The organism is Rhodococcus opacus B4 (genome assembly GCF_000010805.1).
Lineage (GTDB): Bacteria > Actinomycetota > Actinomycetes > Mycobacteriales > Mycobacteriaceae > Rhodococcus_F > Rhodococcus_F opacus_C.
The window spans coordinates 1,657,118-1,712,275 of record NC_012522.1 but is presented as its reverse complement, the minus strand read 5'-3'; the positions used below and the strand labels follow the sequence as shown (position 1 = coordinate 1,712,275).

Below are 55,158 nucleotides of genomic sequence, written 5' to 3'. Positions count from 1 at the left end.
CGGGCCCGTTTTTCGGCCAGTGCGGTTCGGTCACCGACGACGAGGTGGCGAAGGCGTTCGGGATGCCTCCCTTCACCGGGGTGACGCGCAATTCCGTCGGCTGTGAATGGGAAACCGCGGGAATCGGCGGTCCCAGCGTCACGTTCTCGTGGTACCGCGGCAGTCCGATCGGCCGCGAGCGGGCGGGTTCCGAGCTGATCGGCAGGCCGGCCACCGACATCGACATCCAAGGACATCCCGGCTTCATCGCCTCGTCCGAAGGAATTCTGTGTGAACTCGGCGTGGAATTCGGCGGTGACTTCGTGCACTGGTCGGTGATGTATGCGGACGCTCAACCCGCGGCGGATCCGTGCAAGGTGGCGCGCGACCTCGCCGAACTCAGCGTGTCGAGGGCAAAGTGAGCGGGGGAGTGATGGGCAGGCGGACGTGGCGCGCCGCGCGGGTGCTGACCGCGGCCACCGTGGTCGGGCTGATCGCGGGGTGCGGGTCGACGATCGAGGGCTCACCGACGGTGGAGGGTGCTTCCTCCTCGGGGAACACCGAACAGTTCACGGCCTTGCTCGAGGAGTGCAACGCGGTCGCCGACGAACAGATCGCGCAGACCGTCGGCGCCGACGCCATCGAACGGGGCTTCTTCGGTGCGATCTGCCGCTGGGACGCGGTCGGGGCGAACGGTCCCGTGAAGGTGACGTTCAACTGGTTCGAGACGGGCTCCCTCGACACGGAGAAGTCGACCGCGGAAAAGCTCGGCTACACGGTGGAAGCGTCCACCATCCAGGGGCGCAGGGCCGTCGTGATGCGTCCGCCCAGCGATCCGGGGGCGTGCGGAGTGACGGTCGGGTCGCCCTCCGCGGGGATCGTCGGCTGGTGGGTACAGTTCCAGACGGGGGCGGCAGACCCGTGCCAGGCGGCATCGACGCTAGCCGATCTGACGCTCAATCTGAGTAGTTGATGTGCCCTTGCCCGTACCGACAGCTCCGAGCAGTTCCCGACATCGCAGGTCAGCCTTTACCATTGTCCGCCCACTTTGACCTTCCGGCGCGCCGCCGGGTATCGTTGTGGGTCGTGTCCGGCATGCCCGGGCCGATCTGTGTGCCTAGCGAGGTATTGCCGTGCGCGCGTTCGTGCAGATTTCTGCATGGAACGAGCATCCGGCTGCCTGTGTGGGGGTATGCGACACACCCGACCTCGGGTGCAGCTCGAGGTGCGGGTGAGGGGCAGCAGCTCTCTTGCCCCAACTGCTAGATCCCTAATTTCAGAACAGCCAAGGTTGCTTGTCCAGAGCAGTCTGTTCAACACGAAGAAAGCCGGTAAATGCCAACCATCAACCAGCTGGTCCGCAAGGGCCGCCGCGACAAGACCGCGAAGGTCAAGACGGCAGCCCTCAAGGGCAGCCCGCAGCGTCGTGGCGTGTGCACCCGCGTGTACACCACCACCCCGAAGAAGCCGAACTCGGCGCTCCGTAAGGTCGCGCGTGTGCGCTTGACCAGCTCCGTCGAGGTCACCGCTTACATCCCGGGCGAGGGCCACAACCTGCAGGAGCACTCGATGGTGCTCGTCCGCGGTGGTCGTGTGAAGGACCTCCCCGGTGTGCGCTACAAGATCATCCGCGGCTCCCTCGACACCCAGGGTGTCAAGGGCCGCAAGCAGGCCCGCAGCCGCTACGGCGCCAAGAAGGAGAAGAGCTAATGCCACGTAAGGGCCCCGCTCCGAAGCGTCCGCTCATCAACGACCCGGTCTACGGTTCGCCCCTGGTGACGCAGCTCGTCAACAAGATTCTCCTGGACGGCAAGAAGTCCACCGCCGAGCGCATCGTGTACGAAGCGCTCGAGGTCGCGCGTGAGAAGACCGGCACCGACCCGGTCGTCACGCTCAAGCGCGCCCTGGACAACGTCAAGCCCGCCCTCGAGGTGCGCAGCCGCCGTGTCGGTGGCGCCACCTACCAGGTGCCGGTCGAGGTTCGTCCGGGTCGCTCCACCACCCTCGCACTCCGTTGGCTGGTCACCTTCTCGCGGCAGCGCCGTGAGAAGACGATGGTCGAGCGTCTCGCGAACGAGCTGCTCGACGCCAGCAACGGCCTGGGTGCCGCTGTGAAGCGTCGCGAGGACACCCACAAGATGGCCGAAGCCAACAAGGCATTCGCCCACTACCGCTGGTGACGTCACGTCGGAGCAGTCACCTACCGTGACTGCTCCGGCGTCGTCGCACGTCGGGCCCCTACCGGGGACCGGCTGATCTACAACTCGAGACAATGGCCCCGCTGGTGGAACACCGGGGAGGCCGACACCCGATACACGAGCTACGAGCGGGGAAGAATCCTGTGGCACAGGAAGTGCTGACCGACCTGAACAAGGTCCGCAACATCGGCATCATGGCGCACATCGATGCCGGCAAGACCACGACCACCGAGCGCATCCTGTTCTACACCGGTGTCAACTACAAGATCGGTGAGACGCACGACGGTGCCTCGACCACGGACTGGATGGAACAGGAGAAGGAACGCGGCATCACGATCACCTCTGCCGCGGTGACCTGCTTCTGGAACAACAACCAGATCAACATCATCGACACGCCGGGCCACGTCGACTTCACCGTCGAGGTGGAGCGTTCGCTCCGCGTGCTCGACGGCGCCGTCGCAGTGTTCGACGGCAAAGAGGGCGTCGAGCCCCAGTCGGAGCAGGTGTGGCGTCAGGCCGCCAAGTACGACGTTCCGCGCATCTGTTTCGTCAACAAGATGGACAAGATGGGCGCGGACTTCTACTTCACGGTCCAGACCATCATCGATCGCCTCGGCGCGAAGCCGCTCGTCCTGCAGCTGCCGATCGGCGCGGAGGACGACTTCGACGGTGTCGTCGACCTGGTCGAGATGAAGGCTGTCACCTGGCGTGGCACGGTCGCCATCGGCGCCGAGCCCACCATCGAGGAGATCCCGGCCGATCTCGCAGACAAGGCTGCCGAGTACCGCGAGAAGCTGCTCGAGACGGTTGCCGAGTCCGACGAGAAGCTCATGGAGAAGTACTTCGCCGGCGAGGAACTCAGCGTCGAGGAGATCAAGGGCGCCATCCGCAAGATGACGGTCAACTCCGAGCTGTACCCGGTGCTGTGTGGTTCCGCGTTCAAGAACAAGGGTGTTCAGCCCATGCTCGACGCGGTCATCGACTACCTGCCGAACCCGCTGGACATCGGCGAGGTCCAGGGTCACGCCCTGGGCAACGAAGAAGAGGTCCTCACGCGTAAGCCGAGCAAGGAAGAGCCGTTCTCGGCTCTGGCCTTCAAGATCGCTTCGCACCCGTTCTTCGGCAAGCTGACGTTCGTCCGCGTGTACTCCGGCCGGATCGATCCGGGCGCCCAGGTCATGAACGCGACCAAGGGCAAGAAGGAGCGCATCGGAAAGCTCTTCCAGATGCACGCCAACAAGGAGAACCCGGTCGACGAGGCCGTGGCCGGCCACATCTACGCGATGATCGGCCTGAAGGACACCACGACCGGTGACACCCTGTGTGCACAGGACGCCCCGATCGTGCTCGAGTCCATGAGCTTCCCGGACCCGGTCATCCAGGTCTCGATCGAGCCCAAGACCAAGTCCGACCAGGAGAAGCTGGGCACCGCGATCCAGAAGCTCGCCGAAGAGGACCCGACGTTCTCCGTCGAACTCGACGAAGAGACCGGCCAGACCGTCATCGGCGGCATGGGCGAGCTCCACCTCGACATCCTCGTCGACCGTATGCGTCGCGAGTTCAAGGTCGAGGCCAACGTCGGCAAGCCGCAGGTCGCCTACCGCGAGACCATCACCAAGAAGGTCGAGAAGCACGACTACACCCACAAGAAGCAGACGGGTGGCTCGGGCCAGTTCGCCAAGGTGATCATCGCGCTGGAGCCGTTCGTCGGCGAAGACGGTGCCTCCTACGAGTTCGAGAACAAGGTCTCCGGTGGCCGCATCCCTCGCGAGTACATCCCCTCCGTGGATGCAGGCGCGCAGGACGCGATGCAGTACGGCGTTCTCGCCGGCTACCCGCTGGTGAACCTGAAGCTGTCGCTGCTCGACGGTGCGTACCACGACGTCGACTCGTCGGAAATGGCCTTCAAGGTCGCCGGTTCGCAGGCGCTGAAGGAAGCCGCCCGCAAGGCCGGCCCGGTCATTCTCGAGCCGCTCATGGCTGTCGAGGTCACCACACCCGAGGAGTACATGGGTGACGTGATCGGCGACCTGAACTCCCGCCGTGGCCAGATACAGGCCATGGAGGAACGCAGTGGTGCCCGTGTCGTGAAGGCGCTGGTTCCGCTCTCGGAGATGTTCGGTTACATCGGTGATCTGCGGTCGAAGACCCAGGGCCGGGCGAACTTCTCCATGGTGTTCGATTCCTACGCAGAGGTTCCCGCGAACGTCTCGAAGGAAATCATCGCCAAGGCGACCGGCGAGTAACCTCGGTTCCAGCCGGCCGAAGCACGACCCAGTAATAACAACCGCACTGCTGCATACCGCAAGCATCAATCAGTCCAGGAGGACACACAGTGGCGAAGGCGAAGTTCGAGCGGACGAAGCCGCACGTGAACATCGGCACCATCGGTCACGTCGACCACGGCAAGACCACGCTGACCGCGGCCATCACCAAGGTTCTGCATGACGCGTACCCGGATCTCAACGAGGCCTCGGCCTTCGACGAGATCGACAAGGCTCCTGAGGAGAAGGCTCGCGGTATCACGATCAACATCTCGCATGTTGAGTACCAGACCGAGAAGCGCCACTACGCGCACGTCGATGCTCCCGGTCACGCCGACTACATCAAGAACATGATCACCGGTGCGGCGCAGATGGACGGCGCCATCCTCGTGGTCGCGGCCACCGACGGCCCGATGCCCCAGACGCGTGAGCACGTGCTGCTCGCCCGCCAGGTCGGCGTGCCGTACATCCTCGTCGCCTTGAACAAGGCCGACATGGTGGACGACGACGAGATCATCGAGCTCGTCGAGATGGAGGTCCGTGAGCTCCTCGCTGCGCAGGAGTTCGACGAGGACGCTCCGGTCGTCAAGGTCTCCGCACTCAAGGCGCTCGAGGGCGACCCGGAGTGGACCAAGAACATCCTCGAGCTCATGGCTGCGGTCGACGAGTCCATCCCGGACCCGGTTCGCGAGACCGAGAAGCCCTTCCTCATGCCCGTCGAGGACGTCTTCACGATCACCGGTCGTGGCACCGTCGTCACCGGTCGTATCGAGCGTGGCGTGATCAACGTCAACGAGGACGTCGAGATCGTCGGCATCAAGGAAACCAAGACCAAGACCACGGTCACGGGTATCGAGATGTTCCGCAAGCTCCTCGACTCGGGCCAGGCGGGCGACAACGTCGGTCTGCTGGTTCGTGGTATCAAGCGCGAAGATGTCGAGCGTGGACAGGTTGTCGTCAAGCCCGGCACCACCACCCCGCACACCGAGTTCGAGGGCCAGGCGTACATCCTGTCCAAGGACGAGGGCGGCCGCCACACGCCGTTCTTCAACAACTACCGTCCGCAGTTCTACTTCCGTACCACGGACGTGACGGGCGTTGTGACGCTGCCCGAGGGCACCGAGATGGTCATGCCCGGTGACAACACCGAGATGTCCGTCAAGCTGATCCAGCCCGTCGCCATGGACGAGGGCCTGCGCTTCGCGATCCGCGAAGGCGGCCGTACGGTCGGCGCCGGCAAGGTCACGAAGATCAACAAGTGATCTAGCTTCACCAACGCCGATGGCGCTCACCCTCCGGGGTGGGCGCCATCGGCGTTTCAGCGGTAGTTCAGCGCGTCCCACTCCCGGATGTCGCTGGGATGGGCGATCCCTTCGAGGACGAACGGGTCGTGTGCGATGAACTGTGCCGCCCGTTCGCGGCTGCTGAACACGGCCATCGAGCCGTTGCTCGCCGGGTCGTCGAACGGTCCGATCCCGAGGATCCCGCCGTCCGCGGCGAATGCGTCGAGGTACTCCCGGTGCCGTGGATACACCTCTGGAATCCGGTCGGCGGCGGCGCGATCGGTTGCGTAGAACACCACATACTCCATGGCGAGAACCTACCGAGCCCGGACCGTCCCGTATCAGCTTTCGGTGTGTACCGGCTGGTCGGCGCGATCGAGGTGGAGCAGCACCTGGGTGGCGACCGGTTCACTGCCGAGTGTCGACGCGACCCACGATGCGACGTCCTCCGACTTGCGGGTGAAGTCGTGGATGTCGAGGGTCGGGTCGGCGGTCACGACGATCGACAGGGTGGGGAGCCCACGTTCGACGACGGCGCGGGCCCGCGTCTGCCGGACCCCGGGGTACTGGCCGAGTTCGGCGGCGACCCCGCCCGCAAGGGAGCCCAGGTCGACAGTGACGTAGGTGCCCGATTCGCGATCCGGTACGGCGACGGGGGACGTGCGCCGTCGGGTGAGGTCGAGTGCGAGGAGCACGATCCCGAAGACCAGTCCCACGACAACTGTCGCGGCGAGGGCCCAGCCCCACCAGTCCTGGTCGGGAAGCGCGGTGACGCGTGCGCGGTCGTACCGCGACACCCACTCCCGGACGATCGGAACCTGCAGGTCCCAGGCGATGGCGTACGCGCCGAATCCGAGGAGCGCGAGCCCGACGAGCAGGACGATCAGCCGGTTGACTGCGGCGGTCCGATGCGTCACGGCTTCACCTGCACTCGGAGTTCGGGGGACGTGCCGAGCAGCGACAGCGTCGGCTCCACGGCCTCGCGGACGGAGATGGCCACATCTGCGGCGGGTGTCGACTCGGTGCGCACCACGCGGACGGTGACGTGCTTGCGGTCGACTGTCGTGTGCGCCGACAGCACCCCGGGGACGGTGTTGGCGTGACTACTGGAATTGCGGGCGAGGTCGGTGGGGCGCAGCCAGACGATCGGGGTGTCACCCACCGCGAGGGGCAGGTGGGTGCGCGGCCGCGGTTTGAGGGCGGCGACGATGAACACGATTCCCAGCACGATCGCGCCGACGGCGACGGGGACGATCCAGTCGGACCAGTGCAGCCGGCCCAGCCATTGCGCGGTGTTGCGGATCCATGGCGCGTTGGCGAAGGTGCCGCGCATGATGAGCAGTTCGCGCGCGGCGACGACTGCGAGACCGAGGGCGGCGACCGCGACGACGATCGCGGCGGGCACGGCGGCGGGCGTCGCGCGCGGCGTGCGTGGCCGGATCGGCGCCACCGGTGCGGGCGGCACCGTCGGATCGCCCTGTTCGGAGTAGAGGCTGTCGGCCCCGCTGTCTTCGGGCGACGTGGATTCCGTTCCGACGACCACGATGTTGAGTTCGATGACCGGCATGCCGGTCATCTGCGCGACCTGGCGGTGGACCTGCGCGCGGAGCCTGCGACCCAGCAGATCGAGGTGGCACGGCCACTGCACCGCGATGTACAGGTTGATCGCGACGGCGTCCGCTCCCGTCGAGACGTCGGCGCGGGGGAGTTCCCGGCCCGTCAGCCGCGACAGTCCGCCGGACTGCTTGACGACGCCGGGCACCTGGAGCGCCGCGGCGACGGCGATCTTCACGACGGCGCGTTCCTTGATGACCAACTCGCCGCGCTGGGCGGTGTCGTCGAGCGCCGCGTCGTCCCGGGGGCCGGCGGGGGGCGCGGTGGACGGTTCAGCCACGGCCGCGGCTTCGGAGGATGGCACCGAGATCGAGGTGCCCGTCGCGGTGCGCGCCGACGGCCATACCCAGCGCGCCGAGCAGGACGGCGAAGACGAATCCGCTGAAACCGCCGAGGATACCGGCGATGGCGAGGAGCAATCCGACGATCAGGCCTGTGATTGTGCTGTTCATTGAGCTTGTCCTGTCTCTGTCAGGAGATCTTCGATGATCACGTCGACGGGGACGTCCACCAGCGCTTCCACTGCGGCCCGCACCCTGTCGGCGGTGTCGACGACGTTGGCGGGGTAGCGCGCCGCGACATGGACGGCACAGGACGTGGGGCCCACGGTCACCCCGGTCACCCGGCGTCCGGGCAGGTATGTCGCGACTTCGCCGAATGCGCCGCCGTGCATCGCTGCCACTCCGGGGGTCGCGAGGACGGCGGCGACGATGCGTTCGGAGATGTCCTCCGCGTGGGTGTCCGGTGCGAGCGGTCCGGTCACTGCACCCTCGGTTTGCCGTCGAGCTCGGACGCGGCCTCGGATTCGTCGAAAAGCATGACATCGAAGACGGTGATGTTCACTTCGGTCACTTCGAGTCCGGTCATGCGCTCGACGGCCGCAATGACGTTGCGCCGGATGCCGACCGCGAGTTCGTGCAGTGCGACGCCGTATTCGGCGACGATACCGATGTCGATGGCGGCCTGTTTCTCCCCGACTTCGACGGCGACGCCCTGGGCGTGGTTGACGCGGGCACCGGGTATCCGGTCCCGGAGGGCGCCGACGGCACGCGCGGTGCCGCCGCCCACGTCGTAGACGCCGTTGATCTCACGTGTGGCGATGCCGGCGATCTTGGCGACGACGGCGTCCGCGATGATGGTCCGTCCCTCGGAACTGACGAGTTCCGGAGTCGCCCCGGCACCGAACTGCACGCGGCTGCGTGCGCCTGAATCGCTGGTCATCGTGGATCCCCTTCGAGTCGCCTGCCTTCTCCTCAACAGTAATGATCACGGGCGGTACGCGGGGTCTCCCACGCGCCTTTCCGCCCACGGATCTGCCGAGGTGCCGATGCGAAAAATATTTGATATGACTACCCGGTAGCATGACGTGATCCAGGTAACAGAGGTAAGGCGCGACGAAAGGAACCCCATGGTGGAAGTGGCCCCCGACGAGGACGCTGCCCCCGAGCCCCGGACGCCCGCCGTCACCGCAGGTGTGGCGATTCTGTCCGTTCTCGCGCTCGCGTTCCTCGCGGTGAGCGGCTACTTCGGTTACACGCACCGGCAGGCGGAGCAGGAGGCGCAGCAGCGGTCCGAGATCGTGGACGCCGCGCGCCAGGGCGTCGTGAATCTGACGACGATGGATTTCGAGCGGGCCGACGAAGACGTGCAGAAGGTGCTCGACGGCTCGGCCGGCGAATTCCGCGACGAGTTCGAAGCCCGCTCGAAGGATCTCATCGCGGTCATGCAGGAGGCTCGGGTCAAATCGGTGGGGGAGGTGCGCCAGGCCGCGATCGAGAGGCAGGACGGCGACTCCGCCGACGTGCTCGTCGCGGTCGCCCAGAAGGTGTCGAATGCGGGTGGGGCCGCCGAAGAGCCCCGTGGTCAGAGGATGCGGGTCACGATGCAACTCGAGGACGGCACGTACAAGATCGTGAAGGCGGGGTTCGTGCAGTGAGTACCGACGCAGCGCCGAAGTCGCGCAGGCTCCTCCTGATCCTCGGCGCGCTCACCGTCGTCACGGCGGTGCTCGCCGGGGTGCTGTACGTCACGCTGTACCGGCCCGACCAGCGTGTCGACGACACCGTTCGCGCCGCCGTCACCGACACCGCGTCGCAGGGCGCGGTCGCCCTGCTGTCGTACGGGCCGGACACGGTGGAGAACGACGTCGGCGCCGCGAAGGCACGCCTGACCGGGGAGTTCCTCGACTATTACACGCAGTTCACGACGGACGTCGTCGTCCCGGCGGCGAAGGAGAGTCGGGTCGCCACGCAGGCCACGGTGGCAGCGTCCGGTCCGGTCGAGGTGGCGGCCGACACAGCCACGGTGCTGCTGTTCGTCGACCAAACCACCACCAGCGCCGCGAAGCCGGAACCGGCGGTGACGCAGACGAGCATCGCCGTCGAACTGACCAAGTCCGGTGACGACTGGCTGATCTCCGGCTTCGATCCCGTCCAAGCCCACGGGTAGCGTTGGCGCCCATGAGCACTCTTCGAGAGGTCGGCGACCGCGAATCGTGGCGCTGTTGGTTGTGTGACGAACCGGTAGATCCCGACATGTCGGTCAACGACCCGCGCGGCCCCAGCATCGACAGTGTCGTCACCGCGAAGAAGGCCAAGGCGAAGGGCGGCGTCGAACGCCTCGCTCACCGTGCGTGCAACACCAAGAAGGGCGCCGTCAAACCGGTCGTGCCGTGGCCCGACCGGTTGTTCGTCGTCGATCCCGCCCCGATCATCGGTGTCGTCGAACAACTCGGCCGTAAGGGTGGGCGGGTGGCGGTGGCGCGGTGCCCGGGCAGATCGGACGCCGAGGATGCGTCGGAATGGTTGCTCGACCGGTTGTCCCGTCTCGCACCGGAACTGAACGTCGAGACGCAGATCGACGCGGCCGGGGGCGCGTTCCTGCTCGTGGTGCGGCTCCGCCACCCGTGAGTACTTCTTAACCGCCGGCGGTTAACAAGTACTCACGGGCGGGGGATCGGCGGGTGCAGGGTAGTGGCGTCGCCCGGCCGGTACAGCTGGGCGCGCCTGCCGCCCGTGGACGCGGCGTCGGCCACCCCCTCGACGGGTTCGACGAACCCTCGCGTTCCCAGGACCTTGCGGCGGAAGTTCGCGCGGTCCCACGTCATGTCCCACACGGCCTCGTACACCGTCTGGAGGTCCCGGATCGAGAACGGGGACTCCACGAAATGGGTTGCCAAAGTCGTGTATTCGAGCTTCGAGCGCACCCGCTCGAGGGCGTCGGCGAGAATCTGCGCGTGGTCGAACGCCAGCGACTCGCGTAGGGCGTCCCCGATCGGAATCCAGAAGGCGTCGGCGGCGTCGGAGCCGGCGGACGGCTCCGGCAGATTCGGCGCGAATGCCACGAACACCACCGAGACGACCCGCATGCGCGGGTCGCGGCCGGGCTCGCTGTACGTCGCCAACTGCTCGAGGTGACCGGGAAAGCTGTCGAGCCCGGTCTCCTCCGCCAGTTCGCGCCGCGCCGCGACCTCCGCCGACTCGTCCGCGTGAACGAAACCCCCGGGCAGCGCGGGCATCCCCTGGAACGGTTCCTCGCCGCGCCGGACCAGCAGGACGGACAGCGAGGGGCCGCGCAGCGTGAACATCGCGAGATCGACGGTCACGGCGAACGGTGGATATTCGGTTGCGTCGTACACTGTCAACCTTCCAGTGGTGCGGCGAACGTCGATCGGTGGGCGAGTGCCTGTTCGGTGACCTGCGTCGCGAGGTGGAGGCGCTCTGCCCGGCTCCCGGTCAGCATCACCCACGACCGCCCGGCGGTGGTGAGTGCATCGACGAACCACCCAGTCATCTCCTCCCGGATCGACTCTCCGTCACGCAACCCATCCTGCACGAAGGGGACACCGACGTGGTCGGTAACGAGGTACAAGGCGTGGCGTCCCGGTCGGTGCTCTTCCGCCCGGGTGCTGTCGGGGCCGAGGTAGCGCCGCTCCCACACGGTGGTCGCTTCGGCATCGGTGTCGCAGATCGTCACGGGCGACCCCGATCGCGCCGCCGCTTCCTCCCACTCGTTCTGGATGCGGGCGATGTCGGCGAAATCCTGCCCGGTCCACACGAGGTCGTCGACGCCGGCGGCCGTGTCGGTGGCGCGGGCTCTCGCCAGTTTGTCCGCAGTTGCCGTTCGACCGTATTCCGGAACCCAGTGCGTGCGCTGCCAGATCCCGCCCCGGGACCGGAAGTGCTGCGCCAGTGCGTGACTGACGGTGGTGGTGCCGGTAGATTCTGCGCCGAGTACCACGATCCGGGTGGTCAGCAGCGCTTGTGCAGGCGCGTCGAGGTGTTCCCAGTTGCCGGCGAGGTCACCTCGGCAGGCGGTTCCCGAGATCGGAAACCGGACCCGCTCGGGGTCGACGGGGACGTGGACGGCGTCGAACCAGCGGGCGAGTTCGTCGCCGTACTTCTCGCTCGACACGACCACGTCGACGGCAATGCCGGTGACCTGTCGCACCGCGGCGCGCATGCACGCCACCTGGGCGGCCCACACCGGTCGCGAAGCGAGGTCCATCGGGGCGTCGCACGCGATGCCGGTCACGGTCACCGTGCGGTCCCGCGCATGCGACTCGGCGAGGCAGGACACTCTGTCCGCCAAGGGAATCGACTCGACCCGGGACGCCATCACCACCACCGTGACCCGGGCGGCGACCCGCGCCGCCTCCCGGATCAGCAGGTGGTGCCCGGCGTGCGGGGGATAGAACTTTCCGATCACGAGTGCGTTGTCGTGCATGTCGGTCACCTGCCCGCGGTCGTCGCGGGGGCGGGGAGTTCCGAAGACCTGCGCCACGCGAGGAGCCCGCGGACGCAGAGCGCGAGGAAGCCGACGTACAGCAGGGCCGTCAGCGTCAGGCCCTTGTGCAGGTACAGCGGGACGTAGACGAGATCGGCCGCAATCCACAGCACCCACGATTCCCAGCGCTTGTTCACCTGTCCCCAGGTGGCCAGCAGCGACAGGGCTGTGGTGACGGCGTCCCAGAACGGGACCGTGGACGACGTCGCCGTGTGCAGAAGCACGGTCAAGGCGGCAGTGCCGACGACGCCGGCTCCGGCGAGCCACCTCCATTCTTCCGGCGACGTTCCGGTGACGGGCAACGGGTTTCCGGCACGGCCGCGGATCCACCGGGTCCACCCGGCCACGGCGAGCGCGATGTAGACCAGTTGGAGGGCCGAGTCGGCGAAGAGTCCGGCTGCGTAGAACAGCAGGATCCAGACCAGGTTGTTCGCGATTCCGATCGGCCAGTTCCAGGCGGATTGCCGGGCGACGAGCCAGACGCACACCGCGCCCGACGCGAACCCGAGGACTTCGGCCCAGCTCGTCGTGGTTCCGAACGATGTCACCGCGGCCGAATTCAGCCAGTCGACGAGTGGTGCGATCACGGGAACTCCTTGTAGTCGTAGTGACTACAAAACCGTAGCACTGTTGTAGTCGATATGACTACAACCGGGTTGGTCGTGGTGCTCCGCGGGAGGTGGGGGTACGGTCGGGACCAGAACATGAATCCGACCTCGAGTGCGAAGGAATTCCGATGAATCTGGCCTTGACCGACGAGGAGCTGGCGTTCCGCGAAGAGATGCGAACGTTCTTCACCACGCAGATTCCGGCGGAGATCCGCGAGCGGTACGCGCGTGGCGAAGAAGTCGGGAAAGAAGGCTTCATCGAGTCTCAGCGGATTCTGAACGCCAACGGGCTCGCGACGCCGCACTGGCCGGTCGAATGGGGCGGCCGCGACTGGACGCCGGTTCAGAAGCACATCTGGCTCGACGAGTTGCAACTCGCGTCGGTGCCCGAGCCGCTCGCATTCAACACCAGCATGGTCGGCCCCGTCATCGCGGCTTTCGGTTCGCAGGAGCAGAAGGAGAAGTTCCTTCCCGCGACCGCGAACCTCGACATCTGGTGGTGCCAGGGATTCTCCGAACCCGAGGCCGGTTCCGACCTCGCGTCGCTGAAGACCCGCGCGGTCCGCGACGGCGACGACTACGTCATCAACGGCCAGAAGACGTGGACCACGCTCGCGCAGCACGCCGACTGGATCTTCGTCCTCGCCCGCACCAATCCGGATGCCCCCAAGAAGCAGGCCGGCATCTCGTTCATCCTCGTCGACCTGAAGACGCCGGGTGTCACGGTGCGCCCGATCAAGCTGATCGACGGAGGCTACGAGGTCAACGAGGTCTTCTTCGAGGACGTGCGAGTGCCCGCCGAGAATCTCGTGGGCGAGGAGAACCAGGGCTGGAGCTACGCCAAGTTCCTGCTCGGCAACGAGCGCGCCGGCGTCACCCGCCTGGGATTCTCGAAGGTCCGGCTCGCGCAGGCGAAGAAGCGCGCCGCGGAGATCTCGGTCGGCGAGGGGGCACTGCTCGACGACCCGCTGTTCGCCGCCCGCATCGCGGAACTGGAGAACGAGATCATCGCGCTCGAGCTCACCCAGTTGCGGGTGGTCGCCAGTTCGGCCGACGGCAAGCCGAACCCGGCGTCGTCGCTGCTGAAGCTCCGCGGGTCCGAACTGCAGCAGGCGACGCTCGAACTGCTCACCGACGTCGCCGGACCCGACTCCCTTCCCTTCGCCGCCGGTGACGGCATCTCCTCACCGCTCTGGGCGCAGCGAACGGCACCGACCTATCTGAACTACCGCAAGGTTTCCATCTACAGCGGATCGAGCGAAGTGCAGCGCAGCATCATCGCCTCCTCGATCCTCGGATTGTGAGGGCGTGACATGGACTTCGAACTGACCGACGAACAGAAACTGCTGCGCGACACCACCCGGGAACTGCTCGGCCGTAGCTACGACGCGGAGAAGCGCAACGCCGTCACCGACACCGAGCAGGGGTGGAGCCCGCAGGTGTGGAAGCAACTCGCCGAGGTGGGGCTGCTGGGTCTGAGCTTCGACGAGGAAGACGGTGGAATGGGCGCCGGACCGGTCGAGGTGGCATCGGTGATGACCGAGATCGGCCGCCGCCTCGCGCCCGAACCGGTCCTCGACGCCGTGCTCGTGCCGGGCGGCCTGATCGCCGCCGCCGGCAGCACGGAGCAGCGTCGCCGGATTCTCCCGGACGTGTCCGAGGGCAACCTCCTGCTGGCCTTCGCCGATCGGGAACCGGGTGTGCGCTGGCCGTCGGCCCGGGTGTCCACGACCGCGACGAGGGACGGCGGCGCGTGGACCCTGACGGGCACGAAGAATCCCGTTCCGCACGGCGGCAGCGCGAACACGCTGGTCGTCACCGCGGCACTCCCGGACGGTGGGGTCGGACTGTTCCTCGTCGACGGCGACGCGACCGGTCTGACCCGCACCCCGTACGCGACCCACGACGGGCTGCGGGCCGCGCAGGTGGAACTGTCCGGCACCCCGGCGGAGCCCCTCGGTGAGGGCGGCGACGCGTCCGCGGCGATCGAGGGCGCACACATCCGGGCGCAGGCCGCACTGTGTGCGGAGGCCGTCGGCGCGATGGAGGAGGCGTTGCGGCTGACGACCGAGTACCTGAAGACCCGCAAGCAGTTCGGCGTCCCGATCGCGAAGTTCCAGACGCTCACTCACCGTGCGGCCGACATGTATGTGCTGCTGGAACTGGCCCGCAGCATGAGTCTCTACGCGACGATGTCGCTGGCCGACGGAACCGTGGACCCGGTGGTCGCGTCCCGTGCCAAGCTGCAGATCGGCCGGTCGGCCCGGACGATCGGGCAGGAAGCGATCCAGATGCACGGCGGCATCGGCATGACCGCCGAGTACCCTGTCGGGCATTACGTGAGCCGGCTGACCGCCATCGAGCACACCCTCGGCGGCTCCGACGACCACCTGCGGGTGCTCGCGGCGGCAACCACGCAGGGGGTCATCAGCATCATCTAGCTGCGCCCGTGAGTACTTGTCAACCGCCCGCGGTTGACAAGTACTCACGGGTCCAGGTCTCGGATTGGTATCGGAAAGAGCGTTTTCGACGTGTCGCACGAGGACCCCCGTGTGACGCAGCTAACGTTCTGCGCGCACATCAGAACTCACGGGGGATGTACGTATCTCGGTGAAGGAGCGTTGTCATGGGGTCCGGTCCAGTCAAAGCGATCATGTGGAGCCTGCTCGTCGTGGGACTCGTCGGTGCGGGAGTCGGGATCTCCGAACTGCACGTCCCGTGGACGGTCGCGTCGTTGATCGTCGCGTCGGTGTCCGGCCTGGTCCTGCTCAGGATCCGCGCCGACGCGCACCCCGAACTGCACAGCGAGCGCCGGATGGCTGCCGGCTGACCCGCCGTCACCCCTGCTGGAGACCGTCCGCCCACCTGCCGATGTCGCCGCGTTCCAGGGCGAGCGCCAGCAGTTCCGGGAACTTGTCCGGGGTGCAGGCGAACGCTGGGATGCCGAGCGCGCCGAGGGCCGCCGCGTTGTCGTGATCGAACGACGGCGCGCCGTCGTCGGACAGCGCCAGCAGCACCACCACCTGCACCCCGGCGTTCTTCATCGCCGCCATCCGGCGGAGCATCTCCGCGCGGATCCCGCCCTCGTACAGGTCCGAGATCAGCACGAACAACGATTCCGCCGGTCTGTCGATCAGCGACTGGCTGTAGGCGATGGCCCGGTTGATGTCGGTGCCGCCGCCGAGTTGCGTGCCGAACAGCACGTCGACGGGATCGGACAGCTTGTCGGTGAGATCGACGACCGCCGTGTCGAACACGACCAGCGACGTCTTCAGCGCGCGCATCGACGCGAGCACCGCCCCGAACACGGACGCGTACACGACGCTCGACGCCATCGAGCCGGACTGGTCGATCGCGAGGACGACGTCGCGGTGCACGGCCTGCGACCGTCGGCCGTAGCCGAGGAGCCGTTCGGGTACCACCGTCTTGTGCTCGGGCAGGTAGTGCGCGAGGTTGGCGCGGATGGTGCGATGCCAGTCGATGTCGCGGTACTTGGGATTGGTGGTGCGGGCCGCGCGGTTGAGGGAACCGGTGACAGCGGTTCTGGTCTTCTGCGCGATCCGGTCCTCCACCTCCCGGACCACCTTCTCGACGACCATCCGGGCGGTGGCCTTGCTGGTCTCGGGCATCACCCGGTTCAGGCTCAGCAGGGTGCCGACGAGGTGGACGTCCGGTTCGACGGCGTCGAGCAGTTCGGGTTCGAGGAGCAGTTGGGTGAGGCCGAGCCGGTCGATGGCGTCCTTCTGCATCACCTGCACGACGCTGCTCGGGAAATAGGTGCGGATGTCGCCGAGCCAGCGCGCGACCTTCGGTGCCGATCCGCCGAGACCCGCACCCCGGCGGCGGCTCTTCGACCCCTCGCTGCCGGTGTCGTACAGCGCGGCCAGTGCGCCGTCCATCGCCGCGTCCGTCCTGGACGTCAGTCCGCCGGTGGATTCCTCGGCGGCGTTGCCGAGCAGCAGCCGCCACCGTCGCAGCCGTTCCGCGTCCTTGGTCACGACGTCACTCCCAGGATGTCGGCGACGGTCCGGATCGCCACGGTGCCGCGCCGGGCATCGACTCCGGCGGGAGCATCGGCTGTGGAGCCACCCTCCACGGACTGTCCGATGGCCCGGCGTTCCCCGGTCTCGAAGCTGCCGAACGTGCGCCGCAGCAGTGGCAGCACGTCGACGAAATCCTGCTCGCGCAGCCCCGACACCCACCCGTCGAGCAGTCGTAACAGTTGCCGGTCGTGAACCAGCAGCAGCCCGCCGCCGCCGAGGAAGCCGTCGACCCACCCCGCCTTGGCGGACGGGTCGGCGCCGACGGACAGCGCCCGCGACAGCCGGGTGGCGGCCTCGGTTTCGCCGACGGCGCCCGCGTCGCGAAGCAGTCGGACCATGCGCCCGATCACGAGGCCGTTCACGTCGCTGCGGTCGACGAGGCCGGTGAGGGTGCCGAGCCACCGCGCCGACGCGCGGTCGTCGTCGCGCAACATCACCGCCGCGTGGACGTCGTCGACGGCGCGGCGCAGGTCGAGGGCGCTGTCGTCGTCCAGACCGGACATCGCCGACGGCAGTCCCGCGCAGATGCGGACGAGCAGGCTGTCGGTGACGCGGACGAAGGACGAGACGTCGGTTCCGCGGACGTCGCCGTACCGCAGGGTGCGGGTGAGCGCGGGCAGCGCGTCCATCAGGTGCATGACGTCGTGGTCGAGCGTGGCCGCGGTCTCCAGCCCGCGCAACAGTTCGGCCAGGGCGTCGCCGAGATCCGACAGCAGCGCCTGCTCGAGCAGCCCGGTGAGCCGGGCAAGCGAGACGTCGCCGGCCGCCGCCTCCTCCCGCACCTTCGCCGTGGCCGCGGCCTCGACGGTGGTGCCCCACAGCGACGCCTCGATGATCGACACCGCCAGTTCGGGGTGCCAGGTCAGCGACCACGTCTCACGGAACGTGCCGGTGCCGCGGACGTCGCTGTCGGCCGGGGTGCCCCAGCCGACACCGAGGATCTGCAGGCGATGCAGGAGCCGGGACCGCGCGACGTCGTTGTCCCGGCGGAGGTCGAGGTCGATGGTCTTCTCGGTGGACTGCTGTTTCAGGCGCAGGGACTTCGCCCGGGCCCGCAGGTCGGCGTCGAGAGGAACCGTCGGGGTGTCGTCCGGGACGGCGCCGAGGGATTCGCCGACGACGAGGCGACGCGTGATCAGGTCGAGCAGGACGTCGTCCCCGTCGCACATCACGGCGCGGGTGGCCTCGGTGACCTCGGAGAGACCGGCCAGCGGCCGCGCCCGCAATGCGGCCAACGTGTCTGCGAGACGGACGGATTCGATGACGTGCGCACTCGACACCGGAAGGTCCTCGTCCCGCAGTACCCCCGCGACCTTCGTGAGCCATCGGGTGATCGTGCGGTCCGGGGCGGTGAACAGGTGGTGATACCAGCCGGGGGAGGTGATGCCGGCGCCGTATCCGGACGCCGTGGACAGCCGTGAATGCGTCCACGGCACCCATGTCAGTGAGGTCTTGATCTTGGGGATTCCCTTGAGGATTCGCGCGTCCGCGGTGGCCGGTCCGAGGGGGCCCGCGAGCGCCGGGGCGTGCCAGGCGCCGCACACCACCGCGATCCGCTCGGCACCGCCCTTGATCACCTTCCGCAGGGTCTGGCGCATGTACGCCTCGCGCCTGCTGGTCGGCTCGTCGAGGTCGACGGTGTCCCGCAGTGCGGTCATGGCGTCGGTGATCGCATCGAACGCGTCGGCCCCCGAACCGGATTCGATGACGGCGTCCCACCAGCGTTCGGTGTCGTCGTAGCCGGCCGCCGCGGCCAACGCTGTCAGCGGATCCTCGGAACGGGACTCGGCGCGGTCGGCGGCGAGGGTGTTGGCGGCCGGGAGGTCGCAGAAGCGCACGTCGACGCCGTGTCCGGCCGCCCACGACAGCGCCTGCCACTCCGGCGAGAACACGGCGAACGGCCAGAACGCCGCCGTCCGGGGTTCGCCGGTGGCATACGCGAGCAACGCCACCGGGGGTTCCATGGTGTCGGACGCGGTCAACGCGACCAGCGGATCGGCGTCCGCGGGCCCTTCGATCAGGACGGCGTCGGGAGCGAACTCGTCGAGCGCGCGACGCACCGATCGTGCCGAACCGGGCCCGTGGTGGCGGATGCCGAAGACACGGATGTCCGAACTCACCCGGTGACCTCGCGGCACGCCCGGTAGAAGTCGGCCCAGCCCTCCCGTTCGCGGACCACGGCCTCGAGGTATTCCGTCCACACCACCCGGTCGGCCACCGGATCCTTCAGTACGGATCCGAGGATGCCTGCGGCGACGTCGGAGGGACGGAGCACGCCGTCCCCGAAGTGCGCGGCGAGGGCGAGTCCGTTGGTGACGACGGAGATCGCCTCCGCCGTCGACAAGGTTCCGGACGGCGACTTCAGCTTGGTGCGGCCGTCGCCGGTGGCGCCGGACCGCAATTCCCGGAACACGGTGACCACACGCCGGATCTCGTCGTCCGTCGCGGGGACCTCCGGCAGTTCCAGCGAGGACCCGAGTTCCTCGACCCGCCGCGCGACGATGGCGACCTCGTCCTCCTCGCTGGCGGGCAGGGGCAGGACGACCGTGTTGAAACGCCTTCGCAGCGCGGAGGACAGTTCGTTGACGCCGCGGTCGCGGTCGTTGGCGGTGGCGATCAGGTTGAAACCCCGGGCGGCCTGCACCTCGGTGCCCAGTTCGGGGATCGGCAGCGTCTTCTCCGACAGCACGGTGATGAGCGCGTCCTGCACGTCGGCGGGAATGCGGGTCAGTTCCTCGACCCGCGCGATCCGTCCACCTTGCATGGCCGTCATGACCGGGGACGGAACGAGTGCGCCCGCGGTCGGGCCCTCGGCGAGGAGTCTCGCGTAGTTCCAGCCGTATCGGATGGCCTCCTCCGGGGTGCCCGACGTTCCCTGGACGAGCAGGGTCGACTCGCCGGACACCGCCGCCGACAGGTGTTCGGACACCCACGTCTTGGCGGTTCCGGGCACACCGAGCAGAAGCAGCGCACGGTCGGTGGCGAGCGTCGCGACGGCGACCTCGATCAGCCGCCGGGGACCGACGTACTTGGGAGTGATGGCGGTGCCGTCGTCGAGTTCGCCGCCGAGCAGGTACGTCACGACCGCCCACGGGGACAACTTCCACGACGGTGGCCGGGGCCGGGTGTCCTGCGCGGCGAGGGCGGCGAGTTCGTCGGCGTAGGCCTGCTCGGCGTGGGGTCGTAGCAGGTCGGCCGGGCCGGCCGCGATCTCGGTCACTCGAGCTCCTTCAGGACTGTTCTGCGATGGTCGATGTTGGCGGCGACAGAGGCGAACGCCTGCTGCCAGCCCGGGTCGCGGGTGCGTTCGGCGGCCGCCCGGAACAGCGGCGCCGCGGTGAACGGGAAATGCGTCTCCGCGCTCCGGAGGGTGGAGTAGTGGCTGTGCCGGGAGAACTGCCCGAGGTCCTTGCCGGTCTCGGCGTGCCGCCCGGCCACGTCCTCGAGGCGGGCGATCACCCGCGCGGCGAGGTCGAGCGGCCACGGGTGGGGCAGCCCCTCGAACAGTGCGGCGCCGTCCACGCCCAGCAGGTAGCTGTCGGCGTGGCCCGACAGGATATAGGCGAGCCGTTCGCGGGCGGGAACGATCGGCACCACGCGACGTTCGGTCTTCCGCCCCTCCCGGTGCAGCAGGGCGGACGCCCAGCGCGGATTGCGCTGGAGCACGGTGGCGTTGGTCCACGCCTCCGTCATCACCTCCCGCCACTGGTCTTCGATCCGGATCTCCAACGCGCTGGAGGCCGAGCCGATCATGCCTTCCCACACCGACAACGGGGCGGCGGTGACCACCATCCGCAACCACCAGCTGCGGATGCCCTTGTTCTTGAAGTGGACGTCCTCGATTCCGTCGCGACGGGCCGAATCATCCAGGGAACCGGGCATGTTCACCACGAGACGGGTGCGCAGCGGCTTTGCCTCCACCCGCACCCACGCGCGGGCACGGGCGGCCATCCGCTCGGCGTACGCGGAGTTGGGCAGCTGCCGCAGCAACTGGACCGCCTGCTGACGCACCTCTTTCCGCCGGTCGTCGAGTGCGTGTTCGAGCAGGCCGGCGTCCGCGTCGCCGAGCCCCGTCCCCAGGACCGCGATGAACGCCGCCCGGTGCTCGCCGCGTTCGGCATCCCAGGTGCGGCGCAGTTCGGCCATCGCGATCGCCGGGTTCACCGCCCGCATCGTCGTGAGCCACAGCAGTCGTTCCTGGTGCGCGCCGTGCGTCCACACGTCGGTGCGGTCGGACCGACGGATCAGCATCGACCAGTCCGGGTTCTGCGCGGCGAGCCACTGACCGCGGGGGCCCGCCAGTCGCAGGATGCTCTCGCGGTGGGTGTCGTTCGTGCGCGCCACCGCCATCAGGTCGGCGACGAGGTGGTCCGGCGCGCGGTAACCCCGCTCGGCGACCACCGCGAACCACTCGGTGAGCGTCCACGACTTGGCGGCGAGCAACTGCATCAGGTGCGCGGCGGACGCGGGCGGCAACTGCACCCGCGGATCGTCCTCGGCGGGCGCCGGCAGCACGCGGGTGGAGGCGGCGACGCCGCCGTCGCGGTACGCGTTTTCGAGCGCCGCGGCGCCGAGCAAGGTCTCCGCCGGGTCACCGCCGACCGACTGTGCCAGTGCGCCGGTGGCCAGACCCTCGAACGAGGGGGCCGATCGTGCCGTGCCGAGCAGGGCGGCGGACAGGAGTTCGCTCATCGCCGGCTCCTCGCCGTCGCGGTCGACGGTGTGCCGGCCACGAGCGGGTACACGTCGCCGCGATCGAACACCGACACGGGAACGAGGGAGTCGCTGGTCCACTCCCCGAACACGGTGACGGGACTGCCCCCGGACATTCCGAGCAGCCGCCACAGGACCGGGTCCTCGCCGGACAGCGGCAGCGCGCGTCCCTGCGCGTCGACGACGAACCAGTGCCCGCCGTCGAATGCCGGGGTGACACCGGTGAGCAGGGCGGGCCACGAGCGGATCCACGGGTCGGCGCCGACCGCAGCGGCGAAGTCGTCGAGTGCGGTGTCGATGTCGCCCGGTGCGACCGTGGTGAACGGTTCGGGCGCCTCGTGGGTGTCGCCGAACTGGGCGCGCAGCGGCGCGGCGCCCGGGTAGAAGTGCAGGGTGGCGTCGACGAGCGAGCCGAGCGGCGGGATCACCGTCGGGAAGTGGGCGGAGCCGTGCGCGAAGTCCAGGAGGATCGCGCGGCGACCGTGGTCACGGCCGAGCAACCACACCTTGCGGGTGAAGAGGCGCTTCTCCTCGGTGGTCTGCATGCCCAGGACCATCCACCGGTCGCGGATTCCCGGCTCGCCGCGCACGCTGTCGGTGGCCACCGGATAGCCGACGTGCGAGCGCACCGTCGCCTGCAACGGTTCCGGCAGCTCGCTCAGGCGCCGATGGGCGACGACGAGAAGGTGCAGCCTGGCGTATTCGCGGAGCAATCGGCCGGGCCAGTCGGCCCGGGTGGCCACGACGATCGGGAGGCGGCGCAGGGCGGACGCGATTCCGGGCGCCTGCGCGTCGACCATCCGGGCCGCGACGGCGTCGAACGCGGAGGCCGAGATGTCGGCCGCGCCGAGTCCGCCCCGGATCTGATCGGTGAGCCACAGGTCGAGTTCGTCGAGTCCCGCCGCCACCCGCTCGGCCCGGCGTTCCGCGGACTTCGCGCCGGCGGACGTCGTGGCCGGCGGCGCAGTACGCGCTGCGGCCGCCCGCCCGGCCCGCAGGCCGAGCCAGTCGTTCGCGAACGACGGGGGCTCGCTCTGCTCCGGGACCCTGCCCTGCGACCAGATCAGCAGCAGGCCGAGCGCATGCTTGCAGGGAAATTTCCGGCTCGGACACGAGCAGTTGTAGGCAGGCCCGGAGAGGTCGACGACCGACCGGTAGGGGCTCTTGCCGCTGCCCTGGCACAGACCCCAGAGTGCGTGGCCGTTGCTGCCCGTCTGCGACCACGCGGCCGACAGCTTTGCGGCGGCAGCGAGCGAGCCGGCATCGGGGGCGACCGATGCGACCTGTCCCTCCGACCAAGGCGACGTCACACCGCCACCGTAGGGGAGTTGTCCGACAAGGACGGGAGGAGGGTGGCGCTCGGAAATGTCCGCCAACTTCGGTGTGCACGCCGGTCTCCCGTGTCAAGCTGTCGTCAGGTGCGACAGCGAGGAGTGGGCCGGTGATTCACGGAAGGTATTTCGAGTTCAAGGGTCGTCCCGCCGTGCGGTTCCGGTGCACGTACCCGTTCGCCGTCCAGCGGCTGTGGGAGGCCGTGTCCGAGCCGGACGAGCTCGAGCGCTGGTTTCCGTCCCGGGTCCGCCTGGACACCTATGCCGGCGGCGACATCGAATTCTTCCCGGAACCGCACAGCGACCCCGAGACGGGGACGGTCCTCGTCTACGGCGCGCCCTACACCCTGGCGTTCACCTGGGGTGGGGACGAGATCCACTTCGAGGTCGAGCCGACCGCGGAGGGATGCGCACTGACGCTGGTGAACGTTCTCGAGGTCCGCAACACGGCTGCCAGGAACGCCGCCGGGTGGAGTGTCTGTCTCGCCGACCTCGACCGGCACCTCGACGGTGCGGACACTCCCGGTCACCGCCGCGATGCGTCCGCGGACTGGCGGCCCTTCTATCAGACCTATCTGGGGGAGGGAATGCCGTCGGGCGCCCCGATCCCCGGGGAGTCCGCCTGACGGTGCGTCAGATCCGGGGACGCTCGAACAGGCTCTCCACGTTCGACGCCGGCTCGTCCGGCGCCTCGACCGCGATGTTGCCACCGGTCCTGAGCCACCCGTTCCGCAGCGAGGACGTCAACCAGTTGTCGAGTGCGGCTTGGGTTTCGAACTTCAGGACGATCACGCAGACATCGGAGGTGCTGCTCTCCTTGAGCCACCCGCCGCCGAGGAACCCGGGGAACAGCCGGGCGAGTCCGAGCCCGGTCTGAATCCAGTCGGCGAACTCCTCGTCGCAGCCGCGGAGGACGCGGCGGACGATGGTCGTCGTGACGGACGCATCCACAGCCTCCCCTGCCCTGGCGTCCTCGGCCGCGTTCTCCATCGTTTCCCTACCTCGGTTCCCGCTTCACCCCCGTGACATGTTCCACCTCAAACTACCAGCGGATTCGCCGTCACAGGTCGTAGAAGGGCGTCGCGTACCGGAACGTGCCGGTGACGGCCGGATCCCAGCATGCGAGCCGGCGGACCTGGAAGTGGGACGACCACGACGGCTGATCCGGCTCGATCCCGACCGACGTTCCGGAGACGAAGCCGAAGCGCGGGTAGTAGTCGAGGTGACCGAGCAGTGCGACGAGCGGTTCGTCCCTGGCGTCGGCGCCGCCGAGCACGGCGTGCATCAGCGCCGAACCCACCCCGTCGCGCTGGTGACCGGGGAGGACGCCGATCGGGCCGAGTGCGAGTACATCGGTGGCGTCTACGGTCGCACGGGTCAGGCAGACGTGGCCGACGACGGTTCCGTCGATTTCGGCGACGAGAGCCAGTTGCGGAATCCAGTCGTCGCTCGACCGCAACCGGGTCACGAGTTCGACCTCGACGGGAGCGTTGCCGTCGAACGCCTGCCGGTGCACCTCGGCCACGGCGTCGACGTCGCCTGCGTTCTCGCGTCTGATCAGCATGCGCACACAGTGCATCGGCCGGGCCGCCGGTCGCAACGGATTTTCCGGCGCCGCCCGTTGTCCGGCCGGTAGCGGTGCGCGAAAAGCGTTCTCCAATTGTAACCGTGTGACGTTTGCGGCCGAATGAATTTCCGGCGCTTCGGTAGCAGTATGGGCAGAACGTGAGTCGAGCGAAGGACAACGGGAATCGGGGGTGCGGGTGGTCGACGCCAAGGTGGTCGGATATAGTTGCGGTGTGCAACACAACGAGGTCGAGCCGGAGGAAACGCCCGCGTCGGGCGTGGTGGCCGTCCATGACGAACTCGTCCGCCTCGTCCGTCAACTGGTCGCCGGTGACCGCCCTCCCGTCGGATCCCCGACGTTCGCTCAACATTCGCTGCTCTCGTTCGTCGCCCGCAATCCGGGATGCCGGGCCACTCAGATCTCCGACGCGTTCGGCGTGCACCGATCCACAGTGTCGCGTCAACTCCGGGGCTGCATCGACGAGGGCTGGGTACACGCCGAGCCGGGACCGCTCCGCAGCGGTCACCCGTTGAGCCTCACCGACGGCGGCGTCGCGGTGCTGGCCGGCGCGGACGCCCGCCGGGTGGAGGAAGTCCGCGACCGAGTGGCCTCGTGGTCGGACGGCGAGATCGCCGCCTTCGCCCGGCACCTCCGCAAGTTCCGCCAGGGCGGCGACACAGACGGCAGCATCGGAGACGACGCCCGTGCGTGAGTACACCAGCGCCCCGACGTTCACCGTGTCGGACCACGAGAACGCCGTACTCCGGGTGTTCGCCCATGCCGAGAGCTACCCGGACCGGGTGATGTACACGCGACCGGAGACCGGCGGGTGGGTCGACGTGACGGCCAAGGACTTCGGCGCACTCGTCACCGGGGTCGCGAAGGGCCTGATCGCCAACGGGGTACGGCCCGGCGACCGCGTGGCACTGCTGTCGTCGACCCGATTCGAATGGTCGCTGCTCGACTACGCGATCTGGGCGGCGGGCGCGGCGTCCGTCCCGATCTACGACTCCTCCTCGCACGACCAGATCCGGTGGATCATCGAGGATTCGGGGGCCGTGGCCGCGCTCGTGGAGACCCCGGCCCACGCGTCGAGTTTCGAGGGTGACGGCATCCCCTACACGCTGAAGCGGATCCTCACCATCGACGAGGACGCGGTGGGCACGCTCATCAAGGACGGGTTGTCGATCGACGATTCCGAGGTGTTCAAACGGGTCGTGGCGCTGACCGCCAACGATCTCGCCTCGCTCGTGTACACGTCCGGCACCACGGGCCGTCCCAAGGGCTGCATCCTCACCCACCGGAACTTCCTGTCGGAGGTGCGGTCGTTGCTCGCGGCGCCGATCGGCGACGTCGCCCGGCCGGGCAACCGCGTGCTGACGTTCCTTCCGCTGGCGCACGTGCTGGCGCGCGCGGTGTCGCTGGCGATGTTCGAAGGCGGCGCGACACAGGCGCACTGGTCCGACTTCGGTACGGTCACGGGTGAATTCGCACGGTTCCGGCCCAACACCATCCTCGGTGTTCCCCGCGTGTTCGAGAAGGTGCGCGACGGTGCGGCCCGCAAGGCGGCGTCGGGTGGTGGCCTGCAGAAACGGATCTTCGACTTCGCCGAGGCCACGGCGGTGGCGTACAGCGAGGCCCAGGACACGGGCGGTGCACCCCTGCGGCTCCGGCTCGAGCACGCGCTCGCCGACAGGCTCGTCTACGCGAAACTCCGTGCCGCCCTGGGTGGCGACTGCTGGTGGGCGATCTCGGGTGGCGGGGCGCTCATGCCCCGGCTCGGCCATTTCTTCCGCGGCATCGGAGTGCCGGTCTACGAGGGCTACGGACTCACCGAATCGACGGCCGCGCACTGCGTGAACGTCCCCGGCGCCCAGCAGATCGGGACGGTCGGCCGGCCGCTGGGCGGCAACAGTGTGCGCATCGCCGAGGACGGCGAGATCGAACTGCGCGGCGGCGTCGTGTTCGGTGGCTACTGGCGCAACGAACACGCCACCCGGGAAGTGCTGGACGACGGCTGGTTTCGCACCGGCGACCTCGGCGACCTGGACGAGAGCGGCTATCTCACCATCACCGGCCGCAAGAAGGATCTGCTGATCACCGCCGGCGGCAAGAACGTGTCGCCGGGTCCTCTCGAGGACCGGCTGCGCTCGCACCCCCTCGTCTCGCAGGCGGTGGTGGTGGGCGACGCCCGCCCGTTCATCGGTGCCCTGCTGACCGTGGATCCGCAGGAGTTCGGCAAGTGGAAGGCCGCGCACGGCAAGTCGTCCGATGCCACGGTGGCGGACCTGCGCGACGACGAGGAACTGCGCGGAGACCTGCAGGACGCCGTGGACGACGCGAACACCACCGTCTCGCACACGGAGTCGATCAAGCGGTTCGTCGTCCTGGACCGCGACCTCACGGAGGCGGACGGGGAACTGACCGCCACCCTGAAGATCAAGCGTCCCGTGGTGACCGAGCGCTTCGCGGCCGACATCGCGAGCCTGTACCGCCGGGGCTGACCGGCTACGGTGGCGGCATGACAACAGCTTTCGTTCTGTCGGGTGGGGCGAGCCTCGGGGCGATCGAGGTCGGAATGTTGCAGACTCTGATCGGCAGGGGCATTCGGCCGGACCTCATCGTCGGCACGTCCGTCGGTGCGCTCAACGGTGCGTGGCTGGCCGGGGGTTCGTCCGACGCGGATCTGCGCGAACTGGCCGACCTGTGGCGCGGTCTCACCCGCAGCGCGGTGTTTCCCGCCGGATTGCTCACCGGATTCACCGGGTTCGTCGGGCTCCGCAACCATCTGGTCTCCAACCGCGCCATCAGGAAGTTGCTGGCGCAGCATCTGCGGTTCGAACGGATGGAGGATGCGCCGATCCCGTTGCACGTCATCGCCGTCGACGTGCTGACCGGCAAGGACGTCCGGCTGTCGACGGGGCCTGCCGTCGACGCCGTCACCGCCAGCGCGTCGCTGCCCGGCATCCTCCCGCCCGTGGTGATCGACGGCCGGGCGCTGATGGACGGCGGGGTCGTCAACAACACTCCGATCTCGCATGCGATCGAATTGGGTGCGACGACCGTGTGGGTGCTTCCCACCGGATATGCCTGCACTCTGTCGACGGTCCCCGGAAGTGCGCTGGGCATGGGGTTGCTCGGCGTGACGCTCGCGATCAATCAGCGGCTCGCCCTCGACATCGAGCGGTACGAGAGCGTCGCGGACATCCGGGTGGTACCCCCGCTGTGCCCGTTGGACACGAGTCCCGCCGATTTCGGGGACGCCGACGAGTTGATCACGCGGGCGCGCGAGCAGACCGCGAAGTGGCTCGACGAGGCGCGTGCCGCCGGGGTGGGCCAGGCCGATCTGCTGCTGCCGCACGTGCACGGGTAGCGGTCAGCGGCACCCCGCGGGCGCGGGCACCCCGGCCAGCCGGTCGTCGATCCAGTGCACCATCTCGGGCAGCGCGAGTACGGCGGCCGTGAGGTGCTCGCCGAACTGCGGGGCGTAGGTGACGTCGGCACCGCCGCGGCACCACTCCTGCTGCAAGGTGATCACCCCTTCCTCCGGAATCCACTCGTCGCCGAGGAACACTCGCGACGATCCGTGATAGAGCAGCACCGGCGCGGCCGGGGTGAGCGCGCCCATCCGGTTCTCGGCGACCACCGCGCGGGCCGTGGGAGTGCCGAACGGGTCGGGGACGGCCGCGAACAGTTCGGCGGGCAGCGAGGCGACCCCGGCAGGTGCGAGGGCCAGGATGCACTGGTCCTTCAGCGGCGACGTCGCCAGTGCCACACCGAGCGGATTCGCCAGCATCAGCATCTCCGGGTATTCGCGGGCGAGCCCGAGGACGGCGGACAGGTACAGACCGGAACCGATCTGGCCGTTCATCGTCCGACGGAGCAATCCGAAGTCGGCGGGTGTTCCGCCGGCGGCGGCGCCGGCGAGTGCGACGTCCGGCGCGTACGTCGGCTGCAGTTGCGCCGCCCAGCCGGTGGCGATCGCGCCACCGCTGTATCCCGTCGCGAGAACCGGGCTGTCCGACAGCCCGAGTCCGGGAAGCTGCCTCATGCCGCGGATGCTGTCGAGCACGGCATGACCCGCCATCCGTCCCGCGCTGTACGCCATCCGGGGGCCCTGGTGATCGGGCACGAGTACCGCGTAGTTCTTCGCGAGGAACAGCGACAGCACCGGCGGGATGTCCAGGTCGAGGGTCTGCCAGTCGTGCACCATCTTGTAGGACGGGGTGCAGCGGGCGCCCAGCGAGTCGATGGGCATGTTGTAGTCGACCACCGGTCGCGGACCCGGCGCAGTCCACTCCGCCGCGGGCACCAGCACCGTTGCGGTCACCGGCACGGGACGGTCCTTGGAATCGTTGGACCGCACCATGATCTGGTGGGCCCGGTGCGGCACCAGCGGGTTCGGCATCGCCCGGAGCGTCACTTCCCGCGAGCGGATGATCTCGCCGGCCTCGAAGTCCGCGACGTTCGGCGGCCACCCGAAGAAGTCGTCGTCCAGGATGGGGGACGGGAGAATGGATTCGGGTCCGAGGGGCTGGGCGGCCGCCCGCGGCGGGTGGGCGCACACATACGCGGCCGCACAGGTGGACAGTGTCATCAGGACCACCGCACGAAACAGGTTCATCGCTACCACCGCCCTGAGGTAACTGTCCCAGGATGTAACTGTAACTCCAGTCACATCGTCGCAGATAGACACGGCTGCAGCGGTGGTTTGTTTTCGCAGCGCGGTGGTTACTGTGTGTGCATGGCGGTCACCGTGGAGCGGGCAGAACTCGAGCAGGCTGAGGACATCGTTCAGATGCACTGGGACGCAGAGGATTGGCTCCTGGCCAGGGAGATCGATCCGCCCGCCCGCGGTGAGGTGTCGCTCGCCGACGTGCGCGAGCAGATCGAGTTCGGGGAATGGCGTGTCGCGCTGTTCGCGGGGATCGTGGTGGGGGCGCTCCGGGTGCTGCGATCCGATCCGGACGTGTGGACCGAGGACGACATTCCGGCCGCGTACGTAGCCAGGGTCATGACCGACCGCAGGCACGCCAGCGCCGGCCTCGGCGCCCAGTTGCTGCGGTGGGTCGACGAGCATGCCCGCAACGAGGACGCGTCCGTCGTGCGGGTCGAGTGCGTCGAAACCAACTCCCGGCTCCGCGACTACTACGAGGAGCAGGGCTTCTTCCCGGTGGGCCGCCGGGACTTCGACGTGGAGTGGCCGAGCGTCGTGCTCATGGAGAAGTCGCTGCGCTGACGGTTCACAGCGGGTCGAGGATCCGGTGCAGGAACTGCCGTAGTCGCGGCCCGGCCGGGTTGGTCAGCACGTCTTTCGGGGTGCCGCGTTCGAGCACGACACCGTTGTCGACGAACAGCACCTGGTCGGCCACCTGCTGCGCGAATCGGATCTCGTGGGTCACGATCACCATCGTCCAGCCCTCGGTCGCGAGATCCCGGATCACCCGCAACACCTCCCCGACCAGTTCGGGGTCGAGCGCGGACGTCGGCTCGTCGAACAGCATCAGCTTCGGTTTCAGCGCGAGCGCCCTGGCGATACCGACCCGCTGCTGCTGACCGCCCGACAACTGGTACGGATATTGGTCCGCCTTCTCCGCCAGGCCCACCTGCGTCAGCAACCGCATCGCGTCCGCGCGCGCCTCGTCCTTGGGCCGCTTCTGCACCACGACAGGGCCCTCGGTGACGTTCTGGATCACGGTCTTGTGCGGAAACAGGTTGTGGGCCTGGAACACCATCCCGCTCTGCGCGCGGAACCGGGCCTGCGCCGACCGGCTCACCTCGGCGCCGAAATCCACCGACACGTCGCCGATGGAGATCACCCCGCGGTCCGCCACGTCGAGGGCGTTGAGGGTGCGCAACACCGTCGTCTTGCCGGAGCCCGACGGTCCGATGATGACGGTCACCGTGCCCGCCCCGACGTCGAAGCTGATGTCGCGCAGAACCTGATGGTCGCCGAACGACTTCTCGACGCCGGATACCTGCAGGAGGGGAGGGGTGTCGGTCATCTGGCCACATACCTGTCGAGTCGGGCTTCGAGCCGGACCTGGACGGCCGACAGGAAGATGCAGATCACCCAGTAGTACAGCGCGGCGACGCCGTAGAGGGCGAAGAAGTCGAACGTCGGTGCGGCGGCGAGCTGGGCGACGCGCAGCAGTTCGGTCACCAGTATCGTCGACGCCAGCGACGTGTCCTTCACCAGGGAGATCAGCGTGTTGGACAGCGGAGGGACGGCCACCCGCGTGGCCTGCGGCAGCACGATCCGCTGCAGGGTGGTGGTGTAGCCCATGCCGATGGTCTGCGCGGCTTCCCACTGTCCCTTCGGAATCGACAGGATCGCCGCGCGGATCACCTCGGCCGCGTAGCCGCCGACGTTGAGGCTGAACGCGATCACCGCGGCCGGGAACGGTTCGAGCGTCACGCCGAACTGCGGCAGCGCGTAGAACACGATGAACAACTGCACCAGCAGCGGGGTGCCGCGGATGATGGAGACGTAGAAGCGGGCCAGCACCGACAGCGGTCTGATCGACGAGATCCGGGCGAGCGCGACCAGCAACGCGATCACCAGACCGATGGTGAAGCTGATGATCGTCAGCGGAATCGTCATGGTGATCGTGGCCTTCAGCATCGGCCACAGGTTGTCCAGGATCAGCTGGACCGTTGCGTCGTCCACGGGCGGGCTCTCAGTTGGTCGGTGCCGACACGTCGGTGCCGAAGTACTTCTGCGAGATCTGCGCGAGTGTGCCGTCGGCGCGCAGTTCGTCCAGGGCCTTGTCGATGTCGGGCATCAGGCCGCTGTCCTTGCGGGCGGCGAACGCCTGCTCGCTCGTGTCACCGGTCTCGGCGGCGATCTTCACCCCGGTGTCACCGGTCTGCTTCTGATATTCGGCGACGGCCAGATTGTCGTTGACGGTCGCATCGACCCGGCCGTCCTTCAACAGGGTGATGGCCTGCACGAAGCCCTCGACGGATTCGACGTTCGCGCCCGCGTCCCTGGCCACCTGCGCCCAGTTGCTCGTCGCCGACTGCGCCGTCGTCTTGCCGTTCAGGTCGGCGAGCGAGGTGATCGCGTTGTCGTCGGCCCGGGTGACGATCACACCCTCGGAGTAGGTGTACGGCGTCGACAGGTCGTACTTCTGGGTGCGTTCGTCGTTGACGGTCACCTGGTTGGCGACGAGGTCGTAACGTTTCGCCTCGAGGCCCGCGAAGATGGAGTCCCACGGGGTCTGCGTGAACTCGACGGACACGCCGAGTTTGTCCCCGACCGCGCGGATGACATCGACGTCGTACCCGGTGAGCTGACCGTCGGGACCCTGGTAGCTGAACGGTGTGTACGTGCCCTCGGTGCCGACCTTCAGGACGCCCGATTCGCGTACCTGGTCGATCACCGGACCCGAATCGGAGTTCCCGCACCCGGCCAGCGACAGTGCGGTCAGGACGGCGATCAGGGCGGCCGGAAGTGTGCGTCGCACGGCGTTCCTCCTCGTTCGGCGGATCAGCTAACCGTACTGGTCGAACGCGCCCCGGATAGGATCTTCGGGTCCCGTTCAGGAAGAAGGATCGTCAGCCCGTGCCCTCTCTCGCTCTCCGACGGCCGGTATGGCTGCATCCGAAAGTGTTTCGTATCGAGTCGTTGTCCGCGCTCGTCGTGGCGATGGCCCTCATCCCGGAGGCGTTGTCGTTCTCCATCATCGTGGGTGTCGATCCGCGGGTGGGCCTGTTCACCGCCGCGATCATGGCGATGACCATCGCGTTCACCGGCGGCCGCCCGGCGATGATCTCCGCGGCCACCGGCTCGGTGTCGCTGGTGCTGGCCCCGCTCATGGCGTCCCACGGGTTGCAGTACCTCATCGCGGCCGTCTTCCTCGGCGGTGCGATGCAGATCCTCCTCGCCGTCCTCGGGGTGGCGCGGCTCATGCGGTTCCTGCCCCGCAGCGTGATGGTCGGCTTCTGCAACGCACTGGGAATCCTCATCTTCGTGCACCAGTTCCCGTATCTGACGAACGTGCCGTGGGCGGTGTACGCGCTCCTCGCCGCCGGTCTCGTGCTGCTCGTGTGGATCCCGAAGCTGACCACGGCGGTGCCCGCCCCGCTGCTCGTGATCGTCGGTCTCACCGCGTTCACCGTCCTCGCCGGTGTCGCGGTGCCCACCGTCGGGGATCAGGGCGAACTGCCCGACGGCCTGCCGTCCCTGATCGGGTTGCCGGACGTTCCGCTCACGGTCGACACCCTGCGGATCATCGCCCCGTTCGCGCTGGCGATGGCCGTCGTCGGACTCCTCGAATCGTTGATGAGCGCCAAACTGGTGGACTCCGTCACCGACACGCATTCGGACAAGACGCGGGAGTCGTGGGGGCAGGGCGTCGCGAACATCGTGACGGGACTGTTCGGCGGGATGGGCGGGTGCGCCCTGATCGGGCAGACCATCATCAACGTCAAGACCGGTGGGGCTCGAACCCGGTTGTCGACGTTCCTGTCGGGTGCGTTTCTGCTGATTCTCGTGGTCGGTCTCGGCGACGTGGTGGGAACCATTCCGATGGCGGCGCTCGTCGCCGTGATGGTGCTGGTGGCCGCCACGACCTTCGACTGGCACAGCGTCCGCACACTCCGGCGGATGCCGCTGAGCGAGACTCTGGTGATGCTCAGTACCGTCGCGGGCACCCTCGCGACGGACAATCTCGCGATCGGTGTGGGTGTCGGGGTACTCGTTGCGATGGTGCTGTTCGCGCGCCGGGTGGCACACATGGTGGACGTGCGCGGCGAACGCGACGGCGACGTGAAGACGTACCGGGTGAGCGGCCAGCTCTTCTTCGCCTCGTCCAACGACCTCGTGTTCTCGTTCGACTACGCCGACGACCCGGGTCGCGTGGTCATCGATCTGTCGGGCGCCACCATCTGGGACGCCTCCACCGTGGCCGCACTCGACGGCATCACCACGAAGTACGCGAGCCGCGGCACCGACGTCACCGTGGAGGGTCTGAACCCGGTCAGCGAGGAGCGGTACCGCAGGCTGACCGGCCGGCTGGGCGACTAGCCGACCGTCTCCCGGAGATACGCGAGGTCGTCGGCCAGCCCTTCCGCCGGCGTCTCGAGGACGACGGGCGCGCCGGCGGTCCGCACGACCTCGGCGAGCAGTTCGGGGTCGATGGTTCCGTCGGCGAGGTTGGCGTGCCGGTCGCGGGCCGAGTCGAACTCGTCGCGGGAGTTGTTGAGGTGCACCAGGTCGATGCGGCCGGTGATGGCCTTGATGCGTTCGACGACCCCCACCAGATCCTCGCCGCCCGCCCAGGCATGGCAGGTGTCGAGGCAGAAGCCGGCGCCGAAGTCGCCGACCTCCTGCCACAGCCGGTCGATGGCGTCGAAGTGCCGTGCCATCGCGAAGTCGCCGCCGGCGGTGTTCTCGATGAGGATGGGGACGGGGAATCCGCCCTTGTCGGCCTGGCGTTCGAACAGTTTGCGCCAGTTGACGATCCCCGCGTTCACGTCCTCGCCGTCGCGGACGTGCCCGCCGTGGACCACCAGCCCGATCGCGCCGATGTCGGCGGCGGCCTGGGCCTGCTGCGCGACGGCGTTGCGGGAGGGCATCCGGAGCCGGTTGTTGAGGCTGGCCACGTTGATCACGTACGACGAGTGCACGACGACGTCGATCGGGCTGTCGCGGATCTCGTCCGTCCGCGGATGCGTCGGGGGCTTCTCCCATTTCTGCGGGTCCGTGAGGAACATCTGAATGACGTCGGCGCCGAGCCGTTCGCCGTATCCGATCGGATCTTCGTCCTGGCGGACGTGTGCTCCTATACGCATGTTCCCAGGGTAGGGGGTGGGTGCCGTGACGTTGTCTGTGCTTGCGATCGCAGGCGTAAGGGGGTGATTTCCTCTCCCTCCATCAACTCGAGCCTCTATGCTTGCGTTCGCAGTCATAGGGGTGGACTTCGAAGCAGAATCGGCGCACACTGGCGTTAAGCATCCGTCGACAAGCTTTGAGACGATCAAGGAGGCTTCCATGGCGACCCCACGCCGTCGCGAGCGGACCGAGACCGGCGGGATCTCCGACGGGTTCGTCGCTCGGCGACACCAACTCGGGCTGACGCAGGCGGAGCTCGCCGACCTGGCCGGGGTGTCGAGGTCGAGTGTGCAGTCGATCGAATCGGGCCGGGGCACCGTCCAACTGGACCTCGTCGACGCCGTCGCGGACGCGATGGGATGCCGTCTGGCGCTGCTCACTCGCTCGGGCGTGGAAGTGGTGCCCTGATGGTCGAGAACCTCAGCGGCGTCGACCGGGCCGACGTCTACAAAGGGGACCGCCTCGCCGGCAGCCTCGTGCGGGAGGGAGGGGACGTCGTCTTCCGCTACGACGCCGCGTACCTGCAGGATCCCGGCGCCCCGCAGGTCGCGTGGACGATCCCCACCTCCTCGACCGAAGTGCGCGCCAGCGGGGGCAGCGTCCCGCCGTTCTTCGCCGGTCTGCTCCCCGAGGGGATCCGGTTGCGGGGCGCGGTCGCGGCCACCAAGACGTCCGAGGACGATCACCTCACGATCCTGATGGCGGTCGGAGCCGACACGATCGGGGACGTGCGCGTCCTGCCCGCAGGAGTACCGCCGCCCGAAACCGCACCCGTGTTCGACCCCGACGCGATCGAGCGTTCGGACCTGCGGGCACTGTTCGAGCACATGTCGGGGCACGAGGCCGTGAAACTGGACCCCACGTCGCTACCCGGGGTGCAGGCGAAGGTGTCGGCCCAGATGTACTCGACGCCGATCGCGACCGAGAAGGGCCCCGCCATTCTCAAACTCTCACCCCCACAGGGCTACCCGCAATTGGTCGAGAACGAGCACTTCTTCATGGGGCTCGCCGCGCAGTGCGGTTTGCCCGTCGCCGACCACCAGCTGGTGCACGACGGCAAGGGAAATGCCGGCCTGCTCGTCGCGCGTTTCGACCGCAGGGTCGATTCGTCCGGCCGGGTCATCCGCACACCACAGGAGGATGCGTGCCAGGTGATGGGGATGTTCCCCGCCGCCAAATACCGGCTGAAGACCGAGGGTGTGATCACCGCACTCGCCGGCGTGTGTGAGCGCGGCGGCGGATCGGCACGGGTGGCCACCCTGGAACTGCTTCGGCTGGTGGCCTATTCGTACGCGATCGGCAACGGCGACCTGCACGGCAAGAACTTCTCGGTCCAACTCGCCGAATCGGGGTTGTGGAGCGTCACACCCGCGTACGACCTGCTCTGCACCCAGCCGTACCTCGGGTGGCGCGACCCGATGGCCCTCGACTTCTACGGCAAGGCGAACAAGCTGAACCGCAGGCACTTCGTCGAATCCGGGGGACGGCTCGGTGTTCCCGAACGTGCCGTCACCAGAATGCTCGACGGCGTCCGCAAGGGCATCGGGCGCGGCCTCGGGGAGATCGAGTCGATCGGCTTCACCGCCAAGGGGACCACGCTGCTGCGCACACTGATGGAACGACGCTCGGACGAACTGGGCTGAGTCGGCTCACCACACCCGGAACACGCTGTCCGAGAGCGTGAATCCGTGACCGGCCTCGCTGCGGCACGTCACCCCGGCCGACTCGTCGACGAGGCACGTCAGGTCGTTCACCTGCAACTCCCGTCCGTACGACAGTGCGGGCGCGGCCGATCCGTCGAGGGGGTAGAACCGCGGGTCGCCGGCGCTGGCGAACTGACCGGGGCGGCCGCCGGTGACCTCGATCGCGTTAGGAGTCACTGCGGTACCGGACGCGCCTGCCCCCGGGACCTTCGGCGCCGACTCCGGCATCGGGCCGTGACAGCCGGCGGTCGGGAGGTCGCCGCCCGTCAGGATCGCACAGTGGAACTTGGTGCTCGGCGTCGTGAAGTAATAACTCCCCGCCGCGCTGCCGGCGAACGCCTGCGGGTCGGCCGGGGCCGGGGTTGTTGTTGTTGTTGTTGTCGTGGTCGTCGTGGTGGTCGTTCTCGGTGCGGTCGTCACCGAAGGCGCGGGTGACATCGGTGCGGTCGTCACCGCAGATGTGGTGGCGGGTCCGGCGACGGCACCGTTCTGGGGGGATCCGTCGACCGCGCGACCGCAACCGGCCACCAGCAACGCCGTCGCGAACAGGAGCACCGCACGCACCGTCGGGGTCATGGGGGAGAGCTTAGAGCGCGCCGGTCGAAATTCTGGGACAGTGGTGATCAGCCGGTTGCCAGGAGGTCCCGATGTCGGAAAGCGCCCAGTACGAGGAGCGTCGTGCCCACATCTCCTTCCAGGTCCGCAACTGGTGCGAACGGTCCATGATCACGGGCACACACGCCCCGCTGTCGGACGCCGCCGCCGTGCTGATCGCCGCCGGGAGTCTCGACGCCCCCACTCGGCAGACACTCACGAACCGACGTCGCGCGGGGCGCACGATCCCGTCGATCGGCGGCTTCGGGGCGCTGCGCCTGCTGACGGACGAGTACACCCAGGTGGCGCGCCGCGCCGCCAGCCTGCGTCCCGGACCGGCGCAACTGCTGTTCAAATACCGTGCCACCGAACTGGGCCGCAAGGTGCAGTCGTATCGGTCCGCGGTGGTGATGTCGCCGGCGCACTACGGCAACGGAGTCCGGGCCATGCGCCGGGATCGACGCGAGGGTGTTCACCTGGATCTCGAACAGCGTGAGGCACTGTTCCGGGCACTGCAACGCACGCCGGCGCCGATCGCGGGCACCGCTCTCGAACGGGCCGGCAACTATGCCCGCGGCACCGCAGCGGAACGCCTCGGCCAGGTGGCCGAGAACACCCCGATGGCCGCGGTCGGACGACGCGTCGCCGACGCCATCGGCAGAGGTGCCGATCTCGACAACGACAGATTCGCCGACTCGTACGACACCCTCCTCTACCTTGCGGGGATGCTCTACGACAGGATCGACGGTTCCGAGGTGTGGCACTCGGAGCACTTCGCGGTCCAGCGTTACCAACTCGACCTCGCCGAAGAGCTGACGCAGATCGCCGTCGACACCGTTGCGCTGCGCGGAATCCGAATCGAACTCGACGAAGCGCTGCGCGCCACCCATTCCGACACGGCCCGTCAACAGGTCGAGGCCCGGCAGAACGCGCTGAAGCCGGTATGGGATCAACTGGTCGACCGCGTCGCCGCACTCGCACGAATCGGCGACCTGCTGTCCCGAGCCGAGGTGCAGCTGCGGTCCGTGCTGGCAGTCAACCGGGCGATGAGCCTCGACAGCCGCATCGACGAACTCATCTCACGTTCCGGCGACCGTGAGCTGTCGGCGGAGAACACCCATCACGTCGGCGATCAGTTCGGCGGGGTGGAGGAGCTGATGCTCACCTACCAGTCGGCGCTGTACGGAGACATCGCCGAACTCACAGCCTGGTCGGGTGGAAACAAGTGACATTCACTGCGCTGGGAGACGAATCGTTCGTCTCCCTCACCACGTTCCGCCGGTCCGGGGAGCCCGTGTCGACGCCGGTGTGGATCGCGCGTGACGGCGACGCTCTCATCGTCACCACTCCGGAGGAAAGTGGAAAGGTGAAGCGGCTACGCAACAACGGGAGCGTCGAACTTCGCCCGTGCTCTCGGCGAGGAAAGGTGGACGCTGGGGTCGACCCGGTTGCCGCAGTGGCCGAGATCGTCACCGACGAGTCCATCAGCCGAAGGATGGCCGGCACGATCCGGGACGCGTACGGACTGGAATACCGGATCGTCATGTTCGTCGAACGCGTCCTCGCGCGTCGGCAGAAGCCACGTGTGCTGTTGCGGATCACCCCGGTGACCGAGAGGGTAACCCCCACCACCTCATGACGCGCGCAGATGCGCCGGGTCCGGGAGCGGCGGCGCGGCCGAGCGGTAGTGGTGCCCGGTCGGGGTGCCCAGGTCGATGAGGTGGGTGCCGCCGGGGTTGTGTACCGGTCGGGCGGTCCATCCGTCGCCTTCCTTCGCGTAGTTGCACGCCTCGCACAGCCCGGACCCGTTGTCCACCGTCGTGGCACCGGATTCTCGGCGGGAGCGAATGTGGTCGTGATGCCGGATCGGCGCATCACACCACGGGGTGCGGCACGTGCGGTCCCGCAGGTCGATCAGCTGTCTCAGGCTCTTCGGGAACGTGCGCGACGGCGATTCCATCGCCGTCAACGCCCCCGACTGCGGGCACGAATACACCCGCCGCAACGACGTCTCCACGTCACCATCAACGGCGTCCGCCACCAGTCGCCGCGCGATCCCCGCCGGCACCGGCCCGAACCCCTGCAGCTGCGCGGCCTCGTGCCCGCCCGCCAGGAGTGTCTCGTCCGAGAGCACGAGGTTCACCGCCACCGGCACACCCGACGCCACTGATACTCCGGTGCCGCGTTCGAACAACAGGTCCACCATCAGCTGACTGCGGGTGCGACCACCACTGTTGCCGGTGGCGATCAGGCTGTCCGCATCCCGGCCGAGCGTCGCCTGCAAACACACCGCCTGCTCGACCGGCATCAGCACGCTCAGATACGCCATGGAATCCGGCGCCGGACGGGTCGTGACCCGACGGTCGGACACCGCCTTCCGATGCCGCCGCACCACGGACGCGGCGTCGAGTTCCACCGCCAACGCTTTCGCCTGCGCGATCAGACCGCGGTCCCCGACCCCGTCGAGAGTGGCCGGGTCCGAACACAACCGGCGGTCCACGTTTCCCCGATCCGCGGCCGACAGGCACGCCGTTTCGCGTACCAGCAACGTGGCGCGCCATTCGTTCAACCGGCCCGACCGCAACAGGGCGAGGGTATGGGGCATCTCGTGCACCAGAGCCTGCGCGAAACCGAGATGCCGGCCGCCACGGTTCGGGGATTCCCTGCGCGCCAACGCAATCTGCGACGCAATCCCGCGGCCCCACTCGGATCGCGGCAACCCCCGAGCCCTCCGATCCGCACGAATACTCGTCGCGACCCCGTCGGTGATCACCGCCTGCACCGCACACCCGACCGACTTCAACGACTCGATCGCATCGAGCCACTCGATCCCCAACCCGGCGTCCCCACCCGCCTCGACGCATCGCAGCCGCGCCGTGAACGCACGCAACTCATCCAGATCCGCCGCCATCACTTCCCCCACAACAACCTCCCCCAAGGTCATTCGAATGTATGTTCGACCATATCAATCATGTTCGACCAAGGCAATACTCGGGGGATTCGGTCTACGGTGGGCGTGGGAACTCTCGTCGAGAAAGATGTGGGGGCTGGGTGCGATGACCGGTGACGGCGATCTGCAGTGGGCGGTTGCGAACGAGTTCTCGGCCCTGGCCGATCTCCTCGACGGGATTTCGGATGCGGAATGGGACACGCCTTCGCTGTGCGAGGGCTGGCGGATTCGTGAAGTGGTCGCGCATGTCACCATGGCGGCGCGCTACCCGGAGGATCAGTTCATGGCGCGTCTGCGCGAGTGCGCGTTCGATTTCACCCGGCTGTCCAACGAGATAGCCCGTAGTGACGCCGAATTGGCGACGGCGGAACTCGTCGCCAACCTGCGCTCGGACATCATGCGCCGGTGGACTCCGCCGGGCGGCGGCTATCACGGCGCGCTCAACCATGTGGTGATCCACGGTCTCGACGCCACCGTGCCGCTCGGCGTTTCGGGACGAGTGCCGGAGGAGACGATGCGCGTCGTCCTCAACGATCTCACGGCGGGCGGTGGGCACTCGAATTTCGGCATCGACATCGAGGGACGCGGCCTGCGGGCGACGGACCTCGAGTGGTCGTACGGGTCGGGCGCCGAATTACGGGGAACGGGCGAGGATCTCGCACTGATGATCTGCGGCCGCACGCTGCCCGCAGGACGGGTCGAGGGCGAACCTTTGTAGTCCGGTTCAGATACCCGGAATGAAGCCCGGGTAGACGAAGTGTCCGGGACCTCCGCCGGGGAGGGTGGCGCCGAGCGATCCGGGGAAGTCCATGGACAACTTGACGAGTTTGTGTGGTTGACCGTTCTGATCGGCTTGCCAGCAGTCGAGCAGCACGCCGTGGAATCCGGTGCAGACGATGCGGTTGGCGGTTCCGAACGGCGAGGTGATCCGATTTGCGCTGACGAGCGGATTCCAATAGTCGAGATCGGTGGGGGTGAGGAAGTTCTGGTTGTCGAACGGCGCGACCGGGCTGGGCTCGGTGGGTACCGGCGGCCATTCGTCGGCGGCGGCCACACCGGCGCTCCCGAGAAGGGCGGCGGCGGCGACGGCCACGGTCGCGGTGAACTGTGCGAATCGGCGAGTAGCGGTAGTCATCTCCACCAGGCCACAGTAAACCGGTGGCCGATACTTACGTCCGCAAACCGGGATGGCGGCTGGCCAGGACGGGGACGAGGAGTTTGTTCGGCGCGAGGTGGGCGAACACGGAAGCGGCGCGATTCGCGAGGCCGGGGATGGCGATCATGTGCCCCTTGTCGAGGCCGTCGATTCCGGTCCTGGCCACGGATTCGGGGCTCTCCCACATGAAGCTGGGCAGTGCGGCTTCGGCGTCCTCCTTCGCGAAGCCGGCTGTCTCGCCGAATCCGGTGTCGACGGGTCCGGGGCAGAGGGCGGTCGCCGTGACGCCGGTGCCCTTCAGCTCGCCGGTGAGGCTCTCGGTGTAGGAAAGGACGAAGGCCTTGCCTGCGGCGTAGGCAGCTTGCCCGGGCAGCGGCTGGAACGCGGCCGTGGACGCGACGTTGAGGATCGCTCCCCGGCGCCGTTGCACCATGCCTGGCAGGGCGCGGCTGCACAGGTCGGCGACGGCCGTCACGTCGACCTCGATCATGTTCATCTCGGCGTCCGGGTCGGACGCGGCGACCGGGCCGAGCGTGGACAGGCCGGCGTTGTTGACGAGGATGTCCAGGGTCAGTCCGAGTTCGCCGACCCGGTCGAGCAGGGTCGCCCGGGCCGAGCGGTCGGAGAGATCGGCGCCCAGCACGTGCGCCCGACCGCCCGCGGCCCGCAGTTCGGTGGCCAGTTCCTCCAACTTCTCGGCCCGCCGGGCGACGAGCACGACCTGGTGGCCGCGGCGGCTGAGTTCACGGCTGAGGGCCGTGCCGATCCCGGACGAGGCTCCGGTGACGAGCGCGGTGCGATCGGCGGCAGGAGTGGGGAGACTCATGAGTCCAACGTACGTGCCGCCGCCGTCGCTGACGCACGGTTTGCCGGGTCAGGCGTGGGTGCCGCCGTCGATGCGGATCTCGGTTCCGGTGACGAATGCGCCGTCGTCGGAGGCGAGCATGGCGACGACTCCGGCGACCTGCTCGGGTCCGCCCATGGCCGCGCCACCCGATTCCAGGGTGGTGGGAAGGATGGGCGACAGCTTGGCGAACAGGCCCCAATCGGCGTCGGAAGGCACGTATCCGGACGTGGCGTCGGTGATTCCGGTCTTGATGCTGCCGGGGGCGACACCGACGGCGCGCAGACCCTGCTTGCCGTATTCGAGTGCCAGCGCGTGGGTGAACGACTGGATGCCGCCCTTGCTCGCGGCGTATGCGGCCATGTAGGGGTGCGCGAACGCGGCGGACGTGGAACTGAAGTTGACGACCACGCTGCGCTCGTTCCGCAGCAGTGCGGGCAGGCATTCGCGAACCATGAGGAAGGTGCCGGTGAGGTTGATCCCGATCACCTGATTCCACAGGTCCAGTGACGTCTCATGGGTGTGTGAGGCGCGGAGGATGCCCGCGGCGTTCACGAGCACGTCCAGTCCGCCCAGGTTCTCGACGCTGCGCTGCACACCGTCGACGACGGACGTCTCGTCGCCGATGTCGATGGCGGCGACGCTGAGGCGCCCCGCCGTGCCTGCCGCTTCGGCGAGTTCCGTGGTCCGCGCGAGACCGTCCTCGGACACGTCGGCCGCGACGACGGTGCCGCCTTCCTCGAGCAGGCGGAGGGCGGTGGCCTGGCCGATACCCGACGCAGCGCCGGTCACCAGGATCCGCCGGTTGTCGAATCGATTCATCGTCTGTGCTCCTCGTGTGGCTGTCGAATTCGATGTCATTGGCCCATGACGTATTTCACGGTCGGTCCGGCGGTCCAGCCGCCGTCGACGGCGAGTTCCGCTCCGGTGACGTACGTGGACGCGTCGGACAGCAGGAACCCGACGGCGCCGGCGATCTCGTCGGGTACTCCGACCCTCGCCATGGGGGTGTTCGGGTAGTTGCCCTCGCCCTGCTCGATTCCGAGGCCCGCGGTCATCGGGGTGTACGTCATGCCGGGGTGGACGGAGTTGACGCGGATCCGGTCGGTGCCCAGTTCCACGGCGGCGATCTTCGTGAGCCCGCGCACGCCCCACTTGGACGCGCCGTAGCCGGCGGTCAGGGCGAGTCCCATCAGCCCCGCGGCCGAGGAGATGTTGACGATCGATCCGCCGCCGGCGGCGCGCATCGGGCCGATCACGGCCTGCAGGCCGTTGAACACGCCCGTCAGGTTGATGTCGAGGACCGTCTGGAAGTGCTCGAGCGGTTCGTGCTCGATGTACTGGCCGGTGGAGATGCCCGCGTTGTTGACGAGGCCGTCGACGCGTCCGAAGTCGCTCGTCGCCACGTCGACCGCGGCCTGCCACTGCTGCGGGTCGGTGACGTCGAGGTGGCAGTATCGAGCCCGGTCACCGAGCTGGTCGACCGTCGCGCGGCCGTCGTCGTCAAGAACGTCGCCGACCACGACGCTGCCGCCCTCGTCGACGATGCGCTGCGCGAAGGCTGCTCCCAGCCCCCGCGCCGCCCCGGTCACGATCACAACCTTCCCCGCCAGTTGCTGTGCGGTCTCGGTCATCTCAGCTCACATCCTCGTCCTCGAAAAGTTCCGTTCGCCGGGCACCTCGCCTGCCGACGGCCCGAGTCTGCTGTGGGCGGCCCCCGTGGGAAACGGGTTCTCCCGGTGATCGGAACAACTCGTAGCCACGGGAAACGCCGGACCACTGTGATGTGGGTTACCCGCTGACGTTCCGGACATGCCGGACGGGCGGATCTCTCCGACAGACCATCGAAAGGCTTCCCATGTCTCGACGTGTCACTTCCACCGCCGCGGTGCTGATCACCGGCAGCGTCCTGTTCGCGGGTCTCGGCGCGCCGGCGCTCGCTTCGGCGGACCCGTTCTCGCTGCCCGGAATCAGCCTCCCGGATTTCGGTTCGTCCGATTTCGGGAGCGCGGGCCCGGTCGTCGAGACGCCGCGACTGGCGTCGGTCGACAACTTCCGCGACGTCGGCGGATCGGGCCGGGGGTACGCGACCGCCCGCGGGGGACACGTCACGCGAGGACTGTTCTACCGTTCGAACGCACTGGTCCCGAACGATCAGGATCTCGCCGTCCTCACCGGGCTCGGGCTGACCGCGGTGTACGACGTGCGGACCGTCGAAGAGGTGGCCGCGAAGCCCGACCGGCTCCCCGCCGGACCGCGGTATCTCGGCATCCCGATCCTGTCGGGTGACCTGGGTGCCGCTGTCGCACAGTTGAAGTCGCCCGCCGACGCCGTCGCGTTCATGCAGCAGATGAACCGCAGCTTCGTCGACGACGCGGCGACCCGGGCCGGGTTCGCGCAACTCCTGACATCACTGGCCGACACCGACGGACCGCAGATCTTCCACTGCACCGCGGGCAAGGATCGCACCGGCTGGGCGTCCGCACTGCTGCTGTCCATCGCCGGGGTTTCGCAGGACACCATCTTCGACGACTATCTGCTCACCAACGAATACACCGCCGCGTCGATGAAGGTCACGTACGACCAGATCGCCGCCAGCCGCGGCGAGGCGGTGGCGAAGATCTATCAGCCGCTGCTTGGCGTCGACCGCAGCTACCTCGAGGCCGGGCTCGGCCGGCTCACGGAGCAGTACGGCACGGTCGACCGCTACCTCACCGACGGGCTGGGTCTGAGTTCGGCGACGGTCGACCGGCTACGGAGCAAGCTGGTCGGCTGAGGTCAGGCCCCGATCGCGTCCGAGAGCGTCGTGAGCCGGCTGATCTCGGACGCGGTCAGCGTCACCGTCGGGGCGTCGAGCAGCGCGGGAAGCTGTTCGAGGCGGCTCGCACTCGCGATCGGTGCGGTGATGCCGGGCCGGGTCAGCAGCCACGCGAGGGCGATGGTGGAGATCTCCGCCGAGTGCGCGTCGGCGATCTCGGCGAGGGCGTCGACGACGGCGAGACCGGAGTCGGAGAAGTAGCGGGTCGCCATCCGCTGGCGGGGCTGACCGTCCAGGTCGGCCCGGGTGCGGTACTTGCCCGCGAGGAAACCCGCGGCGAGTGAGTAGTACGGGAAGACACCCAGTCCGTTCTCGGTCGCGAGCGCGGCCACCTCGGGTTCGTAGTCGTGGCGGTGCACCAGGTTGTAGTGCGGCTGGAGCGCGATCGGCGCGGCGAAACCGTGCTCGGCCGTCAGCGACAGCCACTCGCGGATGCGTTCGGGCGAGTAGTTGGAGATGGCGACGTGCCGGACGAGTCCGTCTCGGACCAGTTTGTCGAATGCGCCGAGCGTGTCGACGAGGGGAGTGTCGGCGTCGTCGAAGTGCGCGTAGTACACGTCGATGTAGTCGGTCTGCAGCCGCTTCAGGGACGCCTCCGCCGCTGCCCGCACGTTGGCGGGGGCCAGGCCCTTGAACTCCGGGTGCTGGCTGACCTTGGTGGCGATCACGATGTGGTCCCGGTTGTGGCGGGAGGCCATCCAGTTTCCGAGGACGGTCTCGGACTCGCCGCCGGAGTTGCCGTCGGCGAACGCCGAGTACGAGTCCGCCGTGTCGACGAAGTTGCCGCCGCCCGCGGCGAACGCGTCGAGGATGTCGAACGACGCCGGTTCGTCACTGGTCCAGCCGAAGGTGTTGCCACCGAGGGCCAGGGGAAAGATGTCCAGATCCGACGTGCCGATCGCGACCACGGGTGCTCCGTTTCTTGGTGTGCTGTCTTGGTGTGCGTTTGTGCGGGAAGGGGCGACGAGTTCGGCTGACCACGCTATCGCAGCCGCGTAGCGAACGTGCGTCCGACTACCGAACGCCCTGTTTTGCGGGACACCCGGAATCGGACATGTGTGATCGAACCCCGCCCACCGCGACTCCGACGGCATACCGTGGAGGGGGTGCGTTCGTTCCGGCGAGACACGGAGTTGAGTGATGCGGGACCAGTCGATCGATGACCTTCTGAACACGGGGCTGTTCGTCGACGGACGGTGGATCCGCTCCAGCTCCGGCGAGACCCGGGACTGCATCAATCCGGCCGACGGGTCGTTGGTCGCCACCGTCGACGAGGCCTCCCCGGACGACGCCACCCGCGCTGTCGCCGCGGCCCGTGCGGCGTTCGACGAGGGCACCTGGCCGCACACGCCCGTCGCCGAGCGCACCGCGATCGTCGCGCGGATCGCCGATCTGCTCGAACGCGACAAGGAGACGCTGGCGCGCATCGAGACGCTCGACACCGGAAAAACTCTGGAGGAGAGCAGGATCGACATCGACGACGTGGTGTCGGTGTTCCGGTATTACGCGCAACTCGCCGCGGTCGAAGCGGACCGTCTGGTGGACGTCGGCCGTCCCGACGTGATCAGCCGGGTGGTGCGCGAACCGATCGGTGTGTGCGTGCTCATCGCGCCGTGGAACTACCCGCTGCTGCAGATCTCGTGGAAGGTGGCGCCCGCCCTCGCGGCCGGGTGCACGATGGTCCTCAAACCGAGCGAGGTGACCCCCCTCAGCACCATCGCCTTCACCACGCTGATCGCCGAAGCCGGTGTCCCGGCCGGGGTGGTGAACCTCGTGCAGGGTAGCGGCGCCGTCCTGGGCGCCGCACTCACGGGAACACCCGACGTCGACTTCGTCTCCTTCACCGGCGGGCTGGCCACCGGACGCGTCATCCTCCAGACCGCGGCAGAGAACGTCACCAAGGTGGCCGTGGAACTCGGTGGCAAGAATCCGCACATCGTCTTCGCCGACGCGGACGGAGACGACTCCGTCGACCAGGTGCTCACGGGAGTGTTCCTGCACTCCGGTCAGGTGTGCTCGGCGGGAACCCGGCTGATCATCGAGGAATCCATCGCCGATCGGTTCGTCGCCGCGCTCGCTGCACGGGCGGAGAAGATCCGGATGGGCAACGGACTCGACCCGGCGAGCCGAACGGGCCCGCTGGTGTCCGAGGCCCACCGGGAGAAGGTGGAGAGATACGTGGAACTCGGACGCTCCGAGGGCGCCCGGCTGGTGACCGGGGGAGCCCGGCCCTCTGATCCCGCGCTGGCGAACGGAAGTTTCTACCTGCCCACCATCTTCGACCACTGCGACCGCACCATGCGGATCGTGCAGGAGGAGACGTTCGGGCCGATCCTCACGGTCGAGCGTTTCACCACGGAAGAGGAGGCGCTGCGGCTGGGCAACGACACCGAGTACGGACTCGCCGCAGGCGTCCGGACCGCCGACAGTGCCCGGGGCGAGCGCATGGTGCGCGGTCTGCGCCACGGAACGGTGTGGCTCAACGACTTCGGTTACTACACCGCGGCCGCCGAGTGGGGCGGGTTCAAGATGTCGGGGAACGGGCGCGAACTCGGCCCCGCCGGTCTGGCGGAATACCAGGAGACCAAACACATCTGGCACAACACCTCGCCCACGGCGGCGGGGTGGTTCGACAACGGCTAGTCCGGAGCACGGAGAGGCGAGGCGAGTGAACCATGGCTACTCGGCACGGAGCAGTGGGTGACGGAGACGAGCCGGGGGACAGTGGACTCGGCGAACTGGGCTATAAACAGGAATTGGACCGCAGTCTCGGCAAGTTCGCCAGTTTCGCGGCGGGAGTCAGCTACATCTCGATTCTCACCGGCACGTTCCAGTTGTTCTATTTCGGGTTCGGCACGGCGGGGCCGGCGTATCTGTGGTCCTGGCCGATGGTGTTCGTCGGGCAGATGGCGGTCGCGCTGTGCTTCATGGAACTCGCGGCCAAGTATCCCGTCGCCGGCTCGGTCTACAACTGGGCCAAGCTGCTCGGCAGCAGGATCGTGGGCTGGTCGTCGGGCTGGCTGATGCTGACCGCGTCGATCGTGACCCTCTCCGCGGTCGTGCTGGCGCTGCAACTCAATCTGCCGCGGCTGTGGAGCGGCTTCCAGATCGTCGGCGACGGCAGCGGCGAGTACGACTTCGCGACCAACGCCGTCATCCTCGGCACCATCATGATCGCGTTCACCACGGCGGTCAACGCTTTCGGTGTCAAGCTGATGGCCCTCATCAACAGCACGGGCGTGTTCGTCGAATTGATCGCCGCCGTCCTGATCGCCGTCATCCTCGCCGCCAACATCACCCGCGGCCCGGACGTGTTCTTCTCCACCCACGGCTACGGTGCCGGGGAGGCCGGTGGGTATCTGACCGTCTTCCTCGTGGCGTCCCTCGCGTCCGGGTACGTGATGTACGGCTTCGACACCGCGAGTTCGCTCGGCGAGGAAACCGTCGACCCGCGGCGGACGGCGCCGAAGGCGATCCTGCGGGCGATCCTCGCGTCCTTCGTGATCGGCGGGGCGATCCTGGTGTTCGCCGTCATGGCGGCCCCCGACCTCGACGATCCGCTGATCGGCAGCAGCGAGGGCGGTCTGCAGTACATCGTCGAGCAGGTGATGTGGGGTCCGCTCGGCAAGATCTTCCTGGTCTGCATCGTCGTCGCGGTGACGGTGTGTTCGCTCGCGGTCCATGCCGCGGCCATCCGGCTCACGTTCGCGATGGCCCGCGACAACGCTCTGCCGTTCGGGGAGCGGCTGGCCCACGTCAACCCGAAGCATCAGACGCCGGTGGTCCCCGCCATCGTGATCGGTCTGCTCGCGGCGTTCATCCTCGTCATCAACATCGGTCAGCCGCAGATCTTCACGGTGCTGACGTCGATCGCGATCATCATGATCTACCTGGCGTACCTCATGGTCACCGGTCCGCTGCTGAAGAAGCGACTGCAGGGGCACTGGCCGCCGAAGGAACTCGCCGAGAGCGGCTACTTCACGATGGGCCGGTGGGGGCTTCCGGTGAACATCTTCGCCGTCCTGTGGGGTGTGGGGATGGCGCTCAATCTCGCGTGGCCGCGACCCGAGGTGTACGGCACTCCCTGGTACAACACGTGGGGCGCGTTCGTCTATATCGGCATCATCCTCGGGCTCGGCCTCCTCTGGTACGCGGTGAAGGGCCGCAACCACATCGGCTGTCTCGCCTCGCACGCGGCGACGACGAAGGACGAGGCGGAGAGTGAACTGCCATGACGGACACCGTGTTCGACTACGTGATCGCAGGCGGAGGAACTGCCGGATGCGTGCTCGCCGCGCGACTCAGTGAGGACCCGTCGGTGACCGTCTGCCTCGTGGAGGCCGGGCCGTCCGACGTCGGTGACCGCAACGTCCTCAAGCTGTCGCAGTGGATGCACCTGCTGGACTCCGGGTACGACTGGGACTATCCGGTCGAGCCGCAGGAGAAGGGCAACAGCTTCATGCGGCACGCCCGCGCCAAGGTGCTCGGCGGCTGCTCGTCGCACAATTCGTGCATCGCGTTCTGGCCGCCCGCCGAGACACTCGACGACTGGGCGGCGGACGGTGCGACGGGCTGGGGCGCGCAGGATGTGCTGCCGCTCGTCGCGCGGGTGGAGAACAACGACGCCCCCGGCGATCAGCACGGGCACGACGGTCCGGTGCGGCTCCGCGACGTCCCGCCGGACGACCCCTGCGGTGTGGCCCTGCTCGAGTCGGCGGCGAAGGTCGGGTTGCCCACGGTGCAGTTCAACCGCGGCACGAGCGTCCTCGACGGCGCGGGGTGGTTCCAGATCAACGCGTCCGAGGACGGCACCCGGATGTCGACGTCGCACGCCTACCTGCATCCGATTCTCGGGTCCCGCCCGAACCTGGACGTGCGCACCGACTGCTGGGTCAGCGAGATCCTCGTCGACGACGCGATGGCGGCGACCGGCGTGCGCTTTCAGCGTCCTGACCTCACCGGGTACGACACCGTCTCGGCGCGCCGCGAGGTGATCGTCACCGCCGGGGCCATCGACACCCCGAAACTGTTGATGCTCTCGGGGATCGGGCCCACCGTGCACCTGCGGGAGATGGGTGTGCGGGTTCGGGTCGATGCGCCGGGAGTCGGCCAGAATCTCGACGATCACGTCGAGGGTCTGGTGTTCTGGGACGCGGCCCGGCCGATGGTCGCGACGTCGACTCAGTGGTGGGAGATCGGACTGTTCGCCACCACCACCGAGGGGCTGAACCACCCGGACCTGATGATGCACTACGGCAGCGTGCCGTTCGACATGAATACCCTCCGCTGGGGCTACCCGACCACCGACAACGGATTCTGCCTCACCCCCAACGTCACGCAGGGACTGTCCCGCGGAACGGTGCGGCTCCGATCCCGCGACTTCCGGGACCGTCCGCGGGTGGATCCGCGGTATTTCACCGACCCCGACGGCCACGACGAGGCGGTGATGCTCGCCGGGTTCCGGCTGGCGCGCCGCATCGCCGAGCAGGAACCGCTCCGCGGTTGGATTGCCCGGGAACTGGCGCCCGGGCCGGAGGCGGTGACCGATGACGAACTGATCGATTACGCGCACCGGACGCACAACACCGTGTACCACCCGGCCGGGACTGCCCGGATGGGTGCGGCCGGCGACCCGATGGCCGTCCTCGACCCGGAATTGCGGGTGAAGGGCGTCCGCAATCTGCGGGTGGTGGACGCGTCCGCCATGCCGAAACTGCCGTACGTCAATCCCAACATCACGGTCATGACGATGGCCGAGAAGTGCGCCGACCTGATTCGCGGACGCTGACCGAACGGCGTACCGGAGGCCCACGTGAGGCACCGGGTACTTTGAAGTCCTACTATCTCCCCATACTGGCAGTGAGACGGAAGGGCACGTCATGAATTCTCCTGAACCGATCGTGGTTGTCGACGGCGCGAGGACCCCGATCGGCAGCTTCGGTGGCGCGTTCAAGGACGTGCCCGCCCACGAACTGGGTGCCACGGCCGCCAAGGCCGCACTGGACCGTGCCGGGGTGCCCGGCGGCGACATCGACGAGGTGGTGATGGGCTGCATCGGTCAGGTCGGACCGGACGCCTACAACGCCCGCCGCGTCGCCCTCGCCGCCGGACTTCCCGACAAGACCCCCGCGTACACCGTCAACCGGTTGTGCGGGTCGGGCCTGCAGGCGGTGTGGTCGGCGGCGCAGCAGATGCGCTGGGGTGGGGTGAACTTCGCCGTCGCCGGCGGCGACGAGAGCATGTCCCGGATGCCGTTCTACGACTTCTCCGCCCGCTCCGGGTACAAACTCGGTGACCGCAAGCTGGTCGACGGCACCGTCGCGATCCTGACCGACCCGTTCGGCGGGGTCCACATGGGCCGCACCGCCGAGGCCGTCGCCCGCAAATACGACGTGAGCCGGCAGCAGCAGGACGAGTTCGCCGTCGAGTCCCAGCGCCGCGCCGCCTCCGAGGCCGCCAAGGCCGCGTTCGCCGAGGAGATCACCCCGGTGCAGATCGGGGGCCGCCGCCCGAAGACGATCGAGGTCGACGAGCACCCCAAGCCCGACACCACCCTCGAGACCCTGGCGAAGCTGCGGCCGGCGTTCGAGGAGGGCGGCTCGGTGACCGCGGGCAACGCGTCCGGGATCAACGACGGCGCCGCGGCTCTGGTGCTGGCGACCGGGTCGGCGGCGCAGGAGAAGGGCCTGACCGGCCTGGTCACGTTGGAGGCCGTCGCGACCGCGGCGATGGACCCGGCGCTGATGGGGTACGCCCCCGTTCTGGCGTTGCAGAATCTGTTCGAGCAGACCGGCACCACCCCGGGTGACATCGACGTGATCGAGTTGAACGAGGCGTTCGCGTCGCAGGCGGTCGCGGTGATCCGGGACGCGAAGCTGAACCCGCAGAAGACCAACCCGTACGGCGGTGCCATCGCGCTCGGGCATCCGGTCGGTGCGACCGGTGCCATCCTGTCCCTGCGTGTCGCGAAGGATCTGGTGCGCCGCGACCTCGAACTGGGCATCGTCACCATGTGCATCGGCGGCGGTCAGGCCCTCGCCGCACTCTTCAAGCGCATCTAGGAACCGAGTCGGCGATGAAGAAGCACGTCCCGTCCTGGCACGACGACGAGGTCAAGGCCCTGTCCGAGCTCGCGGTCGGGTTCTTCGAGCGCGAGGTGGTCGCGCACAACGAGAAGTGGGACGCCCAGCATCGCATCGACCGTGAGGTGTGGCTGGCGGCGGGCAAGCTCGGACTGTTGTGCTGCTCGATCCCCGAGGAGTACGGCGGCGGGGGCGGCACGTTCGCGCACGACCTCGCCGTGTTCGAGGCCCAGGGTTACGCCGGCGACCTCGCACTCGGCATCTCGGTGCACTCGGGCATCGTCGCGCACTACCTCCTCGAATACGGCACCGAGGAGCAGAAGAAGACCTGGCTGCCGGGGATGGCGACCGGGGAAATCCTCGGCGCCATCGGCATGACCGAACCCGGCGCAGGCTCCGATCTCGAGGCGATCAAGACCACCGCCATCCGGGACGGCGACGAGTACGTGATCAACGGGTCGAAGACGTTCATCACCAACGGCGCGTCCGCCGACATGATCGTCCTGGCCGTCAAGACCGACCCGAAGGCCGGCGCGAAGGGGGTGGCGCTGCTGATCGTCGATCTGCGGGACTGTCCCGGGTTCGCCGTGGGCCGGGTGCTGGACAAGGTCGGTCAGCACGGCGCGGACACGTCGGAGTTGTCGTTCACCGATGTGCGGGTGCCGGTGTCGAATCTGCTAGGCGAGGAGAGGCAGGGCTTCGGTCAGCTGATGGCGCAGTTGGTGCAGGAGCGGCTGATCATCGGCGCCCAGGCGTCCGGGGCGATGAACCGTGCGGTCGAGGACACCGTGGCGTACACGAAGTCGCGGCAGGCGTTCGGGCACAGTCTGTTCGAGTTCCAGAACACGGCGTTCGAGCTCGCCGAGTGCCAGACCATCGCCCGCACGTGTGCGGTGTTCCTGGACCACTGCATCGAGGCGCACCTGCGCGGTGAGCTGGATCCGTCCGAGGCGGCGATGGTCAAATACTGGCTCACCGAGCAGCAGTGCGCCGTGATCGACCGGTGCGTGCAGTTGCACGGCGGCTACGGGTACATGCGTGAGTACCTGATCGCCCGGATGTACGAGGACGCCCGCGTCCAGAAGATCTACGCGGGCGCCAACGAGGTGATGAAGGGGATCATCGCGAAGTCGCTGTAGCCGGCTCGGCCGACACCTCGTACGCGGCCTCGTCGAACCGGCCGAGTCGCTGCCGCATCCGGTCGGTCGACCACGGCCAGTTGAAACTGTTGCGGCCGTTGACATCGAGGAAGTAGCTCTGGCAGCCACCGGCGTTGTAGACGGTGGTGGCCAGGGCTTCCTGAACCTGAGCGTTGAACGCGTCCTGCACGTCGCGTCGTGGTTCCATCCGGGTCCAGGCGTTGCTCCGGGCCCGGGTGATCGCCTGGATCAGGTATTCGAGTTGGGCCTCGAGGATCATGAACGCCGACGTGTGGCCGGTGCCGAGAGCGGGTCCGAGGAGGACGAACGCGTTGGGGAAACCCGCGACGGTCGTGCCGAGGTAGGCCTGCGGGCTGCCCTTCCAGTGGTCGTCGAGGCTGCGACCCTCGCCGTCGAACACCTTCGACCCGATCGGCATGTCGAGGATGTGGAAGCCGGTGCCGAAGATGATGGCGTCCACTTCCCGTTCGGCGCCGTCGCTGCCGACGACCACGTTGCCGCGCACCGACTGCACGGCGTTCGCGTGCACCTCGACGTTGGCCCGGGTGAGCGCGGGGTAGTACGTGTTGGACATCAGCAGTCGCTTGCAGCCGAGCGTGTAGTCGGGTGTCAAGGCCGTGCGCAGCTTCGGATCCCGCACCTGGGCTCGCAGTTGCGCCTTGCCGATCTGCTGGACGATCCGCAGGATCCACGGGTGCCGGAAGCCGAGCCCGAGCGATTCCATGATCGCGTACTCGACGCGTCGCAGCGCCCGGATCGCGCCCGGCACGCGGCGCAGGATCGTGCGCTCGACTCCGGGCAGGGTGTGATCGGGTTTCGGCAGCACCCACTGCGCGGTGCGCTGATACAGGTGGAGCTCCCCGACCTTCGGTGCGATGGCCGGGACGAATTGCACCGCGGACGCGCCGGTTCCGACGACGGCGACGCGTTTGCCGCTGAGGTCGTAGTCGTGATTCCAGCGAGAGGAATGAAACACCTCGCCGGTGAACGTGTCGAGTCCGGGGACGGCGGGTGTGAGCGGTTCGTTCCACGGTCCGGCGGCGGCGATGACGGCGTTCGCGGTGAACGTGCCCGCAGAGGTGTCCACCGTCCAGCGCCTGCTGTGTTCGCTCCACTGGGCGCGCAGCATCTCGGTGCCGAACTTCACGTGTCCGGGGATCCCGTGTTCGGCGGCGGTCCGCTCGATGTAGCGGCGGATCTCCTCCTGTCCGGCGAACAACCGCGACCACTCCCGGTTCGGTGCGAACGAGTAGGAGTACAAGGCAGACGGGACGTCGCACGCGCAGCCCGGATAGGTGTTGTCGCGCCAGGTGCCGCCCAGTGCGTCACCTTTCTCCAGGATGGCGAAGTTGTCGATTCCGCTCTGCTTCAGTCGAATTGCGGCACCGATGCCGGAGATCCCGGCGCCGACGATCAGGATGTCGTAGTGCGTCATGCGCGTACTCCGTTCGCGAGCTGGGCTCGGGTGCTGACGAGGGAATGTTCGAGGGTGGCGAGCCGGCGCCGGCCGTCCATGAAGTTCGGGCCCATGACCGCGAGGTCTTCGCCGGTCGCGTCGAGCCGGATCACCCGCGTGCCGGCCGCCTCGAGCCTCGCGAGTTCGGCGTCCAGGCCCGCACTCATCCAGTTCCGCAGCATCCGGCGTTCGACGCGGGCCGCCCCACGGCCGGGGATGCGGCCGGTCGACGCCATCGGTGCCAGCACGATCACCTGGTCGAGTTCGAGGGGCAGCACCAGGTCGGCGGACGCCGTGGACGCCGCCCCGCCGTCGACGAACCGGCGGTCGCCGATGGCGACCGGGGGATACCAGCCGGGAATCGCCCACGACGCCCGCAGTGCTTCGGACAAGGTGGCGGCCGGTGCGCCGGGTGAGCCGAACGCGACACGTTCCCCCGTGTCGTAGTCCATGCTCACCAGCCACGTCGCCGGGTGGCGGACCCAGCCGGACTCGCACGTGAACCGCTGGGCGAGCCGGTCGAGCCAGGTCGCGTCGCCGCGTCCGCGGGGGAGCAGTCCGCTCGCGGCGGTGACGGGCGGGAGTCCGCGGCGCAGCAGACCGGGCGATCCGAGTCCCGGTGCCGGGAGCGGCGGGAACCGTCCGGGCGCGGCGGCGAGATGTCCGTCCAGCTTCGGGTGGGTGGCCCCGCCGAGTTGCATCGCGAGCAGTTCGTCGACGCCGGCCCCGCCGCCCAGCATGGTGACGAGTTCGGCGCCCGCGGACGTGCCGACCAGTACGTCGGCGTCGCGTGGGTCCCATCCCAGGGCGTCGCTCACGGCGACCAGGGCCGCCACGGTCCAGGCCGCGCCGAGCGTGCCGCCACAACCGATCACCAGCCCGCGGCTGAGGTGTGTGTCACTCGAAGTCATATCTAGAAGCTAACAGAAACCAGATACCGGCGGTATATGAAAAGTAGAATATTCTCGCAGGGGCTTCGGAGAAGGGGTGGGCATGGCGCGATTGACCAGGTCGGAGAGTCAGGCGCGGACGCGGGCTCATCTCGTCGCGACCGCGCGCGACCTCTTCCTCGCCGACGGGTACGCGGCCACCTCACTCGAGAAAGTGGCCGACGAGGCCGGCTACTCCAAGGGGGCGGTGTACTCCAACTTCAAGAACAAGAAAGAACTGTG

At 68.2% G+C, this 55,158-nt stretch carries 60 protein-coding genes (2 of these 60 only partly in view); 30 read left to right on the top strand and 30 right to left on the bottom strand.

Annotation, left to right across the window (positions count from 1 at the left end; all coding sequences use genetic code 11):
• From ROP_RS07970 to tuf, 6 genes are all read left to right on the top strand, one after another.
• On the top strand, nt 1-401 hold the 3' portion of the coding sequence (locus tag ROP_RS07970; RefSeq protein ID WP_012688824.1) for a DUF3558 domain-containing protein. 124 nt of this gene lie to the left of the window's left edge; only the last 401 of its 525 coding nucleotides appear in the window; its start codon lies beyond the left edge, outside the window; it ends in the stop codon at nt 399-401.
• A gap of 11 nt (nt 402-412) precedes the next feature.
• Entirely contained in the window at nt 413-952 is a 540-nt protein-coding gene (locus ROP_RS07965; protein WP_043824397.1) for a DUF3558 domain-containing protein, read from the top strand.
• 362 nt (nt 953-1,314) lie between these two features.
• The gene (gene rpsL / locus ROP_RS07960) at nt 1,315-1,689 is read left to right on the top strand and encodes a 30S ribosomal protein S12 (RefSeq protein ID WP_005252198.1); all 375 of its coding nucleotides are present in this window, start codon (nt 1,315-1,317) and stop codon (nt 1,687-1,689) included.
• Nucleotides 1,689-2,159, top strand: a complete 471-nt coding sequence (gene rpsG, locus ROP_RS07955; RefSeq protein ID WP_012688822.1) for a 30S ribosomal protein S7 — start codon at nt 1,689-1,691, stop codon at nt 2,157-2,159. The genes rpsL and rpsG overlap by 1 nt, the downstream gene beginning before the upstream one ends.
• Before the next feature lie 161 nt (nt 2,160-2,320).
• Nucleotides 2,321-4,423, top strand: a complete 2,103-nt coding sequence (gene fusA / locus ROP_RS07950) for an elongation factor G (RefSeq protein WP_012688821.1) — start codon at nt 2,321-2,323, stop codon at nt 4,421-4,423.
• Nucleotides 4,424-4,512: 89 nt separating this feature from the next.
• A complete protein-coding gene (gene tuf, locus ROP_RS07945; RefSeq protein ID WP_005252203.1) occupies nt 4,513-5,703 on the top strand; it encodes an elongation factor Tu in 1,191 nt (396 codons plus the stop codon).
• A 56-nt stretch (nt 5,704-5,759) separates the two neighbouring features.
• On the opposite strand, the gene ROP_RS07940 is transcribed toward tuf, so the two are convergent.
• From ROP_RS07940 to ROP_RS07915, 6 genes are read right to left on the bottom strand one after another with little or no spacing between them, the layout of a single operon-like run.
• A complete protein-coding gene (locus tag ROP_RS07940) occupies nt 5,760-6,020 on the bottom strand; it encodes a YciI family protein (protein WP_231868872.1) in 261 nt (86 codons plus the stop codon).
• Between the two features lie 45 nt (nt 6,021-6,065).
• Entirely contained in the window at nt 6,066-6,641 is a 576-nt protein-coding gene (locus ROP_RS07935) for a hypothetical protein (RefSeq protein ID WP_012688819.1), read from the bottom strand.
• Nucleotides 6,638-7,618 (bottom strand): DUF6286 domain-containing Asp23/Gls24 family envelope stress response protein, encoded by a 981-nt coding sequence (locus ROP_RS07930; RefSeq protein WP_012688818.1) that lies wholly within the window; start codon nt 7,616-7,618, stop codon nt 6,638-6,640. The genes ROP_RS07935 and ROP_RS07930 overlap by 4 nt, the downstream gene beginning before the upstream one ends.
• The gene (locus tag ROP_RS07925; RefSeq protein ID WP_005252219.1) at nt 7,611-7,790 is read right to left on the bottom strand and encodes a hypothetical protein; all 180 of its coding nucleotides are present in this window, start codon (nt 7,788-7,790) and stop codon (nt 7,611-7,613) included. Before ROP_RS07925 ends, ROP_RS07930 begins: the two co-directional genes overlap by 8 nt.
• A complete protein-coding gene (locus ROP_RS07920) occupies nt 7,787-8,101 on the bottom strand; it encodes a hypothetical protein (RefSeq protein WP_012688817.1) in 315 nt (104 codons plus the stop codon). The genes ROP_RS07925 and ROP_RS07920 overlap by 4 nt, the downstream gene beginning before the upstream one ends.
• Nucleotides 8,098-8,559, bottom strand: a complete 462-nt coding sequence (locus tag ROP_RS07915; protein WP_005252221.1) for an Asp23/Gls24 family envelope stress response protein — start codon at nt 8,557-8,559, stop codon at nt 8,098-8,100. The genes ROP_RS07920 and ROP_RS07915 overlap by 4 nt, the downstream gene beginning before the upstream one ends.
• 187 nt (nt 8,560-8,746) lie before the next feature.
• Between ROP_RS07915 and ROP_RS07910 the strand changes: the two genes are divergently transcribed.
• From ROP_RS07910 to ROP_RS07900, 3 genes are read left to right on the top strand one after another with little or no spacing between them, the layout of a single operon-like run.
• Nucleotides 8,747-9,274 (top strand): hypothetical protein, encoded by a 528-nt coding sequence (locus ROP_RS07910; RefSeq protein WP_043824396.1) that lies wholly within the window; start codon nt 8,747-8,749, stop codon nt 9,272-9,274.
• Nucleotides 9,271-9,786: a hypothetical protein gene (locus ROP_RS07905; protein ID WP_012688815.1), complete on the top strand. Its 516-nt coding sequence runs from the start codon at nt 9,271-9,273 to the stop codon at nt 9,784-9,786. The genes ROP_RS07910 and ROP_RS07905 overlap by 4 nt, the downstream gene beginning before the upstream one ends.
• A gap of 11 nt (nt 9,787-9,797) precedes the next feature.
• A complete protein-coding gene (locus ROP_RS07900; protein ID WP_012688814.1) occupies nt 9,798-10,247 on the top strand; it encodes a hypothetical protein in 450 nt (149 codons plus the stop codon).
• Between the two features lie 32 nt (nt 10,248-10,279).
• On the opposite strand, the gene ROP_RS07895 is transcribed toward ROP_RS07900, so the two are convergent.
• The 3 genes from ROP_RS07895 to pnuC are packed head-to-tail and all read right to left on the bottom strand — an operon-like array spanning nt 10,280 to nt 12,710.
• Nucleotides 10,280-10,975 (bottom strand): NUDIX hydrolase, encoded by a 696-nt coding sequence (locus ROP_RS07895; RefSeq protein WP_012688813.1) that lies wholly within the window; start codon nt 10,973-10,975, stop codon nt 10,280-10,282.
• A gap of 2 nt (nt 10,976-10,977) precedes the next feature.
• A complete protein-coding gene (locus tag ROP_RS07890; protein WP_043826361.1) occupies nt 10,978-12,063 on the bottom strand; it encodes an AAA family ATPase in 1,086 nt (361 codons plus the stop codon).
• A 5-nt stretch (nt 12,064-12,068) separates the two neighbouring features.
• Nucleotides 12,069-12,710, bottom strand: a complete 642-nt coding sequence (pnuC, locus tag ROP_RS07885) for a nicotinamide riboside transporter PnuC (protein WP_012688811.1) — start codon at nt 12,708-12,710, stop codon at nt 12,069-12,071.
• Nucleotides 12,711-12,859: 149 nt separating this feature from the next.
• Between pnuC and ROP_RS07880 the strand changes: the two genes are divergently transcribed.
• The 3 genes from ROP_RS07880 to ROP_RS07870 all read left to right on the top strand — a co-directional run bounded on the left by ROP_RS07880 (nt 12,860) and on the right by ROP_RS07870 (nt 15,561).
• The gene (locus tag ROP_RS07880) at nt 12,860-14,035 is read left to right on the top strand and encodes an acyl-CoA dehydrogenase family protein (protein WP_012688810.1); all 1,176 of its coding nucleotides are present in this window, start codon (nt 12,860-12,862) and stop codon (nt 14,033-14,035) included.
• 9 nt (nt 14,036-14,044) lie between these two features.
• The gene (locus ROP_RS07875; RefSeq protein WP_012688809.1) at nt 14,045-15,172 is read left to right on the top strand and encodes an acyl-CoA dehydrogenase family protein; all 1,128 of its coding nucleotides are present in this window, start codon (nt 14,045-14,047) and stop codon (nt 15,170-15,172) included.
• A 185-nt stretch (nt 15,173-15,357) separates the two neighbouring features.
• Entirely contained in the window at nt 15,358-15,561 is a 204-nt protein-coding gene (locus tag ROP_RS07870) for a hypothetical protein (RefSeq protein ID WP_012688808.1), read from the top strand.
• Nucleotides 15,562-15,568: 7 nt separating this feature from the next.
• On the opposite strand, the gene ROP_RS07865 is transcribed toward ROP_RS07870, so the two are convergent.
• Genes ROP_RS07865 through ROP_RS07845 form a run of 5 tightly spaced genes read right to left on the bottom strand, consistent with a single transcriptional unit; the run spans nt 15,569 to nt 22,797 of the window.
• A complete protein-coding gene (locus ROP_RS07865; protein ID WP_012688807.1) occupies nt 15,569-16,729 on the bottom strand; it encodes a VWA domain-containing protein in 1,161 nt (386 codons plus the stop codon).
• Nucleotides 16,726-18,894 carry a DUF5682 family protein gene (locus ROP_RS07860; RefSeq protein ID WP_012688806.1) on the bottom strand — a complete coding sequence of 723 codons (2,169 nt, stop codon included), beginning with the start codon at nt 18,892-18,894 and terminating at the stop codon, nt 16,726-16,728. The genes ROP_RS07865 and ROP_RS07860 overlap by 4 nt, the downstream gene beginning before the upstream one ends.
• Nucleotides 18,891-19,994: an ATP-binding protein gene (locus ROP_RS07855; protein WP_012688805.1), complete on the bottom strand. Its 1,104-nt coding sequence runs from the start codon at nt 19,992-19,994 to the stop codon at nt 18,891-18,893. Before ROP_RS07855 ends, ROP_RS07860 begins: the two co-directional genes overlap by 4 nt.
• Nucleotides 19,991-21,466 (bottom strand): DUF5691 domain-containing protein, encoded by a 1,476-nt coding sequence (locus ROP_RS07850; protein ID WP_012688804.1) that lies wholly within the window; start codon nt 21,464-21,466, stop codon nt 19,991-19,993. The genes ROP_RS07855 and ROP_RS07850 overlap by 4 nt, the downstream gene beginning before the upstream one ends.
• A complete protein-coding gene (locus tag ROP_RS07845; RefSeq protein WP_012688803.1) occupies nt 21,463-22,797 on the bottom strand; it encodes an SWIM zinc finger family protein in 1,335 nt (444 codons plus the stop codon). Before ROP_RS07845 ends, ROP_RS07850 begins: the two co-directional genes overlap by 4 nt.
• Before the next feature lie 131 nt (nt 22,798-22,928).
• Here ROP_RS07845 and ROP_RS07840 point away from each other — a divergent pair, with 131 nt between their 5' ends.
• Nucleotides 22,929-23,444, top strand: coding sequence for an SRPBCC family protein (locus tag ROP_RS07840; RefSeq protein ID WP_012688802.1), 516 nt, complete (start codon nt 22,929-22,931; stop codon nt 23,442-23,444).
• A gap of 7 nt (nt 23,445-23,451) precedes the next feature.
• Here the strand turns inward: ROP_RS07840 and ROP_RS07835 are convergent, their stop codons facing one another.
• Together ROP_RS07835 and ROP_RS07830 are read right to left on the bottom strand one after the other, a co-directional pair.
• Nucleotides 23,452-23,808, bottom strand: a complete 357-nt coding sequence (locus ROP_RS07835) for an antibiotic biosynthesis monooxygenase (protein WP_231868871.1) — start codon at nt 23,806-23,808, stop codon at nt 23,452-23,454.
• 70 nt (nt 23,809-23,878) lie between these two features.
• Nucleotides 23,879-24,382 (bottom strand): GNAT family N-acetyltransferase, encoded by a 504-nt coding sequence (locus ROP_RS07830; RefSeq protein WP_043824394.1) that lies wholly within the window; start codon nt 24,380-24,382, stop codon nt 23,879-23,881.
• Between the two features lie 193 nt (nt 24,383-24,575).
• Between ROP_RS07830 and ROP_RS07825 the strand changes: the two genes are divergently transcribed.
• From ROP_RS07825 to ROP_RS07815, 3 genes are read left to right on the top strand one after another with little or no spacing between them, the layout of a single operon-like run.
• On the top strand, nt 24,576-25,097 hold the full coding sequence (locus tag ROP_RS07825; protein ID WP_043824393.1) for a MarR family winged helix-turn-helix transcriptional regulator: 522 nt from the start codon (nt 24,576-24,578) through the stop codon (nt 25,095-25,097).
• Nucleotides 25,090-26,889 (top strand): AMP-dependent synthetase/ligase, encoded by a 1,800-nt coding sequence (locus ROP_RS07820; RefSeq protein WP_012688798.1) that lies wholly within the window; start codon nt 25,090-25,092, stop codon nt 26,887-26,889. Before ROP_RS07825 ends, ROP_RS07820 begins: the two co-directional genes overlap by 8 nt.
• Nucleotides 26,890-26,906: 17 nt before the next feature.
• Complete coding sequence (locus tag ROP_RS07815; RefSeq protein WP_012688797.1) at nt 26,907-27,758, top strand: patatin-like phospholipase family protein; 852 nt, start codon at nt 26,907-26,909, stop codon at nt 27,756-27,758.
• Nucleotides 27,759-27,761: 3 nt separating this feature from the next.
• Here ROP_RS07815 and ROP_RS07810 read toward each other — a convergent pair whose 3' ends face one another.
• Nucleotides 27,762-29,009, bottom strand: a complete 1,248-nt coding sequence (locus ROP_RS07810) for a lipase family protein (RefSeq protein WP_012688796.1) — start codon at nt 29,007-29,009, stop codon at nt 27,762-27,764.
• A 120-nt stretch (nt 29,010-29,129) separates the two neighbouring features.
• Between ROP_RS07810 and ROP_RS07805 the strand changes: the two genes are divergently transcribed.
• Nucleotides 29,130-29,624, top strand: coding sequence for a GNAT family N-acetyltransferase (locus tag ROP_RS07805; protein WP_012688795.1), 495 nt, complete (start codon nt 29,130-29,132; stop codon nt 29,622-29,624).
• Between the two features lie 4 nt (nt 29,625-29,628).
• Here the strand turns inward: ROP_RS07805 and ROP_RS07800 are convergent, their stop codons facing one another.
• Genes ROP_RS07800 through ROP_RS07790 form a run of 3 tightly spaced genes read right to left on the bottom strand, consistent with a single transcriptional unit; the run spans nt 29,629 to nt 31,854 of the window.
• A complete protein-coding gene (locus ROP_RS07800; RefSeq protein ID WP_012688794.1) occupies nt 29,629-30,390 on the bottom strand; it encodes an amino acid ABC transporter ATP-binding protein in 762 nt (253 codons plus the stop codon).
• Entirely contained in the window at nt 30,387-31,055 is a 669-nt protein-coding gene (locus ROP_RS07795) for an amino acid ABC transporter permease (RefSeq protein WP_012688793.1), read from the bottom strand. The genes ROP_RS07800 and ROP_RS07795 overlap by 4 nt, the downstream gene beginning before the upstream one ends.
• A 10-nt stretch (nt 31,056-31,065) precedes the next feature.
• Nucleotides 31,066-31,854 carry an amino acid ABC transporter substrate-binding protein gene (locus ROP_RS07790; protein WP_012688792.1) on the bottom strand — a complete coding sequence of 263 codons (789 nt, stop codon included), beginning with the start codon at nt 31,852-31,854 and terminating at the stop codon, nt 31,066-31,068.
• Nucleotides 31,855-31,952: 98 nt separating this feature from the next.
• On the opposite strand from ROP_RS07790, the gene ROP_RS07785 reads away from it, so the two are divergent.
• Complete coding sequence (locus ROP_RS07785; RefSeq protein WP_012688791.1) at nt 31,953-33,416, top strand: SulP family inorganic anion transporter; 1,464 nt, start codon at nt 31,953-31,955, stop codon at nt 33,414-33,416.
• Here the strand turns inward: ROP_RS07785 and ROP_RS07780 are convergent.
• Nucleotides 33,413-34,183 (bottom strand): deoxyribonuclease IV, encoded by a 771-nt coding sequence (locus ROP_RS07780; RefSeq protein ID WP_012688790.1) that lies wholly within the window; start codon nt 34,181-34,183, stop codon nt 33,413-33,415. The two genes, ROP_RS07785 and ROP_RS07780, sit on opposite strands and share 4 nt — an antisense overlap.
• Nucleotides 34,184-34,382: 199 nt before the next feature.
• Here ROP_RS07780 and ROP_RS07775 point away from each other — a divergent pair, with 199 nt between their 5' ends.
• Together ROP_RS07775 and ROP_RS07770 are read left to right on the top strand one after the other, a co-directional pair.
• Nucleotides 34,383-34,631: a helix-turn-helix transcriptional regulator gene (locus ROP_RS07775; protein ID WP_012688789.1), complete on the top strand. Its 249-nt coding sequence runs from the start codon at nt 34,383-34,385 to the stop codon at nt 34,629-34,631.
• On the top strand, nt 34,631-35,866 hold the full coding sequence (locus tag ROP_RS07770; RefSeq protein ID WP_012688788.1) for a type II toxin-antitoxin system HipA family toxin: 1,236 nt from the start codon (nt 34,631-34,633) through the stop codon (nt 35,864-35,866). The genes ROP_RS07775 and ROP_RS07770 overlap by 1 nt, the downstream gene beginning before the upstream one ends.
• A 6-nt stretch (nt 35,867-35,872) precedes the next feature.
• Here the strand turns inward: ROP_RS07770 and ROP_RS44025 are convergent, their stop codons facing one another.
• Nucleotides 35,873-36,502 carry a hypothetical protein gene (locus ROP_RS44025; RefSeq protein WP_012688787.1) on the bottom strand — a complete coding sequence of 210 codons (630 nt, stop codon included), beginning with the start codon at nt 36,500-36,502 and terminating at the stop codon, nt 35,873-35,875.
• A 71-nt stretch (nt 36,503-36,573) separates the two neighbouring features.
• Between ROP_RS44025 and ROP_RS07760 the strand changes: the two genes are divergently transcribed.
• On the top strand, nt 36,574-37,749 hold the full coding sequence (locus ROP_RS07760) for a hypothetical protein (protein WP_012688786.1): 1,176 nt from the start codon (nt 36,574-36,576) through the stop codon (nt 37,747-37,749).
• A complete protein-coding gene (locus tag ROP_RS07755) occupies nt 37,746-38,159 on the top strand; it encodes a PPOX class F420-dependent oxidoreductase (RefSeq protein ID WP_012688785.1) in 414 nt (137 codons plus the stop codon). Before ROP_RS07760 ends, ROP_RS07755 begins: the two co-directional genes overlap by 4 nt.
• On the opposite strand, the gene ROP_RS07750 is transcribed toward ROP_RS07755, so the two are convergent.
• On the bottom strand, nt 38,154-39,464 hold the full coding sequence (locus ROP_RS07750) for an HNH endonuclease (RefSeq protein WP_012688784.1): 1,311 nt from the start codon (nt 39,462-39,464) through the stop codon (nt 38,154-38,156). The genes ROP_RS07755 and ROP_RS07750 overlap by 6 nt on opposite strands.
• 112 nt (nt 39,465-39,576) lie before the next feature.
• Between ROP_RS07750 and ROP_RS07745 the strand changes: the two genes are divergently transcribed.
• On the top strand, nt 39,577-40,188 hold the full coding sequence (locus tag ROP_RS07745) for a maleylpyruvate isomerase family mycothiol-dependent enzyme (protein WP_012688783.1): 612 nt from the start codon (nt 39,577-39,579) through the stop codon (nt 40,186-40,188).
• A gap of 6 nt (nt 40,189-40,194) precedes the next feature.
• Here ROP_RS07745 and ROP_RS07740 read toward each other — a convergent pair whose 3' ends face one another.
• Genes ROP_RS07740 through ROP_RS07725 form a run of 4 tightly spaced genes read right to left on the bottom strand, consistent with a single transcriptional unit; the run spans nt 40,195 to nt 43,104 of the window.
• Nucleotides 40,195-40,605, bottom strand: a complete 411-nt coding sequence (locus ROP_RS07740; protein ID WP_012688782.1) for a hypothetical protein — start codon at nt 40,603-40,605, stop codon at nt 40,195-40,197.
• Nucleotides 40,606-40,639: 34 nt separating this feature from the next.
• Complete coding sequence (locus ROP_RS07735; RefSeq protein ID WP_012688781.1) at nt 40,640-41,452, bottom strand: SDR family NAD(P)-dependent oxidoreductase; 813 nt, start codon at nt 41,450-41,452, stop codon at nt 40,640-40,642.
• 48 nt (nt 41,453-41,500) lie between these two features.
• Complete coding sequence (locus ROP_RS07730) at nt 41,501-42,292, bottom strand: SDR family NAD(P)-dependent oxidoreductase (protein ID WP_012688780.1); 792 nt, start codon at nt 42,290-42,292, stop codon at nt 41,501-41,503.
• A gap of 35 nt (nt 42,293-42,327) precedes the next feature.
• Nucleotides 42,328-43,104, bottom strand: a complete 777-nt coding sequence (locus ROP_RS07725) for an SDR family oxidoreductase (protein WP_012688779.1) — start codon at nt 43,102-43,104, stop codon at nt 42,328-42,330.
• A 224-nt stretch (nt 43,105-43,328) separates the two neighbouring features.
• On the opposite strand from ROP_RS07725, the gene ROP_RS07720 reads away from it, so the two are divergent.
• Nucleotides 43,329-44,246: a tyrosine-protein phosphatase gene (locus ROP_RS07720; protein WP_043824388.1), complete on the top strand. Its 918-nt coding sequence runs from the start codon at nt 43,329-43,331 to the stop codon at nt 44,244-44,246.
• Nucleotides 44,247-44,248: 2 nt separating this feature from the next.
• On the opposite strand, the gene ROP_RS07715 is transcribed toward ROP_RS07720, so the two are convergent.
• Nucleotides 44,249-45,196 carry an aldo/keto reductase gene (locus ROP_RS07715; RefSeq protein WP_012688777.1) on the bottom strand — a complete coding sequence of 316 codons (948 nt, stop codon included), beginning with the start codon at nt 45,194-45,196 and terminating at the stop codon, nt 44,249-44,251.
• 232 nt (nt 45,197-45,428) lie between these two features.
• Between ROP_RS07715 and ROP_RS07710 the strand changes: the two genes are divergently transcribed.
• The 5 genes from ROP_RS07710 (at nt 45,429) to ROP_RS07690 (ending at nt 52,509) form a co-directional block, all read left to right on the top strand.
• The gene (locus ROP_RS07710) at nt 45,429-46,931 is read left to right on the top strand and encodes an aldehyde dehydrogenase family protein (RefSeq protein WP_050785045.1); all 1,503 of its coding nucleotides are present in this window, start codon (nt 45,429-45,431) and stop codon (nt 46,929-46,931) included.
• A gap of 32 nt (nt 46,932-46,963) precedes the next feature.
• Complete coding sequence (locus ROP_RS07705; RefSeq protein ID WP_012688775.1) at nt 46,964-48,523, top strand: APC family permease; 1,560 nt, start codon at nt 46,964-46,966, stop codon at nt 48,521-48,523.
• Nucleotides 48,520-50,076: a GMC family oxidoreductase gene (locus ROP_RS07700; protein ID WP_012688774.1), complete on the top strand. Its 1,557-nt coding sequence runs from the start codon at nt 48,520-48,522 to the stop codon at nt 50,074-50,076. The genes ROP_RS07705 and ROP_RS07700 overlap by 4 nt, the downstream gene beginning before the upstream one ends.
• A gap of 91 nt (nt 50,077-50,167) precedes the next feature.
• Nucleotides 50,168-51,349, top strand: coding sequence for a thiolase family protein (locus ROP_RS07695; protein ID WP_012688773.1), 1,182 nt, complete (start codon nt 50,168-50,170; stop codon nt 51,347-51,349).
• 14 nt (nt 51,350-51,363) lie between these two features.
• Nucleotides 51,364-52,509 (top strand): acyl-CoA dehydrogenase family protein, encoded by a 1,146-nt coding sequence (locus ROP_RS07690; protein WP_012688772.1) that lies wholly within the window; start codon nt 51,364-51,366, stop codon nt 52,507-52,509.
• Here the strand turns inward: ROP_RS07690 and ROP_RS07685 are convergent.
• Both ROP_RS07685 and ROP_RS07680 read right to left on the bottom strand, forming a co-directional pair.
• Complete coding sequence (locus ROP_RS07685; protein ID WP_012688771.1) at nt 52,490-53,965, bottom strand: flavin-containing monooxygenase; 1,476 nt, start codon at nt 53,963-53,965, stop codon at nt 52,490-52,492. The genes ROP_RS07690 and ROP_RS07685 overlap by 20 nt on opposite strands.
• Entirely contained in the window at nt 53,962-54,897 is a 936-nt protein-coding gene (locus ROP_RS07680) for a patatin-like phospholipase family protein (protein ID WP_012688770.1), read from the bottom strand. Before ROP_RS07680 ends, ROP_RS07685 begins: the two co-directional genes overlap by 4 nt.
• A gap of 82 nt (nt 54,898-54,979) precedes the next feature.
• Here ROP_RS07680 and ROP_RS07675 point away from each other — a divergent pair, with 82 nt between their 5' ends.
• A protein-coding gene (locus tag ROP_RS07675; RefSeq protein ID WP_012688769.1) for a TetR/AcrR family transcriptional regulator crosses the window boundary here: on the top strand, nt 54,980-55,158 show its start. 445 nt of this gene lie beyond the right edge of the window; 179 of the gene's 624 nt are visible here — the first part of the coding sequence; it begins with the start codon at nt 54,980-54,982; the stop codon falls past the right edge of the window.

What these genes read in the sequence shown, in the direction of transcription:
- ROP_RS07965 (WP_043824397.1), top strand. Translation starts at nt 413, where the DNA reads ATGGGCAGGCGGACGTGGCGCGCCGCGCGGGTGCTGACCGCGGCCACC.
- rpsL (WP_005252198.1), top strand. Translation starts at nt 1,315, where the DNA reads ATGCCAACCATCAACCAGCTGGTCCGCAAGGGCCGCCGCGACAAGACC.
- rpsG (WP_012688822.1), top strand. Translation starts at nt 1,689, where the DNA reads ATGCCACGTAAGGGCCCCGCTCCGAAGCGTCCGCTCATCAACGACCCG.
- ROP_RS07925 (WP_005252219.1), bottom strand. Translation starts at nt 7,790, where the DNA reads ATGAACAGCACAATCACAGGCCTGATCGTCGGATTGCTCCTCGCCATC.
- ROP_RS07915 (WP_005252221.1), bottom strand. Translation starts at nt 8,559, where the DNA reads ATGACCAGCGATTCAGGCGCACGCAGCCGCGTGCAGTTCGGTGCCGGG.
- ROP_RS07910 (WP_043824396.1), top strand. Translation starts at nt 8,747, where the DNA reads ATGGTGGAAGTGGCCCCCGACGAGGACGCTGCCCCCGAGCCCCGGACG.
- ROP_RS07900 (WP_012688814.1), top strand. Translation starts at nt 9,798, where the DNA reads ATGAGCACTCTTCGAGAGGTCGGCGACCGCGAATCGTGGCGCTGTTGG.
- ROP_RS07890 (WP_043826361.1), bottom strand. Translation starts at nt 12,063, where the DNA reads ATGCACGACAACGCACTCGTGATCGGAAAGTTCTATCCCCCGCACGCC.
- ROP_RS07880 (WP_012688810.1), top strand. Translation starts at nt 12,860, where the DNA reads ATGAATCTGGCCTTGACCGACGAGGAGCTGGCGTTCCGCGAAGAGATG.
- ROP_RS07875 (WP_012688809.1), top strand. Translation starts at nt 14,045, where the DNA reads ATGGACTTCGAACTGACCGACGAACAGAAACTGCTGCGCGACACCACC.
- ROP_RS07870 (WP_012688808.1), top strand. Translation starts at nt 15,358, where the DNA reads ATGGGGTCCGGTCCAGTCAAAGCGATCATGTGGAGCCTGCTCGTCGTG.
- ROP_RS07850 (WP_012688804.1), bottom strand. Translation starts at nt 21,466, where the DNA reads ATGAGCGAACTCCTGTCCGCCGCCCTGCTCGGCACGGCACGATCGGCC.
- ROP_RS07835 (WP_231868871.1), bottom strand. Translation starts at nt 23,808, where the DNA reads ATGGAGAACGCGGCCGAGGACGCCAGGGCAGGGGAGGCTGTGGATGCG.
- ROP_RS07830 (WP_043824394.1), bottom strand. Translation starts at nt 24,382, where the DNA reads ATGCTGATCAGACGCGAGAACGCAGGCGACGTCGACGCCGTGGCCGAG.
- ROP_RS07815 (WP_012688797.1), top strand. Translation starts at nt 26,907, where the DNA reads ATGACAACAGCTTTCGTTCTGTCGGGTGGGGCGAGCCTCGGGGCGATC.
- ROP_RS07810 (WP_012688796.1), bottom strand. Translation starts at nt 29,009, where the DNA reads ATGAACCTGTTTCGTGCGGTGGTCCTGATGACACTGTCCACCTGTGCG.
- ROP_RS07805 (WP_012688795.1), top strand. Translation starts at nt 29,130, where the DNA reads ATGGCGGTCACCGTGGAGCGGGCAGAACTCGAGCAGGCTGAGGACATC.
- ROP_RS07800 (WP_012688794.1), bottom strand. Translation starts at nt 30,390, where the DNA reads ATGACCGACACCCCTCCCCTCCTGCAGGTATCCGGCGTCGAGAAGTCG.
- ROP_RS07780 (WP_012688790.1), bottom strand. Translation starts at nt 34,183, where the DNA reads ATGCGTATAGGAGCACACGTCCGCCAGGACGAAGATCCGATCGGATAC.
- ROP_RS07775 (WP_012688789.1), top strand. Translation starts at nt 34,383, where the DNA reads ATGGCGACCCCACGCCGTCGCGAGCGGACCGAGACCGGCGGGATCTCC.
- ROP_RS07770 (WP_012688788.1), top strand. Translation starts at nt 34,631, where the DNA reads ATGGTCGAGAACCTCAGCGGCGTCGACCGGGCCGACGTCTACAAAGGG.
- ROP_RS44025 (WP_012688787.1), bottom strand. Translation starts at nt 36,502, where the DNA reads ATGACCCCGACGGTGCGTGCGGTGCTCCTGTTCGCGACGGCGTTGCTG.
- ROP_RS07760 (WP_012688786.1), top strand. Translation starts at nt 36,574, where the DNA reads ATGTCGGAAAGCGCCCAGTACGAGGAGCGTCGTGCCCACATCTCCTTC.
- ROP_RS07750 (WP_012688784.1), bottom strand. Translation starts at nt 39,464, where the DNA reads ATGACCTTGGGGGAGGTTGTTGTGGGGGAAGTGATGGCGGCGGATCTG.
- ROP_RS07745 (WP_012688783.1), top strand. Translation starts at nt 39,577, where the DNA reads ATGACCGGTGACGGCGATCTGCAGTGGGCGGTTGCGAACGAGTTCTCG.
- ROP_RS07740 (WP_012688782.1), bottom strand. Translation starts at nt 40,605, where the DNA reads ATGACTACCGCTACTCGCCGATTCGCACAGTTCACCGCGACCGTGGCC.
- ROP_RS07735 (WP_012688781.1), bottom strand. Translation starts at nt 41,452, where the DNA reads ATGAGTCTCCCCACTCCTGCCGCCGATCGCACCGCGCTCGTCACCGGA.
- ROP_RS07730 (WP_012688780.1), bottom strand. Translation starts at nt 42,292, where the DNA reads ATGAATCGATTCGACAACCGGCGGATCCTGGTGACCGGCGCTGCGTCG.
- ROP_RS07725 (WP_012688779.1), bottom strand. Translation starts at nt 43,104, where the DNA reads ATGACCGAGACCGCACAGCAACTGGCGGGGAAGGTTGTGATCGTGACC.
- ROP_RS07720 (WP_043824388.1), top strand. Translation starts at nt 43,329, where the DNA reads ATGTCTCGACGTGTCACTTCCACCGCCGCGGTGCTGATCACCGGCAGC.
- ROP_RS07710 (WP_050785045.1), top strand. Translation starts at nt 45,429, where the DNA reads ATGCGGGACCAGTCGATCGATGACCTTCTGAACACGGGGCTGTTCGTC.
- ROP_RS07705 (WP_012688775.1), top strand. Translation starts at nt 46,964, where the DNA reads ATGGCTACTCGGCACGGAGCAGTGGGTGACGGAGACGAGCCGGGGGAC.
- ROP_RS07700 (WP_012688774.1), top strand. Translation starts at nt 48,520, where the DNA reads ATGACGGACACCGTGTTCGACTACGTGATCGCAGGCGGAGGAACTGCC.
- ROP_RS07695 (WP_012688773.1), top strand. Translation starts at nt 50,168, where the DNA reads ATGAATTCTCCTGAACCGATCGTGGTTGTCGACGGCGCGAGGACCCCG.
- ROP_RS07690 (WP_012688772.1), top strand. Translation starts at nt 51,364, where the DNA reads ATGAAGAAGCACGTCCCGTCCTGGCACGACGACGAGGTCAAGGCCCTG.
- ROP_RS07685 (WP_012688771.1), bottom strand. Translation starts at nt 53,965, where the DNA reads ATGACGCACTACGACATCCTGATCGTCGGCGCCGGGATCTCCGGCATC.
- ROP_RS07680 (WP_012688770.1), bottom strand. Translation starts at nt 54,897, where the DNA reads ATGACTTCGAGTGACACACACCTCAGCCGCGGGCTGGTGATCGGTTGT.